This window comes from Bacillus sp. AG4(2022) (assembly GCF_031844465.1).
GTDB lineage: Bacteria > Bacillota > Bacilli > Bacillales > Cytobacillaceae > Bacillus_AB > Bacillus_AB infantis.
Map to the genome: position 1 here is coordinate 111,422 of NZ_JAUZVH010000007.1, position 55,149 is coordinate 166,570.

The window sequence follows — 55,149 nt, forward strand, 5'->3', positions numbered from 1 at the left end:
GTTCCGAATCCAGAGAACATCCCGACATTTTCTTTGCCAAACTGTTCTTCAAGCTCTTTAATCCTAGTTTCCACGTCGGCTTTTTCCTTTTTCGTGAATGATGTCTCATAGATCAGCTCGTTTGAAGAAGGAGCAAATTGCACTTCTTTTAGATCAATTGAAACACCATTGAAAGCGGCGCTATGCTGGTCGAGCGCAAGCCTGCTTGTATATTTTTGCCTTTCCTTCAGGTCAACAGGCACTTCAACATTCCAGTTCCCCTGCTTACCGTTCAGCTCCTTAAGATCGACTTTAATCAAGACCTCTTCTAGACCGGTCCGATCCCTCAGCGAAAATTCTATTAATCCATACTCAGATCCCTCTGTCCAGCGCATTCCGTAGCCTTCGATTTCTTTACCGTCTTGATCATAGGCTGCGATCCTGTTTTCTGTGTCATCCATATTGATACTGGTATCAAGCGGTTTGCCGTTTGAATCCAATACTTTAAAAGAAAGCGCAATTCTTGATGTATCCGCGACTACATCCTCTATTTTGAACGTTGTGTTCTGATCTGTTGCAGCAATATCCACCCGGGTCGCCATTCCCTCTTGAGATGCCAGCCTCAGACCGTCATCCACCTCATTGGAGGAAAATAGCCCGCCGACCCAGTCTGCAAAGCCAGGGACCGTGCTGATTCCTGCAGCCAGGAGCAGTCCGGCTGTCGCTGCGGCCATCCGTTTCCCTGAGACAAACTTTCTTTTTGGTCTGTATGATTCAAGCTGCCCAATGATGACATCTGCAAAATCGTCGGGAAGCTTTGGCATCTGCAGGGTTTCTTTCATGAATTCAGCTTCATGTTCAAATAAACCAGCAACTTCAGCACAAGACGGACAGCCTGCGATATGGCCTTTCAGTTCAAACTGTTCCTTTTCGGTTAAAAGCTGATCGGTATATTGAGAGATTTTATCCGCCGTTGGACAATTCATTATAATAGCCTCCCTGTTTTTTGACTGTTTCCCTCATTTTCTTTTTGGCCCTGTGAAGCTTGTTCCGGACCATGGATAAGGGCATGCCTGTCGTTTCTGCAATTTCCTCATATGGCAATTCATTGGCATAGCGAAGGAGTATAATAATCCTTTCATCCTCCGGCAGTGTGCTGATCAGCTTTTCCACCTGCCTATTTTTCTCTTTTTTCAGAAGAATCACTTCCGGGTGCTTCGTGTTGACGGCAGAGGCCTCGTTTATTTCCGCCTGCTTGATTTGGGAGCTTTTCTTCCTGAATTCATCCATGCAGTGATTCACTGCCACCCGGTAAAGCCAGCTTGAAAAGGCCCCTTTCTGGTCATACTTGCCAAGCTGATTGTAAATTTTGATAAATGCCTCCTGGACCAGATCCTGGGCATCCTGCGGGTTTTTTGTCATCCTCAGTATCGTTGAGTACAAAGGGTTTTTGTATTTATTGATGATGTGCCCGTAAGCCTGCTTGTTTCCGGCCAGCACCTGCTTTATCCAAAATGCTTCCTCTTCCATATGTACCTCCCGTTCCTTCCTGTCCTTTTGTCCGATTCTTCTATAATAACGGAAATAGATGTAAAAAAATCTCATGTTTCTGCAAAAAAAAAAAGCGGCTGCAGAATATTGACAGCCGCCTTACTACTTTTTACAGACTTTTGCGTATGGACAGATAATATGAAATCATCTGGATGGCCGGGATCAGCAGAATGACCAGGATCGGGTAGAAAGGGATCTTATCCTCGAGCACTGGATAAAAAAGCATAAGGGCTGCAGTAAACGGCAACGCAAAATACAGAGAGATATAGGAGCTTCTGCAGGCTCTGGCAGTCATCATTTTTTCCCGTTCATCCTGTTCCTCGAACTCAGGCGGCAGGAGAAGCAGAGCACCGATACTTGACCGCTTTTTCTTGTTCTTGCTGTAAAGGAACCAGCTGATCAAACCCCCTATCAGTAAAAAAACGGCAACCGGTGTGATATTAATCGTCAATGACCAGGGCGGCTCAGGGTTCCGCAGCACCTCTGCAAACTGGGTCTGGGCATCGTACATTGCTATCATAGCCCAGGCAAATAACGCATATAAAACAAAATTTAATAAGACTGTCCGATTCGTTTTCATTTCTCTTCCTCCTTTAATAGCCAAAATACTTCTTCCATCTTCAGCTGGAATGCCTCGCATATCTTCAGGGCAAGCAGCAGGGACGGGATATAATCCCCTTTTTCAAGCGCTGCGATTGTTTGCCTCGTCACACCTGAAGCCTGGGCCAGCTTTTCCTGTGTCCAGCTGTTTCTGGCACGCAGCTCTTTGACACAATTGCCAATTTCCATAAAGCACCTCATTCACCGTCTCTTTGTTAAGTCAACTTAACATCAATTAAGTCAATTGTATAGAAGACTTTACATTATGTAAAGCCCATTTAACATTGACCTAAAAAAAGTGTATAACATTTATGTTTTTGGAAAAATTACTCATGAATATTAATTAGGAGGTATTAGAATGAAAAAGTTAAGATGGCTTTTAATAGGCGCTGCTGCGTCTATGCTGATTACCGGCTGTGCCTCATCCAACCAGGGCAGCCAGGATGGAAATGATGGCCAATCCGGCACATTATCCATGAGAAATGTCACCGACAGCGATGCAACTGACAATGACAATAACTTAATGGACGACGAACAGAATAACAACAAACAGTATAACAACGGACTGGAAGATAATGGGCAGAACGGCAATGAACAGAATGGCAACGATCAGAAGGATCTTCGCAATTCAGAAGATGCCCAGCAGAAAATTGAAGCCATGAAAGAAGTTGATAAGGCGGTAGTCATTACAGCCGGAAGCAAGGCATATGCAGCTGTAAAGCTCGCAAATGGGGAAAATGCTGATGTAAATGATGAAATGAAAAAGAAGGTTTCCGATCAGGTTCAGGCAGCAGATCAGAATATCGATGAAGTTTTTGTTTCAAGCAATCCTGATTTCATGGAACGCATGCGCGGATATAGGGATGATATTCAGAATGGTAACCCTGTAAGAGGATTATTTGATCAATTTTCCGAAACAGTGCAAAGAATTTTCCCTGAATCACGATAACAGTAAATCGCCCGTTTCCAAATAGGAAGCGGGCGATTTTATTTGATACTGCAGGGTTCAAACAATAGTATATCCTATTTGCACTGAGTCACTCTGATAGATAGGAAGAGAGCCAGTCGATGCATCATGGCATATAAAAGAAGCCACTCATGTATAGAAAGAGGCCTAATCAATGCATGAAGACCCTTAAGAGAAGCCAATCATGTATAGATCAGGGCCTTTCAATGCATGACAACCCTCAAAAGAAGCCACTCATGTATAGATCATGGCCCATTCAATGCATGACGGCCATCAAAAGATGCCACTCATGTATAGGAAAGGTCTGCCAGATAAATGCAATCGAGTCTTGTTTCTTCAGCTTTGTTATCATTGACTTCTACATAATAAGCGCTGGCATTCCTTCTGGAGCTGACCGTTTGATAAAGCGACCCATCCACAAAGTGAAGTGCAGCCCCATCATCTGCCGCATAGCCCGGCTTCATGAGCGCTTCCCTGATATATTTTCTGTAAGCTGGCTTTCTCTTATTCTCCCCGTCATAGTGCGGGCAATGGCTGCCTCTTAGGATGCCCAAACCTTTAATGGGATACAGCGGTCCGTTAAGAGGATCTGTAAGGCCTTCTTCAAACCAGCAGATGCTTCCTGCGCTTATGCCGGCCAAAATGATTCCTTTTTGATAGCATTTCAACAGAAGCTTATCCAGTCCCCATTCTTTCCAAAGAATCATCATATTGCGGGTATTCCCGCCTCCAACGTAGATGATATCCTGTCCAAGCAAAAATTCTTCAGCATCATTGAAGTTTGGCTCAAACAGCGACAGATGGGCCGGTATGCACTTCATTTTTTCGAATGCCTCATAAAATCGGTCTATATAGTTTTGCTGGTCTCCGCTTGCCGTTGGCAGAAAGCATATTTTTGGTTTCTTATTTTGCGACTGCCCAATGATATATTGATCAAGAAGGAGGTTTTCAGGTTCCATGGAAAATCCTCCTCCTCCCATTGCGATGATCTGCCTCATTTTCATTTCCTCTCTTTAAGAATCTGAAATCTCAACCTCAGTGTCTATGATGATGCCTTGTTTAACATAGTAGATCAGTTTTTCCGCTTCCCTCTTTGCCCTCAGCCTGCCTGCTTCTGAAAGCTGCCAGTTCCCTTCTATTGTATGGATGTCGTCCACAGGGCAAAGCGAGTATTCTATCCAGTCCGGCATATAGGTTTTCATGGCCAGATATGCCCTTCTTATATGGCAGGAAGCTGTCACAACCAAAATCCTTTTTATTTTGTGGAGATTGAACTCCCGGTCAAGGACCAGCAGTGAAGCAAGCACATTTTCCTTTGTGTGGAGAGATTGATTTTCTATTAAAATATCTGCTGCCGGGATACCAAGTGCCAGAGCTTTCTCTTTTAAAAGGTCTGCCTCGCATAGCCGGGACGGTGCCCAGATTACGCCGCCGGAAAAAAGAAGCTTGCCTGCCCTGCCGCTGTTATACAGCTCGAGCGCCTTTGGCAGTCTGTATTCAGCAGCCTTGCTGCTTCCCAGGACGAATATGCATTCTCCCGATTTTTTATCATCCGCGATATTTTTATAAAGAAGATCCCCAATCTGCCTGTCTGATAACTGATTGAAATCAAGCTTTGATATTAGTGTTTTCATGGATTGCCCCTCTTTACTCACAAGTATATTATTCTCCAGCCTCTCTGAAATTCCTGTCATATTTATATTTTATGTAAGAAAGGCGGGCTGCTTTTCCGCCGTCCCGCCTTAAACCATTTTTAATAATAGTATGGGTAAGGCGGATAAGGGTAAGGATAGCCGTATCCATACGGTCCGGCGAGGGCGCTTCCCAATAGCAGGCCTCCTGCTAACCCTCCCAGGAATGGGAAACCGAACCCAAAGCCAAATGGACGTCCGAACCCAAATCCAAACGGACGGCCAAACCCGAATCCAAACGGGCGGCCGAAGCCGAATCTGCCAAAGCCTGGACGGCCAAAGCCAAAGCGGCTCAAATCTCCATGAGAAGCTGCTGCTTCAGGGCGATACATAAACTGCTGTTGATTCATCATGCCTTCTCCTCTCATATTCTATCTTTTTTTTCCATATGAGGGGCAGCAACAATGATGTCAAAGCCCCCTCATCGTATAGGTTTCAGTCTAGAATATGTCAGAGAAGGCCTCGTTGAATAGACATTTACCCAGGATTAGAGGCAAAAATTATAAATTCCTTATTCAGGACAAATTAAATAAGAACCTGCTGAAAAGACAGGTTCTTGCCAGAACTTATTTTAAAAGCTTTGCCATTATATATTCATCATGATAGTTCCCATCTATGAGTAAGGAGTTTTTCTTAACACCTTCAACTTCGAATCCTGCTTTTTTATATAACGCAAGCGCATTTTCATTTTCACTGACCACTGAAAGCTCCAATCTGTACAGGCTGGCTTCCTTCGCCCAGCTGTCAAGCTTCTGAAAAAGACTGTAGCCGATTCCTTGACCCCGAAAGTCTTTTTTAATGCCTATAACGAGGGCAGCAGAGTGGCGCACCCTGCCGGCCATTCCGCCATTGACAATTAAATACCCCGCCAGACGGCCGTCTTCTTCAGCTGCGAAAATGGCGGCATTATCCCGGCTGGAAAGCGCCTCGATCATCTTTTTTTGAATGTCTGCGGAAACATTCCGTTCCCCTGGCCCATACAGCATATATGACGATTCATTTTCCACATCTTTAATAAGCTCGGCAAAAGCTTCTCCATCCTCTGGTACAAGCTTTCGGATCATCATGTCATTTCCTCCAATTATACCCCTTCGGCCGGAGCGAATTTTTTCTTTTGGATATAAATCAGCCTTGCTGACAGGCATATGCCCGCTGCCAAAAGACCGGCGGTAAGTCCGATCCAATATCCCGGGGCACCGAGGCTGGTATAATGGGCCAGCCCATATCCGAGCGGCAGGCAGATCAGCCAATAGGCAATAAGCGTGATGATGAATGCAAGATTAACATCCTTATAGCCTCTTAGCGCTGCCTGGGCAGTTGCCTGGATGGCATCTGAAATCTGGAAGAACAAAGCATAAATCAGGAAATGTGCCGTCAGGGATATTACTGCTGCATCATTGGAGTAAAAGCCTGCAACCTGATAGCGGAAAAGGACAACAAGAAGGCCAGTGACAAGTGCAATGACAACCGACAAATAAATGCCGATCCAGCTGTACGCCTTTGCATCTCTATTCCTCTTTGCCCCCACCTCATAGCCGACCAGCACAGTCTGTGCCATCGAAATGCTGATCGGAATCATATAAAGGAAGGAAACGATATTGAGTGCCGACTGATAGGAGGCAAGCGTCTCCACACTGAAACGGCTTAACAGAATCGTCACCACCGCAAACATGCTTGTTTCAAAAAAGATCGACAGACCCATCGGAACACCGATTTTTAAGATTTCCTTGCATTGGGACCATGAGAAGTCTCCCAAATTGGAAAACACCTTATACACTGCAAACGGCTGCTGTGTCCTGATAATGAAAATCGTCAGCGCTAGTATTACCCAATAGGTGGCAGCAGTAGCATAGCCTCCCCCTGCCCCGCCAAGCTCAGGAAAGCCCCAGAATCCAAAGATCAGGACAAAGTTCAGGAAGAAGTTAACAGGAAGCGCACAGAGAAGAATGACCATAACGACCCGTGTCTTCCCGAGAGCATAAATGAACGAGCGCAGAACATTGAATAAGAAAAGAGGAATGATTCCAAAGCTTAATCCAATCAAATAACCTCTTGCCGTCTGTTCAACACCGCTCTCCAGATCCATCCGGTCCAAGATGGGTCCTATCAGGAAAAAACCCGCCGCAATGACAGCCAGTGCAATCATGATTGCCAGATACATGCCGTTCTTGACAACTGCCGCTACTTCTCCATGCTTTTTCTCGCCAAACCGCTGCGCCGCGATCGGCGAAACAGCCAGGAGAATTCCGCTCAGCCCTGTAAAAACAGGATTCCAAATCGATGACCCAATAGCAACCCCTGCAAGATCGGAAGCACTGTATTTACCGGACATAATGGTATTAAAGAAAACCATTGAAAACATCCCAAGCTGCGTAATCAAGATGGGAATCAATAATATGAAGATCTGTTTGATTTTTTCTTTTACTGTAAAAGTCTGATTCATGATGGTACTCCTTGGTAATCAAAGTCACAAGGATAATTATAAGCCAAAGAAAGCATCTGCGGGCGGAAAAAATGTAATTGTTAGAAAATCTCCTGTAGAAAGGAAGGGCAGGATGCTGGCTGTAAAAGCTTTTACCATTTATGGATAGCTCTTGCCAATCAAATTATAGCAGCCTGTTGATTGGAGTGGAGGGCACGCAGACTCCTGCGGGAGGCAGCGGCAGGGCTGAGACCCCGCATGAGCGAAGCGAAGAGGAGGCTCAGCGCCGCCACGCGGAAAGCGAAGTGCCTGGAACGGAAATCAACAGCCCTCATTTATAAGCAAAAAAGCCTGCTGCTGCAGACTATTGCTAATGACTGTTCTTATTCTCAACATAAATCCACAAATAATAGACAACCCACATAACCAATATTGGCAGTATGGCAAAGCTGCGGAAAGGAGCATACAAGAGCATGCCTATACTCGCAAGCAGTGCCCACGGGGCCAATCGTGAATATTTCTTCCATTCCATATACCTTCCCCCCTGCTAATTCCCGGTTCCCGCCGGCTGCAGATATTTTGTGAAATAGGCTCCGGCCAGCAGCAGGATTAGGGTCATCAACCAGTTGAAAATCCCAAGCCAGCCCATCCAGTACGAAATAAGATTGACTATGGCAATCAGGAAAAAGCAGATCGAGGTAAGGGCACTTTTGAAGCCGGTAACGCCTGCTTCTTTTCTTTTTTTCATTAAAATTGATATAGAAAAAGGCAGACTTATAACGAGTATAATAGTCAGCAGGATCGGAATCATAGATTTCCCCTCTTTCTAACAAGATCTTGATTATATGTCCTCTAACTATTATACGGACAAGATATGAAAAAGTTTCACCCGCCCATGACCAGGCCGCCATCGACATACAGGCACTGCCCTGTCACAAAGCTTGAGAGCGGGGATGCGAAATAAAGGGCAGCATCCGCAATATCCTCCGGTGCTGCAAGGCGCTGCATTGGAGTGAGTTCAATAATACTGTTCCTTACATCCTCCTTTGTCCCGGCGCTCGAATCGGTCGGATAGGTCAGCCCTGGGGCAACTGCATTGACGGTGATTCCAAAACAGCCAAGCTCCTTCGCGAGATTCCTGGTAAACCCGAGCAAGCCTGACTTGGCGGTTGTATAGTCGTGATAGGGAATCACTGGAAAACTTACAAGGTTGCTCACAATATTTACAATATTACCGCTCATCTGCTCTTTCATATAGGGAATGGCTGCCCTGCATACATTATAAGCGCCGCGGACACTTCCTTCCCACTGACGGTTATAGTCGTCCCACTCAAGCTCCCAGGCTGCCTTGCGTTCCTTGGGATTAAAAGAATAATGGCTTAAGGCATTATTAATGACCGCATCGATGCCCCCATAACTCTCGATAATATCGTTCATCATCCTTTTGACCTGCTCTTCATCAGTCACATCTGCCTGCATGGCAGCAGCGTGGCCGCCCGACTCCCTTATTTCCTTTGCGGCCGACTCGGCGGCCTCCCTGCCGGAAAGATAGTTAAGGATGACTAAAGCTCCCTCCGAACCCATCTTCCTGCTAATTGCTCTGCCGATTCCCCTGCTCGCACCGGTAACAAGGACCACTTTGTTTTTTACAAGCATGATTTCCCCTCCTATTCAACATCCGGATCATAGCGTTCCATATCTTCTTCTGCATTTCTTTCAATATCTATGACTCTTGCAAGCGACAGCAGATTGAAGCTTCCGTCATGATGCCAGCCCGGCTTTGCCCTGTTCATCTCCCCGACCGGGCAGATTCTGCTGATTCCGGCCTCACCGAGTTTGGCGCTTATATCCATTAGTCTATCAGGCAGGACCGCCAGCCCGCATGACTGCATATACTTTTTATAGGGCTGAAGATTGCCTATGCATCCTTCAAGTTCCTGGACAGAAAAAATATGAACAAATCTATTTAAGGGAGATGCTTCAAAACCGCTTCCTTCCTGAAAAACCACTGTCCAGCCTGTATTCATTCCATCTTTATAAACTGCGGTTCTGCTGCCTTTCAGTTTTTCCAGTTCATATTTTCCCCTTGTTCTTTGGATTGACAGGTGCTCTTCTTCTGACAGGACGGACCGGCGCCGCTTTTTTTCGTACCGGGCAAGCTCTGAGCCGAGCAGCTGGGCGAAACGCCGGGGCTCAACCGTCCCTCCTTCTTCTATGTAAACGGATTGCGGAGAGAGACAGCCCTGCTGGTCATAGATGCAAATGTCTTCCGCAAGCCTGCGGGCTGTCCTCGCATACAGATCAGGAGTCAAAGCTTCTTTTCCGATCATGCTGATACTGATTTTATGCCCGTATGCAAGGAGGCGCTTCCCTTCAGGAAGCCTCTTTTTAATGCTATTCACTGTTTTGTCTGATCCATATACAATAACAGCTTGGGCTGATTCAAGAGCCGGCGCTTCCATTTCGGAATTCCCGCCATGCCATGGAAGAACCGCTGCGGCCTCTGCAAGATTTTCATCTATTTCTGCCAGGGATTTCAGAAATAAAACCGGCAGGACGGGCTCAGAAAAAGAAGTTTTTCCAAGGTGTGCAGATTTCATGAGAAACCCCATGATCAGGCTCCATAGCTGGACACCAGGAACATTGCCTGAAAACACATGGAAAATCAGATCTGGCCCATAAGCCCGGCTGAGCCCGCCGGACTTTCTTGGCCGGAATTCATCCAGCATTCCCGGAGAATCAAATTCTTCTTCCAGGAAGCGAAAGAGCTCTTTTTTTCGGAATGTCCTCATATACCTTTTCAGCTCCAGCCGGATCATTTCACTGTCATAGCCGGTGACGGCAGGAAGAAGCTTTTCGGCTAACTTTCTCAGATGATAATCAGGATTCAGCCATAGCTGGACCGCTGCATCAATTGTGCTGACTATGCTTGAAACCGGCAAATCTTTGAGGTATTGGCTGCGTTTTTCCAGTACAGCTTCAATTGTATGTTTCATTTCTTCGCCGCTGAGTTCGGGATATCTAAGCGAGAAAGTTTCTCCTTCCGCGTTATAAATCTTCTCTTTTACAACAGCTGGCTTGATTGATGACGGCAAATGGAAGATATCGACTGTTTCCGCCATCTTACCGGCCGCCCTTTGAGAGAAGCTGGTCGGCTGCAATGGAGCAGCCTCTTGCCTCAGAACCCTTTACTCTCCCGAGCAGCCTGAATCCATGCTCCGTTTTCATACCAAGATCTTCCGTCAGGACGGCCAGGCAGGAATTCCAGTTCGCCAGGTCATAGTGGGCAAGCACTCCCGTCTCTCCTTCTTTTACCGGTTCAAAAGTGGCTGGGTCCAGCACTCTCGTCTTCAGCCAGACCGGCCCGCTCTTATCGGTTATTGCCTGTTTTCCCGCAAACCTGGAATGAATATTCTGGTCATAGATCTGAGAGCTGAGCTCCGTCATGCCGTACATGTTTATCTGCAGATCCTTTTCTATTCCAAAGAAACGTACATAATGTTCAGCCATTTCTTCCGGGCTTATTTCCTTTGCCTGGCCTTTGAACCCGCCGGTATCAAAAATCCTGCTGCCCTCATGCATTAAAAATGACTGATTATTTTCTTTCAAAAAATCAAAAAAATGAACATAAGCATATGTTGCCCCCATGATCAGTACAGGTTCTCCCCTTTCTGACATCATGCCGAGCGACTCTGCTGCTCTCTGAAAGTCAAGGCCTTCTCCATTGTGAAAGAAGCGGCTGTACTCATTGCCGTAATAAAAGACAGCATTGGTAAGGTAGCGGGAAAGGGAAGAGTTTTTGTTATACTCATCTGATGGTGACAGTACAAAAATGGCCATCTTTTCCCGGTCAGGCAGTACAAAGTTTTTGAAAGGGCCTTTCATGGAGAGATCCCACAAGGATAAATCCGGATGAAAGTTCTTACCCTTAGCATCAGGATTGGTCGTCCCACTGGTCATAAAGACTGCCTCCGCCTCTTCAGCCGGTTCGCAGGTTAGTGTCAGATCTTTAAAACCATGAACCGGCATAGGGGGAATTTCTTCCCATGTGTGCACTGTAAAGGGAGTCTTCCTTTTAGCATGGCAAAAGTTTTTATAAAATAAGTTATTCTCATACTGATAGCTGAAAAGTTTAAGCGCCAGTCTGCCAAACCTCTCATCAGAATCTTTCCCTGCTTCGATAAAATCTTTAATTTCCGCTATCAAACTGATCGATTCTTTTTTCATCACTTGCCGCTCCTTTCTTAAACAGATTTGGGAGATTGACTAAAGACAGCTGAAGAAAGATGCTAGTGAATGCTCCGATTAAGATGCTGTTCGTCAGGAATGTCCCTGCTATTCCTGACGCATTCACAGCATATGAAGGCAGTGATATGGCCAGCAGCATGGAAAGCCCGACAATCATATAGTTGATTTGAGTAGCTTCCGCCTTTGCCAGAATCGAGATCCCTGTGAACACCAGCGTTGCGGCAGCCGGCAGGAAGATTCCGCCGACAACCGGGGCCGGCGTCAGAGCCAGGAGTGCGCCCGCTTTAGGCACAAGCCCGAGCACCAGGAAGATGACAGCAGCAGCCATGACCGGGTATCTTGAGCCAACCCCGGTCAAGCGCAGCAGGCCGACATTCTGCGCATAAGCTGTCGTCGGAAATCCGCCGATCAACGCTGACACAAAAGAGCCCGCCGACTCTCCCGCAAAACCGCCGCGGATCCTTTTGGCTGTCAGCTCCGTTTTCAGCATCGCAGAGGACGCCTGATAAACGCCCATTGCCTCTATTACAGCCACAAGATACGCAATGAAAAAGGTCAGGAAGGCTGCCCATTCAAATGTAAGTCCATACGGAAGCAACTGTGGGAGGCCAAACCAGGCACTTTCCTTGATCATGGCAAAATCAGCATTTCCCAGCGAAAAAGCAAGTGCATCGCCTGCAATCAAAGCAATCAAAAACGAAAAAGACTTCCAAAGACCTTTTCCGAACAAAGAAAGGCCAAGGACAATCAAAGCTGTTGTTATCGACAGCAGCAGGGTTGATGGACTGGCAAACCCTTCATCACCCGGTGAGCCTCCCAGAAATTCATGCAAAGTGAACCCGGCAAGCGAGATCCCGACTAAGAAAATGACGGTCCCGGAGATGACTGGTGTGAACAGGGCCCTCAAGCGCCCAAGCACCCCGGTTATTGATAAAAGGAACACAATGGCGGCACTCACCAGGATGCCCCCGGTTGCTGCAGCAAGCCCATTCGCCTTGCCGGCTGAAATCATAATTGCATCAAATGCAGCTGACGGTCCCTGAATGATCGGCAGGCGGACCAGCTTTGTCGCCTGTATAAAGGTGACAATACCGGCTGCAATGAAGATGCTGTTCACCATATTAGCCGATAATGCAAATGGCAGTCCGATCATAGCTGCCACAAAGATGGGATCCAGCCAGACATTCGAGACAAAAACATGCTGAAGCCCATATAAAACGGTTTTTCCCGGCGGAAGCTTTTCTTCCAATCCTATTAATATCTCATCCGTGCTGGATTCTGTTCTTCTTTCGTCCATCTTCATTCTCCTCATCCTTTAAATTGACCTGTTCAAAAATCGGTGTCCGTTTTTTCTTCAGAATGGCCAAAATAATGATTCCCAGAAGGGCTCCGGCAGTCGAACTGAAGATAAAGAGCGGAATAAAGCCGAATAGTGCGGCCTTCTGCCCCATAATCATGGTGGCAAGTGGATATGAAAGGAGCGCACCGATGATGCCGGTGCCAATCACTTCCCCAGTAAAGGCCATCGACAGCTTTTTGGTCCTGCTGTAGAGAAGCGCTGCAAGCAGCGCACCTGCCATGCTCCCTGGAAAAGCAAATACTGAGCCGGTTCCCATCAGATTCCTGAGCAGCGATATACAGAACGCCTGTGCCACGGCGTAATAAGGGCCAAGCAATACGGCTGACAGCACATTCAGCAGATGCTGGACCGGGAATACTTTTGTAAAGCCAAGCGGAATATACAGCATGCTGCTTGACAGCGTTCCCACTGCAGCCATCATTGCAGCAGCAGTTAATCTTTGTGTTTTACCCATACAAAAATCCCTCCATGCTAATTTGCACTGAGGGAATGGAGGCGGAGGGATTAACAGGCCGGCTCTTTGCCAGCCGCAGCATAAAATCCCGCACTTCCCTCCGCCGGCATAACCCGGATCAGGTATAAGGGTCAGGGCCGGAAAAGGCCCACTCTCAGCCGGACTCCTCCGGCTCCCCCAGTGCTTTTATGTATTAACTTATCTTGGATATAAGGCTGTTTAGACCTTTAACGGCCTGGCTTAGAGTTTTTAAAATGAAGTGCCGGCCATTTTACCGTTAATTCCTGCTGGTATAGGAATCTATCAAGAAGGAACTGATATAGGCTTCCAATCAATTTTAAGATTACTGCTCTTTTGATCCCCACTAAAAAAGCCCGGTCCCCATATGAAAGAAGGACCAGGCTTTTGCACACATAAAAAAAGTACTGTTGCTCATTCTACTTTCCTACGCTGGCATGATCCAGTTCAGGTCCAAAGGGTTAAAAAACATCGGTTTTCCTCTCAGCCCGCCTGTGCGGACACCCCTAGCAGTCACACAATATCCAATTAAGAATCATCATAACTTTGTTACTGTCAAAAGTAAAGACAATGTTTATTTCTTCCTGCGCCTGATCAAAAAGAAAGCTGCGCCAATAACAGCCGCCGCAATCAGCATATACACCACATTAGAATACATATCCAGATACCCCACTGCCGTTTCCCATGAATCACCAAAGGCCGCTCCAATATTTACAAGGATGGTATTCCAGATCAATGTGCCGATGACTGTAAATAGCAGAAACAGCGGAAAATTCATTTTTGCCATCCCGGCAGGAATGGAAATCAGGCTTCTTATCAGCGGGATCATCCGGCATATCAGAATTGTCCAATAACCGTAGCGGTCAAACCATCCAAAAGCTTTATCTAAATCAGCCTTTTTCAGGCGGAGTATGCCTCCCCACCTGTCTATCATTCTCTCAAACCTGTTTCGGCTCAGTAAAAGGCCCGCCCCGTAAAGCAAAGCAGCGCCCACTGTCGAGCCAAGGGTAGCCGCTGCAATCGTTCCAGTAACAGTAATATTTGTTTGTGCCGTCATGAAGCCGCCAAATGTCAATATAATTTCAGACGGGATAGGGGGAAAAATGTTCTCAAGCGCAATCAGCAGGAAAATTCCTGCATATCCGAATTGTTCAATCACATCTTTAATCCAGTTCTCCATAATACCTCCCAAGACGAAAAAGCATATCAGTTAATTAACGTTAAATTCTGATTCCATCCCTTCAGGAAAAGGAGATTTCCTATAAGTTCAGGCCATTCAGATGAAATTAGAATAACTCATCCTGAAAAATAATCAAACAATAACTTGCACAAGACCAAAAACAAGAACATTCGTTCTTGAAGTGCATATGTTTTATGGAGACTCTTAATGAGGAGGATGTCCATGAAAGCTATCCCTGATGCTTTTGCCTGCATGGCACGTTATCTTATGGAGGATGATGAAGCATCTGCAGAATTGTGGAATAAAGTACTCCTTGCTGCTAAAAAAAACGGGTTGGGAAATGACGAGGAAGCTATATTGCCTGCTGCTGTAGAATCATTAAGGGTACTGATGAGGAAAATGAAATCATCCCAGCCTGCAAAAAGTCCTGCCGCTTATTTTTACGTTGTCATAGATCGCAAGCTAAAGCTGCTGAAGGTACATTTTTAATATTGTTAAGAACTTACCTGACCCGAAAAAAGATCCGCCAGTGATTAGGGGCGGATCTTCTCTTTTATGCGTAATTAAAATTGGGATGGAGGCGGTGTCTGTCCAGACGGCATTGTTCCATGAATATAAATCGGGCCTGGTGCCAAAATTGGTATCTGCCCCATCGGCTCCGGGTTTTCAATATATTCGAACTGCCCCTGTCCATCCATGCTCGGCCCTTTTGCCCATCGGCCTTCTGCACTGTCTGTCCCTTTTGAGCAGTTCATGAAGGAATAAGATACTTCCTGCTTTTCCTGCTGGCGGTTGAATGTGCCTGGCACAACCTTGCCGTCCCGTGCTTCAAGCTCTGAGATTGCTGCGAGCCATTGGTTTTGGTGCATAGTGTCACGGGCAATCAGGAAAGACAGCATGTCTCTGACCCCGCGGTCTTCTGTCATTTCATAAAGACGGACCGCCTGAAGGCGTCCTTGTGATTCGGCATTAAGGTTCGCGCGGAAGTCAGCCAGCAGATTCCCGCTTGCCACTGTATAGCGGGCTGTCCAAGGATATCCCATGCTGTCGTCCGGCTTCGCACCAAGACCGGAAACAATCGCGTGCTGCACGTTCATTCCGCCCATTGCAGCCCTGATGATTGGATCCTGTGCTGCTTCTTCCTGTTCTTTAACAGGCGCTTTATCAAGCAGCTGCGCAATCATTGTAGAAAGCATTTCGACATGTGCAATTTCCTCAGTTCCGATATCGAGCAGCATATCGCGGTACTTTTGGTCAGCCCGGCAATTCCATCCCTGGAAAAGGTATTGGATCATAACGCTGATTTCACCGAATTGCCCGCCAAGGATTTCCTGCAGCTTTCTCGCATAGACCGCATCCGGTTTTTCAGGCTTTGCATTGTATTGAAGTTCTTTTACATGGTAAAACATGCTGGTCACCTCTCTTGTCTTTTAGTATCAAGGATAGCTTTACCAATTGGCCGGGAAACATGCTTGCATTTTGACAAATCATACTCTGACATTCATTAAATTGGTACAGGAACAAATGAAATTTCCTGACATAAAGTATGAAGCGGCCTATATACATGGCAAGAAAAGTGAAAACGGAGGTGCCCGTCATGAATAACCGACTGCCTGTCCCTCATTTGTATGCACCTGTAATGAATTTAATTGACACCGAAAAAGCATTGAAAAATGTGAAAGACTGCTTCGAGAAAGAGCTCTCTGAAAGGCTGAACCTTACAAAGGTATCAGCGCCGCTGCTTCTTGAAAGCAGGACCGGCATCAATGATAATCTTAATGGGGTCGAGAGGATGGCCACAATTGAGGCCAAAGACCTGGCGGAAACTTTAGAAGTTGTCCAGTCACTGGCAAAGTGGAAAAGAATGGCCCTTGCCCGGTACGGTTTTTCAGAAGGAGAAGGCTTGTATACCGACATGCGGGCAATCAGAAAGGACGAAGAGCTCGATCAGCTGCATTCCATTTATGTAGACCAATGGGATTGGGAAAAGGCCATCCCGAAAAATAAAAGAAACAAGCAGACACTTAAGGTTGAAGTAGTTTCCATTTATGAAAGCATAAAGGAAACAGAAAAAAAGCTTTTCTATTCCTGCTCGCATTTGGTGCCAGTTTTGCCAGAACAAATAAGCTTTATTACGTCACAGCAACTAGAAGACATGTTTCCCGATCTCCCTGCAAAACAGCGTGAAGACAGGATAGCAGAAAAGCTTGGTGCCGTCTTCATCATGAATATCGGCGGCTCTCTGCTTTCAGGCAGCAAGCATGACAGTCGTTCCCCGGATTATGATGATTGGAACCTCAATGGCGATCTGATCTTCTGGTACGCACCGCTGAACAGAAGCATTGAAATTTCATCCATGGGAATACGGGTTGATGAAAAATCACTCAGAAGCCAGCTCAAGGAGTGCGGAAATGAGGAAAGACTTGAGCTTCCTTTCCACAAGGCACTCTTGGACGGCAAGCTTCCTTTCACAATCGGCGGAGGAATCGGCCAGTCAAGATTATGCATGTTCCTGCTAAAAAAAGCCCATATAGGCGAAGTTCAGGCATCCGTCTGGAACAGCAGGATCAGGAAAGAATGCCAGGATGCCAATATCCCTCTTTTATAAACGGTGACAGGCACCTATACCAGTCAGCCAACTGGTATAGGTGCCTGTCACTACTGCTATTTCAGCTTCAAACAATAAACCGGCTCTGGATGATGCCCTTCCTCTACCTCTCCGGTTGGGACGAAGCCGGCTTTTTCGTACATTTTTATCGCTTTGTCATTGTTATCGATCACAGTGATATAAATTTCACTGCACTCCATGGACTCTGCCATCTCATCAATGACTGCCTTCAGGACGGGACCGCTGTATCCTTGGCCCTGATACTGATGGCCGATCATTAAACTGACCAATTCATACCACTCTGTTTCCTTCCTGAATCCATATGAAGCAAACCCGATCAAATTGCTGCCATCGTAAATAGCTCTTGGCGTATACCCAAACACCTGGCAGGCGCCAAGGAAAAAGGCATTCGATCCGACCCACCTTTCATAAATCTGGATTCGTGTTTCCTGCACTTCATCTGATTTAAGATTGATTACATCAAAGAAGTTTTCTTCAGTTACTTCCGCAAGTCTGATATCCATCATATCCCCCATTGGCAACAGCACCATGTTATTAATTTACCTCTCCAAGCGTCTTATAAAGCTCCAATGATTCTTTAAGAAAAATCTTACAAAAGCCTGTCTTTTCGTAAATCCGTTCCGCCCATGCATCAAGCTCTTCAAGCGGAGGGTCATATACCAGCCCATTTTCTGTGCTGAGAAAACTTTTCCAATCATAAAACTCCCAATGGGCCGTTTCACCTGTTATGGGAACGCGGCATTCCAAGAGCGGTATAGGGTGTATTTGGCGGCTTGAATGCCCCGCAGCTATCCAAAATTCATCCCTGTCGACCGGCTCCAGATGATACGTCTGCATTGACTGCTTCCCGCCCGGCCTATGATAGGTGATTTCTGCTGCATTGCCGCTGCTTTTAATCTCAATGCCTGCCGCCGGAAAATACCCTTTTTGCGGAACTGTCGTGTCTCTATCAATCAGTACCGGCTGCAGCCACTGGTCGCCAAGGTCGCATAAAAAGCGGCTGCCTTTATCATCCTCGGCTACAACGGCGGCATGCGCCTTTTCCGTATGCAAGCTACTGCCGACAGGATAGGCCCTGATTCCTTCTTTATCAAACTCATCAAGCAGCCACAGGGCAAGATCAAAGCAGTTTCCAGTGATCCCAAACTCCTCACGGTGCTCTTTCATCTGAGAAACTTCCCTCTGCCCTATTCCTTTATGGTGCAGCCATAGCTTAGTAAGCGTCTCCATTGGAAAGCTGTCAAATCTTTTCCATACAGAAAAAATGCTTTCTGGTGCTTTCATCACGCCACTCTCCCCTAATTATCCGTTTGCTTAATTCGACAATCAATGAAGGATTTCCTTTTACATTCAAAATAAAAAAACCGGCTATTGGCCAGTTTAACTAAAACCGTCGTTTTCTTCTTCATCCATCCCCATATTTTCTTCTTCCCCATCTTCCTGCAGAAGTTTCCCTATCCATTCGGGAATCTCTTCTCCTCCGTTCTTGTGAAACACTTCGGTTACATCCTTCTCTTCCAGCCGGGACATGATATCATGAATATCATTATGGTCTCCCAATACATTGCCGAATCCCTGATTATGTTTCTTCAGGCTGGTAAAGCCTGATGGAAAGCTGTTTCCGAAGTTGACGCATGAGGCATCCTCGATGGATCCTATGTGAATGCTGTTGATTTTAAACAAAGGAGAAAAATATCTCATCACAGTTCCCCCGTTCCCGTGGTGCTTTCCAGAGCATATGGAGTCTCTTTTCCGTTGACAAGGATACGAATGCGGGCATCATCGCTGTTTTTTTCTGCTGTTTTAGTCCCTCTTGCATTTCCTTTTTTCCCGGTCTGCGGCTTCTGTTTGTTTGCTGGTGTGTAAAAGCTGTTTCCGAGATTCATCATCCCGCTCAGGCTTTTAACATCAATCCTGTCGAGAAAATAAGAAAGCTGGTCCAGCTGGAAACTCTCTATTTTCACTTCATTTATCTCCAAGTGGATGTTATGCCCGCTGGACTTTTCTTTTTCAAGCTCTTTCAAACGGCCCTCCATATCAGCAAGGCGGCCGTTCAATTTTCCCAGTATGGTAATCAGAGCTTTGTCATCCAATTGCATAAGAGTTCATCCTTTTTAGTGTCACATCTTCTGCTTTTGAAGGCATATGGTATAAGAGGCATAAAAACCGGGAGGGGCACGGATGAAAAAAATGATTGGACCAGCAAAAATCCATTTTGACGATATTTTCATCGGACAAATCACTGACAGCTCTGGCGTATTCATGGGCAGAAACAGACAGAAGAATTGGTCCTCCGATATGAATGGCACCTCAGGCTTTGGCTCTGTAGCGGGAGATCTCAATAAGATTTCGGGCAATCTCCACCTTGTCCAGCCCGAAGGCAAAAAGGGAAAAGAAAGCTATAAATAGGCTAAGAACCCTCTTTGCTTCGTGCCACCCGTGTATAATTCCGGCTGATTTTATTCCCTTTTCCCGCCACTTTGCCAAATCCTTCTGAGATTTTACCGGTATGCTGCCAGTATACTGGTGTATTCTGTCCATAAAATATCCCGGAACTGTTTTGGATCTGATTCACTTTTATCGTTTTAAATCTGATATTGGCCAACATCCCACCTCATCTTCAAAGCCGCCTTTTTCATATTCTTATTTTGCCGGCAAGGAAAATATGACCTTCATCCTGTAAAGCTTTTTCAGGAAAAATAAAAAGCCCTAGGAAATGGCTTAAAGATCCTGACTGTCATGTTCTTGCCCTTGTTCTTCCTCACCTTCAATCCGGTAAAAGAAGGCATCCATAAAATCGCTGTCATCAACAATATTGACATTATAGGCTGAGACGTTCTGGCTTCCAGTCACCGACCCGAAGCCTGTATTATCCTTCCTGTTCACCTGCCATCCGGATTGTGTATTGTCTCCCGTAAAGATGCCGGAATTGGCCGCCATGGAGGTTATATTAATGTTATTGAATTTTATTGAGATATTCTGTAAAGCTGACTTCATCTTTATATCTGGGAGACAGGCTGAGGATTGATGTTTTCCGGCTGGGCAATCGGCGTATCTGCAACATCCGGATCATTGACAAAACTGAAGTTGCCAAGAGAGGCTGCGTTGATATATACCCCGTTTCCAGTATTCAATTTCCCTTGAGCGTTCCAGTCCGGCTGGCTGTTCTGCCCTTTGGAAATGATGGAATTGGATGACATGCTAATAACATTAACCTGATTAAAAATAACCGAAACAGGCAATTCCATCCCTCCTTTCTGCTTGTAATGCCACTATATGCATGATTAGATCGGTTTGTGTGCCACGGGCACTCAGGCTTTTACAGAAGCTTCACCACGAATATTCGATTCTGCATCCAAATGATGTTATAATGGATGAAACGGCTCATAAGGGAAGGATGACCAATTTGATAACTTCTTACGAGAAAATTACCATTTCCGGAAACAAGTATGCCGAGGTCTTCCTGAATATAACAGAAGACAAACGATTCATTATATCCATCCCTTCCATCAGCTGGTCAGCTGAAATCAGCCAGCTGGATGAATTGAAAGAACAATTTAATCATCTCCAGTCGTCACTGAATTTTCATATGTTTGAAGGGAACACAGAAGAGCTTGCTGCCGCCATTATTAAAGAAGCAGAAAAACATATCTGATTCTCTTTTTCAAACCGCCTGGCAGAGTGACTCTGTTAGGTGTATAAACATCATAAAGCCCCTCGATCCAACCCTACATTCTCTTTTTTTGCTAAAAAACCCATAAAGAAAGCACGGAAGAGGATATCCGTGCTTTTTCATATTCCATTTTTTATCTGCTACGATTGCTAAAGAATAAAGCCCGGAACATAGCCCGGGCTTTACGCTATTTAATTTTCCTGATGCTCAACCTTGACACGCTTAATAAAGAATGAAGCAATCAATCCCAAGATGGCCACACAAATGGCAAATATAAAAGCATCCTGGATGCCTGCTGTCAATGATAGCGGCAGCAGAGAAGGATCCTGCGGGTTTGCAGCTTCTTCCATATAGCTCTTTTGGCCCGCTGTCATGATGGAAATCGCGACAGCCGTCCCAATCGCACCGGCAACCTGCTGAAGTGTATTCATGATAGCCGTTCCGTCTGGATAAAGTTCTGGCGGCAGTTCATTGAGGCCATTTGTCTGAGCCGGCATGAATACCATCGCAATACCAACCATCATGAAGATATGCAGCATTACAATATATCCGGCTGACGTATCATTTGTAATTCCGGAGAACGCAAACATGACGATTGTGACAATCACAAGACCGCCGCGGACCAGCCATGTGGGACCATATTTATCGAACAAGCGTCCCATTACAGGGGACAGGATTCCATTGACCACTCCTCCGGGCAGCAAAACCAGCCCAGCCGCAAATGTAGTCAGCAGAAGTGAATTCTGCAAGTAGAGAGGAAGCATGATCATTGAAGATAATATGACCATCATTGCGATCAGCACCATCAGCAGGCCTAAATTGAACATAGGGTATGAAAAGGTGCGAAGATTGATCATAGGCTGCTTCATCTTTCTCTGGCGGATACAGAAGAGAATCAAACCGACTACTCCAAGCACAAGAGCAAGGATAACTTTCGGGCTCCCCCATCCGCCTTCTCCTTCACCGGCACTGCTGAATCCGAATACGATTCCACCGAAACCGATCGTTGATAAAAGGATGGACAGCAGATCGATCTTTGGCTTGGTAGGGCTGGAAACATTCTGCATATAAAATAGTCCAAAAATAAGAGCAAGAACAAAGAACGGCAATGAGATCCAGAAAATCCAATGCCATGTCAGATTCTGCAGAATCAATCCTGATATCGTCGGTCCGATTGCAGGAGCGAACATAATGACCAGACCGATGATCCCCATCGCCCCTCCCCGCTTATGCGGTGGTATGATGACAAGAATTGTATTGAACATAAGCGGCAGCAGAAGCGCTGTTCCGATTGCCTGGATGACACGAGCCAGCATCAGGATGCTGAACACAGGCGCAATCGCTGCAATGAATGTCCCAATGATTGAGAATACAAGCGATACTGCAAATAGCTGCCTCGTCGTAAACCATTGCAGGAGCAATCCTGAAATCGGCACCAATATCCCAAGGGTCAATAAATACCCTGTTGTCAGCCATTGAACGGTAGCTGCATCCGTTTCAAAAATCACAATTAGATCCCTGATTGCCATATTCAGGGCGGTTTCACTGAACAGGCCGATAAATCCTGCTATCAGGAAAGAAATAATAATAGGAACCGCTTTGATATCCTTTAATGCATTCGGCGCGGCTGCGCCTTGGTTAGTACTTTGCACAATGATTCTCCTCTCAACTTCTGCGCTGCTTTACTGGACTCTGAATACATATGTAAAATGTTCAGCTATATTCCGCAGCGGCTTGCCATTTCCATAGGTGTTTGAAAGCATGACCGCCCCTTCAATCATAGAGCTCACAAGCAGGGCCAGCTCCTTCGACCTCTCCTCAGAAAATCCGGAAAGCAGCAGTTTTTCTTTGTACAGCGATTGCCATTCCTTGTAAGTTTCCTGACAGGCCTGCCGGATTGGCTCACTCGTCAGAGCCGTTTCCGAAGCAATCAGTCCGATGTGCAGGCCGCTATTTTCATGGCTCAGGGGCACATCAAAGTATGAAGCAATTTTTTCGGCATGATAGCGGAAGGCTGCTGCCGCATCTTCAGAAGATGCCAGCTCTTTCTTTATCATCGTTTTTATTTCATTTCCAACATGCTTAACAGCTTCCACTGCAATCTCCTCTTTGCCGCCTGGAAAATGATAATAAATTGACCCTTTGGGAGCCCCGCTTACCTCTATAATTTGATTCAATCCGGTGCCATTATACCCCTGGCACTTGAATAGATTCGATGCCGCACACAAAATTGACTCTCGTGTCTTTCGCTTACCCTCCAAATTCATTCTCCTTTCGGAAAAATTATAACAACCGGTCTAGATAAATTTATGGGAATTCATGAGGAAAGTCAACAAAACAAAACTGAAAAAGCACATTTTTTTGAATGTGCTCTGTTATATATGAGTTGGCCTGTTAAGTTTTTTCCTATCCTTTAATCCTGCAGACAGCAGATAGAACGCTACCAGCAGGAGAACATAAGCTGCAAGAGGGAAGATAATGATCCACTGGGAGTGGTAAAGGAAAGAACGCGACTGTCCGATAAGGCCTGACCACTCATTGGTTATTGATAAATAAATGGTAGGAAAATACTGCTTTTCCGTTCCGCCCAGGAATAAATTAAAGATTCCCAGCTGTCCGATGATGTGCAGAACCTGGATGCATTCATTTACAAAAATCGCCGAGAAATCAGCCCGCAATGATGGAATGATATGCTTGCGAGAAAGATGCGAACTATTGCCTCCAAGCGTCCTTGCTGCCTCCACATAAGCCATTTTTTTAAGCTCAAGCGTCTTATTGAAAATAACATTGTAAACCCCGTTAATGCCAAGTATGGTCAATAGGGCCCCTTGTATAAGGGTAAGCTGAAGCGGTGAAAGCTTGGGTTCAATATTGATGCCGAGCATGATGAAATAGATAAAGATAAATATAGGGATCCCGCTGAACAAGGAAATGTTGTTAAGTACCCCTTTTTTTGTCCGGATCCCCTGAAAGATTCCTAACGCTGCTCCAATCACCAGCCGCAGAAGGGCCACACCCAACACAGTAAAAATAGTATATTTAGCACCATGCAGCAGGAGGGTCAAGATGTCATAACCCCATTTATCCGTCCCAAAAGGATGCTGCGCAGAAGGCGGAAAAGGCGAACTTACTAATTTCCTGTTACCTTCTTCATCTATGATATGGTCGATCTTTTTTGATTCGTTTACACCATAGGGTGCAATCTCAGGCCCGGCTAGTGCGGCCAGCAGGAAGAAGGCAAGCATCAATAAACCTGCGGCTAGTGGAAGATTCCTCCTTTTTTTCATCTCTGCAGCCCCCTTTCAATCAGCCATAATAATAGCTTTAAAGTATATAAAGAAACGAGATATAGTAAAAGAAGGCTTAACAAGCTAAAGATAACCAGATTATATTGATACCCAAATTGAATCTGCTGGACAAACAACAGCGCTGTGATTCCCCTTGTGTTATATAAGTATTCAATAATGAAAAGATTCCCAAGCATGATGCTTAAAATCTTGTGAAGATCTGCTTTCAAGAAAGGAAGCACATTTAGGAATACATGAAAGAGATAGATACTCCCCTTTCGTAAGCCCTTAGCTTTCGCAGCCAGTATGTAATCTTCTCCTTTAACTTCATGGCTCCGCTCTGACAAGGAGCGAAGCAGATAAAACAAGGGAATGATAACAAGAGTAAATATAGGCAGAAATATAGCCGGCTCACTCATGGAAGAAGAAGCCACCTTTACTGTCTTTATTCCGGTTTCTTTGTGCACAAATACCGTCAGCAGCTGCAAAAGCAGAACAAGAATAAAATCAGGGAGCATTCCAGTGAAACCGAGAACCGCATTCAGCAACCTGCCTCCTTTTTTCCATAAAAACACACCAAATAAAACGGACAGAATGACAGCAATCACCGCACTTACAGTCAGATAGAGAAAGGAAGACAGCCAATATGGGATCAAATCCTCAAGGAGCGGCCTTTCCCGCTCTCCCTGCAAATATAGCCAGGATTCCCCTGACTTCAGCCCTTGAATAAAATCCCTGATTTCGTCAATCATCGGGATGATACTGAATACCACCTTCGCATCTCCATTATGGAACCCGAGAGGAAGCACTGCCAGAATTATAATGAGCACCACACTCGTCAGGCTACGAAAAATAGTCGCCATAAGTACTCCTTCCTATGTATAAAGTCGGTTTCTATTATATATCAAGGGAGGATGCGGCAGGAGGAAATTTAGGAAGGTTAAAAGATTAAGCGGGTACATAGGGGATCAGGGCTGCAGTGCACTGAGGAACAATATTTTTGCTTGTTATACTGAAGCGATTGCCTTATGTAATTCACTTGAAGCACTAATTGTTTTTTCGTAGTCTGAGTGACTCATGTCTGCTTCTTGAGTCACTCTGTTCAGCTTTCACCCCCATCAGAGTGACTCATCTTCCCCTTGAGGCACTCTGTGCTGCTTTCACCACCTTCAGACTGACTCATATTCTCCACTTGAGGCACTCTGACCTGCTTTATCCCCATCAGAGTGACTCATATCCTCTTCTTGAGTCACTCTGTTCGGCTTGCTCCACCACCAGGGTGACTCATATCTTCCTCTTGAGTCACTCTGTGCGGCTTTCACCACCTCCAGAGTGACTCATATCCTCCACTTGAGGCACTCTGCTCTGTTCTCTCTCCATCAGAGTGACTCATATCTTCCTCTTGAAGCGCCCTGCCAGGCTTTCCCCACCATCAAAGTGACTCATATTTCCCTCCAGAGGCACTCTGCAACGTTTCCCCCACCATCAGAGTGTCTCAAATGTTAACAACCTATATTTCCCGAAGCTCCTCTGCCCGCTTCCGCATCTCTTCGTAAGTCTCCCCGTTACGAAAATCCTCAAGCTCCAGGCCCAGACTTTCTACCGCATAGTAAAGGTGCTCCAGCCAGTCATGATCCCTGCATCTGATTGCTTCTTCGCATTCCCTTTCAATATAGGGAGAACTGATTTCTTTTCCTAAGTCCCTGAAAACCTCAATTGAGTCGAGGGCACCAGGCCAGTTCCTGTCCTGCAGGAGACCTGCCAGCCGCTGCAGCGCGTTTTCATTTCTTGGATAGCCTATTTTCCTTATGACTGCTACTCCATTTTCCCAGCAGGCTTTGCCATACTTTGGGATAATCATGCGGACTTTGTCTGCGGGGAGCTGTAATAAGATATCAGCCGCTTCTTTTTGAGTTTCTTCAGGAAGATGCCAGTTCAAATTGTAAACATGATAGATGATCCCCTTATCCTCCATATGGATAAATCCGCTCATAAATATCACCTCGTTACCTATTTTACCAGAAAAAGGCTGCGGAATTTCCGCAGCCCTTTAGTATCTAATGCTTCTTCTTCCCTTTTCCTTTCAGGTCAACTCCAATCGCTGCTCCGCTTCTGCTGGAGTCGGCCACTCCCTTGAATATTCCCTGTTTGTGATCAATCAGGATGCTTTGGACATTGCCTATCGTTTCTGGTTTCTCGCCGAATCGATGGCCCATTTCCTTCAGCCTCTGCAGGGCAGAAACTGGCACCCCTTCTTCAAACCGGTAGGACGATGGGTTATTCGTATAGATCCTCGGTTCTTCAACTGCAGCTTTCAGTTCCATATCGTACTCTATTGCGTGGATGATCGTTTGCAGGACAGAGGTTATGATGGTCGGTCCTCCCGGTGATCCGACTGTCAGTACCGGCTTGTCATTTTCAAAGACGATCGTCGGAGTCATGCTGCTGAGCGGGCGCTTATTAGGCTGGACCTCATTTGCCCCTCCAGGCACAGCATCAAAATCAGTCAGTTCGTTATTCAGCATCACGCCAAAGCCCGGCACCATGATGCCGGTACCAAAAACCTGCTCAATCGTTGTTGTATAGGAAACCACATTCCCCCACCGGTCTGCTACCGTAAAATGGGTGGTTTCCCCATATTGTCTGTCTGCAGGCTGAGCTGCTGCACTGTAATCAGGTTTCCCGCTTTCATACTTCCATGGGTCCCCAGCTTCAGGCTTTGTATTCATTTCATCAAGCGATATTAACTGCTGCCGTTCTTTAATATAGTCCTTATCCAGAAGTCCTTTAACTGGAACCTCAACGAATTCCGGGTCCCCCGCATAAGCTGCCCGGTCTGCATAGGCAAGATGCATGGCTTCTGACATGAGGTGATATTTTTCCCAGGAGCGGACTGGATATTGGGAAAGGTCGAAGCCGTCCAGTATTTTGAGCATTTGCAGGAGGAAGACACCGCCTGAGCTTGGCGGAGGCATGCTGGCAATCTGATAGCCTTGATATTCCCCCCACACAGGCTTGTCTATTGCTGCTTCATATTTTTCTAAATCGTCCTTCACCATTGATCCGCCGAAATCCTGGACAGTCTCGGCAAGGGCATCCCCAATCGGCCCTTCGTAAAGCGCCTCGCTTCCATCTTTCCTAATTAGCTTAAACGCTTTGGCTAGATCTTTCTGGACCAGGATGTCGCCTTCTTCCAGCGGCTCGCCTCCTGGGAGAAACACTTCAGCAGCTGCTGACCGGGACAGCTTTTCTTTATTATCTTCTATTGCCGCTGCCAGTACCGGATCGATTGGAAAACCTTTATCAGCCAGTTTAATAGAAGGCTGGATCAATTTCTTCATAGGGATGGTTCCCCACATATCCAGTGCTTTTTCAAGGCCTTTCAAGGTTCCCGGTACACCGACTGCTGTTCCGCCCGAAGATCGTTCTGCAAAGGGAATCGGCTTTCCCTTTCCATCGAGGAACATATCCGGCTCTGCTCCGGCCGGGGCACGCTCACGGCTATTGATGATCGTTGTTTCTTTCGTTTTTCCATCATACACCATCATGAATCCGCCGCCTCCGATGCCTGACATCATCGGCTCAGTTACATTGAGGGCAAACTGAATTGCCACAGCAGCGTCAACGGCGTTTCCGCCTTTCTTCAATACATCAGCCCCAATTTCTGAAGCAAGCGGATGGGCTGTGGCAACCATGCCATCCTCACCTACAGCAACTTCGCCATATTTTTCATAAGGATCCTGTTTATGCTTTGCATCTGCAGCAGCAAGAGGAGCGAATACCAATATAAAACTGGACAAATACACAAATAAAACACTGGCGGCTTTTTTCATCTTATCCCTCCTATTGTTGGTTCATTTCTAACTTAAAAGAAGGAAGGCTGGATTGGCAAATTTGCGGCTGAATATTTAGAATTTTAAATATTTTTACCCATACAGATTCTATATAAGTTGGGCCTAATGGCATTGAAAAATCTGAAGTTGCTAATATATCCCAATACTTGCTAATAAAATGTAAAACTTGCTAATACATCCGAAAAGTTGCTAATAAAATCCATTTCTTGCTAATAAAACGACAAACTTGCTAATAAACCACACGCCGCATTCCGCCACGTTCCCTACATACGAAAAAAAGAGCCCACTCAGGCTCTTTCATCAAGAAATAAACAAAAACAGCTGTCTTTGCCCATCGGCATCCAGCCTATCTGTAAGGTCAATCCACTTCATTCTGGTTCTTCGTTCTTCAACCAGCTTGTTAATCTCCCGCTCGATCATTTGCATCCTTTGATAGGTTTCCGTCACTCCCAGGCTGAACTTTTCTGCAGCCTGTTTATGCGGAGAGTGCTTGACCAGGAGGCTCATGAACTGGTCGGAGGTTTCGGACTGCTGTGCAAGACGGTCCTCTATGTTTGTGACATATTGGTAGAGATCCCGGTCTTCAGGGGGCAGCCCCGAGACAATCTCTCTTATGATTATATCGACGAGTCTTTCATTCATGCTAAACACCCCGCCATGTAAGATTTGTTCCTTTAGTTTATCATATTACCAGCTTGCTTTTTTGACTCCGGGGATTTGCCCTTTATGAGAATATTCACGGAAAGCGATCCGGGACATTTTAAATTTGCGCAGGTATCCGCGCGGACGGCCTGTCACCTCACAGCGATTCTTCAATCGGGTTGGGGATGAATCGCGCGGCAGCCTTCTCAGTGCCTCATAATCGCCCTTCTCCTTCAGTTCCCTGCGGATCTCAGCATATTTAGCGACCATCTCCTGCCGCTTTTTCTCTTTTGCTACTTTTGATTTTTTTGCCATTTTAACGAATACCTCCATGAATTAATACGTAACAATTACGATTTAAACAAGATAAAATAAAGATAGAACAGCGAGATCGGAAAAGGATAAATCGTAACCATTACTATCTATAACAAAACATATCGTACCATGAATCAGCCTTTCGTGTAAACCCGCCTGCTCGAAAACAAAAAGAAGCTGCCAAAAGACAGCTCCCTCCTCACTATGCAGCATGTGATCCTTTAGACGAACCAGACTTCTTTTTTCTCCTGAAAAGCGGCACAATCATAACAAGAACAGCTATGAACATGAGCGTCAGGCCGATTGGGCGATCCAGCAGGATAGCCAGACTGCCGTCTGAGATAGTCAGTGTCTGCCTAAGTGCCTGCTCCATCATTCCGCCCAGGATAAAGGCAAGGATAAAAGGTGCCGCCGGGAAAGAGAAAATTCTCATAAGAAATCCAATGATGCCGAAGATCAGAAGCAGGTACAAATCAAACGTGTTGAAGCTCAAGGCATATACGCCTACCATACTGAAAGTTATAACGAGTGAAATCAGCATCGGCCTCGGAATTGTGAGCACCTTAGCTATATACGGCACAAGGGGCAGATTCAAAATCAAAAGAAACACATTGCCGATATACATGCTCGCAATAATGCCCCAGAATACATCCGGGTGATCCTGAACCAGCAGGGGTCCCGGCTGGATGCCCAGCACCAGGAAGGCCCCCAGCAGGACTGCAGTTGTCCCGGATCCCGGAATACCGAGGCTCAAAAGAGGGACGAAAGCTCCTCCGGTTGCTGCATTATTGGCTGTTTCCGGAGCAGCCAGCCCTCTGATGGAGCCTTTCCCGAATTCTTCCGGCTTTTTCGCAAGCTTTTTTTCTGTAATATAGCCGATGAAAGAAGCGATAGTCGCCCCTGCTCCAGGAAGGACCCCGAGGATGAAACCCAGTACCGATTGGCGGGCCATCGGTCCCTTCATCTCCTGGAAGTCTTCCCTGGTGATTTTCAGGCTGCCGATGTTCTCATTTTCCGATGAAGAAGTATTCTTCCTATTAAATATCAATGTACAAACCTCTGCCAGGGCAAAAAGCCCAAGAGCGATGATAAGGAAATCGATGCCTTCCAGCAGATAGGCGTTGTCAAAGGTGAAACGGGCTGTGCCTGTCTGCCCGTCGATTCCAATAGTCACGACAATGACGCCGAGAGTGGCCGAGATAAAAGCCTTTAGTGTGGATCCTTCTGACAAGCTGGAAATGGCCGTCAGTCCCAAAAGCATCAAAGCGAAGTATTCGACGGGGCCAAATGAAACGGCAACCGACGAAAGAAGCGGGGAAAACAGCATCAATAGAACAACGCTGACTGTCCCGCCAAAGAACGATGCAATGGCGGCAATGGCCAGCGCCTTGCCCGCCTTCCCCTGCTGGGCCATCGGATAGCCATCAAATGCGGTAGCAACCGTCCCCGATACTCCCGGTGCATTCAGCAGGATCGAAGAGGACGATCCGCCGAAGATCGCTCCATAATAGACTCCTGCCATCATCATCAGCGCAATGGCTGGGTCCATATTATAGGTGACCGGGATCATGATGGCAATCGCACTGATTGGGCCAAGGCCCGGCATCATGCCGATGAATGTACCGATGAAAACACCGAGGAATACAAAAAAGATCCCCTGCAGGCTCAGTGCAACCTGAAACCCTGATAATAATCCTTCAAACGAACCCATAAGATCCCTCCTTTAAAATGGCAGAATGCCTGCCGGCAGTGAGATTTGCAGCAGATAATTGAACATCATGTAAATGGACAGCGAGAAGACGACCGAAACGATTGCATTTGTCCATTTTTTCTTATAGCCCAAATACCAGGTTGTGATAAATATGAAAAGAGCCGTCATGACTACAAAGCCGACCATTTCAAAAAAGAAGATATAAACCAATATAAACGCGCAGACAGTAAGCAATGTCCTTGCTTCGCCTTCCGGTATCTTCCGCTTTTTCTTTTCTTCTTCCGTCTCCGCCTTCCTGGAAAAAAACAGCAGGACAGACAGCAGGAGAAGCAGAAAGCCCAGAGATTTTGGCACAAAGTCTGCATCAATTGCCGCATACGGATACTCAGGCAGCCTAAAGCTCAAAATAAGGTAAAACAGTGCAAATCCTATTAATACAAGGCCAATTTTTCGATTGATTGGCTTGAGCATGTATGATTCCCCCTTTATCTGATCAGCTTCAGCTCATCAAGCAGTTTATACAATTCATCGTTTTCCTTCTTTAGAAACTCCTTGTATTCGCCGCTGTCCATATAGAGCTCATTCCAGCCATATTTCTCGCGGATCTTTTTCCACTCCGGCGAATCATTCAGCTCTTTTAGCCTTTCTTCGTAATACTGAATTTGCTTTTCATCCATATTAGGAGGCCCAAAGAAGCCCCTCCAGTTCACAAAGGTTTCATTGATGCCCTGCTCAATGGCTGTCGGGAAATCCTCGAGTGTATCGCCCTTCAATCTTTCCGGAGAAGTTACTCCCAGCACTTTTATCTTTCCGGCACGCACCTGCTCGATTGTTTCAGAAGTACCGGCAGAATAAACGTCAACACTTCCGTTGAGGAGCTGTGTCAGTGCTCCGCCATCCTGGTCTGAAACATATTTGATTTTAGTCACATCCACACCGGCGGCTTTGGCAATCTTGATAAATTGGATATGGTCCATGCTTCCTGGAGATGAAACGCCAACCACCGAGATTTTGGAAGGATCTTTTTTCATATCATCAAACAAATCATTCAGATCATCCCATTTTGCATCAGCCCTGACAGCAAAGGCTGCATAGTCGGCAATCAGATTGGACAGCGGGGTAAAGTCGTCTACTCCGTATTTTGACTGCCCATTAAGTGGTACAAGAATAATAGGCGGAGACGAGACAAATATATTATGAGGGTTGCCTTCCTTTTTCATCATATACGCCCAGCCGACGGCTCCCCCTCCGCCCGGTTTATTGATGACAGGCATCCTTTGATCAATAAGCCCGTCCTTTTCTAGCGTCTGGGCAACCATGCGGGCTGTGGTATCCCAGCCTCCGCCGGCTCCAGCCGTAGCCACCACTTCGATCGGTTTGCTTGGCATCCATTTGCCATCCTTATAAATGCCTGCAGCTTCCTTGCTCGAGCAGGCTGACATCATCACCATGCAGAGCAGCAGTGCTGCTGCCAGAATCATTTTTTTCATCAAACTTATGCTCCTTTCCATGGGTGAAAACGTTTTCTTTTTTGTTATTGTAAAAAAATCAGAAAAGTTTGTATCTATTAAACAAGTATTGAGCGTTAAGAACTTTGCGGGCTTTTTGTTCATTTTGTTCACGGGGTTGAGAACACAAAAAAGCTGCACCCTCATCAGCTAACATGGGGTGCAGCTATTATAAACTATAGACTATAATCGATAATATTTTCTCTCGGGCCTTCCGACAATTCCATATTCCAGCTCAGCTTTTGCTTCATCGGAGGCTACCAGGTATTCCAGGTATCTGCGGGCAGTCGTCCTTGAAGCGCCCATTTCCTTTCCAAGTTCTTCTGCATTAACGCCTTGCTTCATACCGTCCAGGATTTCTTTCACTTTTTTTAAAGTGAGTGAATCGATTCCTTTGGGCATCTTTTCGGAAGCTATTACTGCCGCTGAACTGCTGCTTAAATAATGATCGATTGCTTCTTGCGTCAGTTCACTTTCCCGGCATTCGAGTAAATCTCTTTTTTTGTTCACTTTGCGGATTGCTTCCGTGAAACGTTCAAAGGTTACCGGCTTGATCATATAATCGATCACTCCGTATCTCAAGGACTCCTCTACCATCTGTTTTTCATTGGATGCGGTAATCATGATCACTTCAAGATTGGGAAAGCATTGTCTTATTTTAGGCAGTAGGCTGCTTCCAAGCTCGTCCGGCATATAGATATCCATAATCAGCAGATCTGCTTCCTTTTCCTCGAGCAGTTCCAGTGCTTCTGCAGCATTCAATGCTTTTCCAATACACTCGATGCCGTATAATTTTTCTATGAATTGCTCATGGATGGCAGCCACCCGGTAATCATCTTCTGCTATAATCGCTTTGATCATTCTTTCTCATCCTCTTATATTTTTGGCAGGAAAACAGTGAAAATCGTCCCCGCCTCTCCAGTCTTCATTTCAATCGTTCCATCCAGTTCCCCGACTGCCTGGCTGACGAGAGCAAGTCCATATCCCCTGCCGTCCTTTTCTTTTGTCGAGAAGCCTTTTTCAAAAATCCGCTGCTCATCCTCAGGCAAGATTCCTCCTCCATTATCTTCCACTTCAAAGACAATGTCATTACCGATATCTGTAGCAAAGAAAGAAATGCGCCTGTCCGCCATCCCTTCTGTCGCTTCTATGGCATTATCAATCAGATTGCCGATGATCGTAATCAAATGGGTAACCGTCATTCTTTCCGGCAGCGGTTCAACCGCCGAACTGTCATCAATCGTAAAGCTTACCTTCTTTTCAGAGGCTTTCGCCAATTTTCCCAGCAGGACTGCCTGCAGGCTGCTGTCCCTGATCTGCTCGAACAGAATGTGATTTTGCTGATCATGGGCACCTGATTCCTCCTGGATCATACGGACCGCTTCCTCATACTGACCCAGCTGCATCATGCCGGACAGCACATATAATTTATTTGTAAATTCATGCGTCTGGGCGCGAAGGTCCTCAGAATATTGCCTCACTTCTGATAAAGTATTAAGCATCTCATTAATTTCGGTTTTGTCCCTGAAGCTGGCGACCGCCCCAATAACCTCATCGTTCTCAACGATAGGCGTCCGGTTCACAACGACTGGTTTTTCCTCGAGGAGTACTTCCACATCTTTTTCGGGCACACCTGTTTCCAAAACCTTATTCATGCCCGTTCCCTTGATAACATCAGCGATTCTCTTATTTACTCCGTCTTCATTTAGAGCGAGAATCCGGCGGGCAGATGGATTCATCATCGTGATGACACCATAACGATTCACAGCAATGATCCCTTCTTTCACCGAATCAAGGATTGCACTCCTTTCATGGTATAAGGAGGCAATTTCATGCGGCTCCAGACCCATCATATCTTTCCGGATATCTCTAGCAAGCAGTGTCCCTCCTGCTACTCCAAGGAGAATGGCTCCAAAAGAGATGAGCCCGATTTTCTTCAGCCTGCTTAAAGCCTCCTCCTCGATATCATCCATCAGGAAACCTACTGATGCTATGCCTGCAATATCCCCATTGTCATCCACTATTGGCGCCTTCCCTCTAATTGAAGGTCCAAGCGTCCCAGTAGCTTTTGACACATATGCTTCTCCCTGTTCGAGGGCCCGCTCATTATCTTCACCAACCATCCGCCCGCCAATCTTGCCGGCATCCGGATGTGAATAGCGAATGCTGTCCGCATTTCCTATAACGATAAATTCAGCATCAATATCCTCCCTGATTCTCTCTGCCAGCGGCTGGATTTTTTCTGAGGGATTATCCTCTCCAAAAGCGTCCCTTACCCCAGGCATATGAGAAACCGCCAGCGCCACATAAAGGGCCTGCTTGCCCATACTTTCCTCTGTCTGTTCAAATTCTACATAAGCGTATAGCCCGGACAAAAGCACAATGACTCCCGCTATTAGCCATACAATCAATACGATAATCTTCGTGCGCATCGTAACCGCTTTCTTTTTTCTCATAAGCTGGCACCCCGAACTGTTTGTCTTCTATTATAATAGTCAATTTCAAATAGAGTGTCATATGTATTGGTGAAAACTGGACTCGCTTTATTTCGAGATTATCAAAATACTGTAATCTTCTTTTTTCCACCCACAGCCGGTAAGGGTATAATTTGACTGCTTTTTCCCTTTTTCTATATTAACAGACTTGCATTTTCTTTCTTCAATCATTCCCGCTCCAAAACCATCTCTTCGTGTATCAAGAATAGAAAGAATGACTTGCCCATCATATTCAAGATCATGAAGGATCGGGGCGCCTTCTTCTGTATAACTTACCACCCTGATGGTATCTTTACGCCCTTGCTGTACATGGACGATAAAGGAATTAAACCGGTCCAGGTTCTTGATGTCTCCGTGCATGGAGACAATATCATCTTCTGAAGGCTTGTAGTCTGGGAGTTTAGGTGCAGGTTCCTCCTGGGTTTGGCAGGCCAGGAGGATGAGAGAAACCAATATGTAAAGGGGGAAGAGTTTTTTCAAAAAGCAGCCCTCCAAATATATATTATCTCAGATTATACCATTTGAAAGCTTGTCTATTAAATGAAAAAAGCTCGACCCTGTCACCAGGATCAAGCCTCTTTCCTATTCTTCCTTCTCCACCCAGTTATCATCATCGTCTTTCTCATACTTTTTCTTCACCGCACTCCACGCCACCTTGAAGGCTGTTTCTTCTTCGTCGTATTCTTCACTTGCTGAGTTGAAGGCTTCTTTGAAGATTTCCTGGGCGTGATGCGGCAGATTGTCTTTGACGGAATCCGGCAGTTCGCTTAGTTTATCGTATGGCATAGTGATTCCTCCTCTTCTCTTGTCCTGTTAGGTATTTTTCCTGAATGGCATTTTCTTAAACACCAAAAGTTGAAATCATAGCAGGAACTGGAGGAGCGAATAAAACCATGGAATGACCAAAGAAGTAAGAATAGCCGAGAAACCCATGGCTGCGCTGGAGACTGCTCCCTGCACAGGGTCTTCTATTGCTGCCTGGCTTGTGCCGATCCCGTGGGCCACTGTTCCGATGCCAAGCCCTCTAGCGAAAGGATCGCTGATTCTTAGAAAAGATAGAATAACAGAGCCCATGACAGCCCCAAAGATACCGGCCGAGATGACGAACACAGCAGCAAGCGGCGGGTCACCTCCGATTATTCTGGCAGCTTCGATTGCGACCGGAGTCGTGATCGCTTTCACGGCAGAGGTCGCCTGGATTTTTTCCGGGAGACCAAGCACTTTTGCCAGCAGTACGGCCGATGTGATGGTCGATAAGGTTCCAGCTGTAAGACCGATGACAGCAGGCATTAATCTTTCCCTGATCACCCTCCGGTTATGATACAGAGGAACGGCAAGAGCGACAGTGGCAGGACCAAGCATGAAGGTCATGATATTTTTAGCCGGCGTGTATTCTTCATACGTAATCCCTCCGGCAAGCAGCAGAAGGATCATGATAAGTGTAGCTGTAAAAACAGGAGTGGCAAATGGGGAAAGCAGCCGGGCAGAAAGCGCCTTTGCCCCGATATAGACGATGATCGTCAAAAGGATGCTAATGAGTGTGATCCCGCTCACCCTTTTCCGCCCCCTTCCCTGAAAAATAAGCTGCCAGGCCGGAAGTTATGATTAGCCCGATGACGGTACTGCCGATAATCATTATGAGAAGCTGCCAGCCGCTCGTCCGAATCAGTCCCCCGTAACTCATCAGCCCGACAGCTATCGGGATAAAAAAGAAAGCCAGGTGCCGGTTTAGGAATGCTGCCCCCTTTTCGATCTGGCTTACCTTTACGGCACCGGTCAGCAGGAGGATGAATAAAATCATCATGCCAAGTACGCTTGCAGGAAGGGGCAGGTGAAGAATTTCAACGATAAAATCTGAAACGGCGTAAATCATCCACAGCAAAAAAAGCTGCCATAAAAAGATAAGTGCATTTTTCACCATTCTAACCTTTCCCCCACTAGATAATCTACTATCCATAATAGAGGAAAAAGTGCAAAATTGCTTAGATTTCTATTCTATACATTCAGCCGTCGGACGGCTTTCCTTCCATGGAGGATCAAGTAAAGGACTGCAGCAATCAAGACAATCACTGTTCCTATCATGTAAATATAGCTGTAGCCTGAATGGGCCGCAGCAGTTCCGAGGATAAAAGAGCCAATGGCAAAGCCTCCGTCAAAAAAGACAAAGAAAGTCGCGGTTGCCGTCCCCTTTCTGCCTGCGGGAGCCGATTCCACTGCAATGGTTTGAAAACACGACACCAGCGTGCCAAAACCGATGCCGACAAATGCTCCTGAAAGCAGGAGCTGGAAGCTTGATGATGCCTGACTCAGCATCCAGACGCCGATCCCAAAGAAGAGGATGCACGGATAAATCACTTTATTTTCCCCGAACTGATCAAACCATCTTCCGGTAAATGGGCGGGAAATCAATAGCGCTGCGGCATAAACGACAAAGAAATAGCTTGCTGCCTGGACGAGGTCCAGCTCTCTCGCATACACCGAGATGAAGGAAATGATGCTCGAATAGACAAAAGATAATGTAAAAGCAACGAATCCGATGGGCACTGTCTTACGTTCAAAGAAGTCCGACAGCTTCATCTTTTTCCCTGCTGCTGCCTGCTGGGTCTGCCTGTCTTGCTGTTCTTTCAGCTCCATCATCAATCCGCAGATAAGAGCAAGCAAGGAGCAGGCAATGCAAACCGCGAACAGTACGGTGTAACTGGCTGCTCCTATTATGGTCAGCCCGGCGAATGGTCCGATGACCATGGCAAGGTTCATGAAAGTGGCATAATAGCCCATCCCTTCCCCGCGGCGCGCAGCCGGAATAATGGCTGCAGCAATAGCTCCTGTTGCGGTGGTTGCCATACCAAAGCCCGCACCGTGGATGACCCGGATAATCAGCAGCACAAACGGTGATTTAACAAAAAGGTAAAGGATAGATCCAGCCAGGAAAATAGAGGCTCCGATGATCAAAATTTTCTTCGGGCCAAAGGTATCAAGCCATTTTCCAGAAAACGGCCTGAAAACTATCGCAGACAGAACAAATACCGTAATAACGAGCCCGATTGCCTGCCCTCCGCCCTGCAGTTCATCTGCTACATAAACCGGCAGTGTAACGGTCAGCATATAAAAAATTACAAATACAAAAAAACTGGCAAAGGAAATATTGATGAAATCCTTTGTCCAAAGCTGAGGTTTTTCCAACTGTTTCACATCTTTCTCCTGATATATGGATATATTTAACGCGGGAAAAGCTCCCCAAGTGATCTGAGGAGCTTTTCCCTATATTATAGGATATTTTCCTGTCTTTTATTAGAATGGGAACTCACGATAAGTTTTTTGGACAGATACCCATTTGGTTGTTGTAAATTCTTCAATGAGCCAAGGATTGCCGAAACGGCCGACACCTGAAGCTTTATTGCCGCCGAATGGAATATCCGGTTGCGCATTAACAGTCTGATCGTTGATATGAGTCACACCGCTGTCAATCTGCAGTGCATATTGCTGCGCTTTTTCAAGATCCTGCGTAAAGATGGATGATGACAGTCCATACTCTGTTTCAGAGGCAATCCTGATCGCTTCTTCATCACTTTCAACCGGAATGATGGTTGCGATTGGCGAAAAGACTTCAGTCTGAGCCAGGGCAGAATCATTTTTCACATCTTTGAAAACGTACGGAGTCAAGATGTTGCCAACTCTTTGTCCTTCAAGCGCAACTTTCTCGCCGTTTGCAATGGCGGCTTCAATGACTGCCTGAGCCTTCTGCAGCTGCCTATCGTTGATCAGCGGTCCAACGACAGTTGCAGGATCCTTTGGATTGCCATAAGGAAGTGCTTTTGCTCTGTCGACGAATTTATTTGTAAATTCTTCAGCAATATCCTTATGGACAATGATCCTGTTTGTGATCATGCAGATCTGGCCCTGGTGGACGAATTTTCCGAAGATAGCAGCATCAACAGCACGGTCAACATCTGCATCTGAAAGGACGATGAATGGATTGTTTCCGCCAAGCTCCAATGCCACTTTTTTCAGGTTCCTTCCGGCAATTTCCCCGACATGTCTTCCGACAGCGGTTGAGCCAGTGAATGAAATGAAGCGTGGAATTGGGTGTTCAAGCAGATAGTCGCCTGTCCCATCTGTTTTCGGATCTGTGAGCAGAAGGTTCAGGACCCCTGCCGGCAGGCCGGCTTCTTCAAAAGCTTTTGTCAGGATGACGCCGCCAGTGATGCCTGTTGCCACATCCGGCTTATGCACAACTGCATTACCAAGGGCAATGGCTGGCGCTATGGTCCTTACTGACAGGTTAAGCGGGAAGTTGAATGGCGAAATGGAGGTGATGACACCCACCGGCACGCGGTACACGTGGTTTTCCTTCCCTTCAATGGTTGCCGGAACCTGGTTCACGACATTTACTTCATCAGCAAATTTGATCGCTTCCTCCAGCTCCTCAAATGTGATCTGCAGGGCAATATTGGCCGCAAGAATGGTTCCGCCTGTTTCTGAAGTATAAATATCTATAATTTCTTCTTTATGTTCTTCAAGATAGGCAATTACTTTCCTTAAAACTTCTTTGCGTTCCCCGGGGGTTGTCTTTGCCCATTTCTTTTGTGCTTTTTCAGCTGTAAGCATAGCCTGATCAATGTCAGCCTCATTTACAGTTTTTACAGTATAAAGCCTGGAATCGTCATATGGATTCAATACATCGATTGTATTGGCGCCGCTTCCCTCCAGCCATTTACCGTTAATATATTGTTTGGTGTAATCCTTAAAATTGACCATAAATCTCTCCCTCTCCCTGAAACTTACTGCAAAGAAGATTCCTAGGTTGCTATAGCAACATTTAGGTTCACCTCATCAGCAGCACTAGAATCTTAACACATATAAAGTTGCTATAACAACTTATGTGCTTAGCTGGCTAACCTTTTTAAAACAGGAGTTTATACCCAGAAACTTAAGGAGGACACCGGCCGTAAATAAGCTATACCGAAACAAATGTCTGAGGAGGAAAGCATGAAGGGACGCAAACGAAGGTATTTATTATTATCAAGTATATTGAGCAGCTTTCTGATCATCTCTGCCTGCAGCCCTACGGAAGCTGATAAAGAAAAAACACAGGCTGCCCAGCAGGAGGAAGATAAATACGAAAAACTCGCAAAGGATCAGAATAAGGAGTCAGAGCTGGAGCCGATTGAATTGACTTCCTACAGCGAAGAGGTTGGGCTGAAACTGAAGGAACCGGCTTACAAGGAATTTACCGTCAATGAGAAGGCGGTTATCGAGGGGACGATCGAAAAATCAGCCAGCCTGAAATCTGACTTTGTCTGGATCAAAGTCCATGCAGCTGAAGAGGGTCCGGCAGGCACTGACCACGAATATTACACAAAAATTGAGGACGGAAAATTTAAGCAGGAGCTTCACTTCTTCAACGGTGAGGGAGAGTATCAGGTAAAGGTGCAGATTCCGAGTATGGATCAGGAAAACTATTATTATGATACTGCATCTTTCACGGTCCATAATGTGAATCCGCAGATCGTCCGCGATGTCACATATACCCCTTTCGGACAGGAGGATGAAATCAGCCTGGATCTTAAGTCCAGCTATGTTGAGGATAATGAGATCTTTAAGCTTGAGGGAAGCGCCGGCAGGCTTAGCGACAATGATACAATCATGATTAAACTGAATAAGGATGCTGATACCTGGACACATGTCCTGCCGGTTGAACAGGGCAAGTTCACCTACGATGTTCCCCTTCTATACGGAAAAGGTCTCCACGAGCTGGAAGTGCTTGTGCCTGACAACGAACGGGAGAACTATTACCAGACTGCCACAACGCTTCTGATCGACAATCAGTCAGACAGGACCATGAAGCCAATCGAGTTTTATGAAGCTTACAGGGAACGCGGTGTCACACTGGAGTCTCCGCAGTTTGGAGGAGAAGAGTCCGATGGTGAATATACGGTAAAAGGAAAAATAGATCCTGAAGCTGATTTCGGACCTGAAACCACGCACATCTATGTTTCTACCAAAATAGGCGAGGATGAAGCACTTGATGTCATTCCGGTAGAAAACTTTGAATTCGACGGCTCCTTCTACCTCCGCTTCGGGCCGGGCATTTATGAAGTAACGCTGAGTGTACCGGAAATCAAGGAAGAAAACAGTGACAGTTTCCGCTATTACGGCTTTGCTTCTTTTGAAGTGGAAGCAGAAAGCGAAGATCAGCGCGACCTTCTGCCATCAAGGGGTGTCGAGTCAGAAGCACCAGAAATCAAGAGTCTTGCCGGCAAACTGACAGAGGGAAAAAGCACTGAGAAGGAAAAAATCAAAGCCATCTATGAATATGTCGCCAAAAATGTTTCCTATGATGTCGACAAATATGAAAATAGTACATTCAGCTGGGATGACAGCGCCCTGAAAACGCTGGAAACGAAAACCGGCGTCTGCCAGGATTATGCCTACCTCTCCACCGCGCTATTGCGTGCCAGCGGGATTGAAGCAAGAATCATTGAGGGTACCGCGCGCGGCGGCTTCTGGCCATCCAACCATGCCTGGGTCGAAGCAAAAGCGAACGGCAGCTGGATCGTCATGGACCCGACCTGGGGAGCCGGCTATATTCAAGACGATCAATTCGTTGCCAAATATACCGATCAATACTTTGAGCCCAATCCGGCCGAATTTGAAAAGACCCATACAAGAAAAGGGGTCACCTACTAAAATATTTGGAGAGACAGAACCTTGGCGTACTGTCTCTTCTTTTTAAAAGGGTCATTTTCATATAGGGCGAAAGACCATAATATGGTAGTATGAAACTAGACAGAAGTGAAAATTCCGAAAAAACCAAATGTTAAATCTTTAAAAAGGGGGAGTTGCAAATGACAGGTTTGGTCACTGTAGTAATGATTTTTTCCATCCCGCTTGTCGCCATCGTCACAAGCCATTATCAATCACTTGCCAAAACAAAAGTAAAAATCATTGAAAAAGAGCTGGAACTGGAAAAATTGAAACATGAGAATTATTTGATAGAAACGCAGAAGATGAGGATTGAATTGGAGAAGATGAAGCTGGAGGGGCCTTTGGAGGTAAAGTAACACATCTGTATCCTGTGGCAGAGGAATTTATTCCTTCCCCTCTTTTCATTGAAAGAATGCTGCGGGAAGGAGTCTATTATCCATCTATGCTGAAGCCGGAGCTGAACAGTAAATTCACTTTGCCTTTCCACTCAAACAGGTCCTGAAGAGCTGCAGCAGGCTTCTTTTGCAGTAAACCATCACCAAACTGAGGATCTGGTTCCCTATTTGCCCAAAATAGATGTCCTGCAACCTTTTTATTGGGGCAGCATGACCGGTACCCGGTTCCCTATTGGGGGCTGCATCAGCTTCAGCATGCTCCACATTCAGTTTTCAGGCTGATACCTAATGCAAGCTATTATTTCAATGATTGATCAGCCAAGTATTGTTTCCGCTGAACTGCTGGCCCACCTTAAAAATGCTGTACAAACAAGACAGCTATCCATTTAGCTGTCTTGTTGACTTGGGTTATAAATCAGTTTTTTGTAAAGCGGGTAAAGGAAGGACAGAATTCAAATTTATTCTTTTGCTTGGTTTAACGCCATATAGCCAGCACCGATCACCCCTGCTTCTCCCCCAAACTCACAGATGCCAAGCTTTATTTTGCCTCTTAGATTAGCATATAATTTTTCCTTCATTTTATGGTTAATCTCATCTATCAGCCAGGGATTGCAGCAGATTACAGCTCCGCCAAGGACAATTGCCACTGGATCCATGAGCTGAACGATGGAGGCGACAGCACTGGAAAAATGCTCAATCCAATCATAGATCACTTTAACAGCCATCTTTTCCTTATCTTTAAATTTTTCAAACAGATATTCTGCGTCCGCACTTTCACCATATATTAGCTTACTCCTGGCATCAAGAGCCCTGCCGCTGCAAAGAGATTCCAGTGTCATTTCCTTGGTCCCCTTTTCTTCGCTTGCCTGGCCGATGATCATTCTGCCCGCTTCGCCTGCATATCCATTGTCCCCCCTGATCATTTGACCGTTATAGTAAACACTCATCCCAATGCCAGTGCTCACTGTCATGTAGATAGAATAGCTTTTTCCTGCAGCAGCACCCTGTTCGGCTTCCAGCAACCCTGCTGCGTTGACATCATTGTCAAAGTAAACCTCAAGCCCAGGAAAGCAGGATTGTATGTACTCAATTCTTATTCCGTCAAGAACAGGAATGTTGTCCGCATCTTTTATTACTTGTGTCTGTTCATTCCATGGGACAGGCAGGGCAATTCCAATTTTCTTAGCATTTTTCTGAGGATCGACCCTTTCAGCCATCCGGAAGATTTCACTAAACATGTCATCTGCCGTTTTAAAACTCCTGGTTACTGCCGTCTCCATACGGATCACCGACAGCTCTTTTCCGATAAGTCCAACTCGAATATTTGTAGCGCCTATATCTACACCAATTACGTATTCATTCATTTAGACATAGCTCCTTACCCAGCAACTCTATGTTTATTATTTATTTTTGAGGAATCGTTCAATAAAAACAGTTAAGACCTGCTTCCATGCTGACAGGCAGGAACGAAACTCCATTTGAGTATATATCCTTTGATGTCCACCAATCTTCTATTTTTCTTTGCTCCTGTCAATCTGAAACTAATTTTCTCATTCACAGTATCCAGGTGCAAATATAATATAGATTGCACTAATACTGCAACTTTAGTGGAAGCAGAAAGATTGACTCCAAATTTTTAGAACAGCATTACAAATGGGTCCTCAATGCATCAAATAGAAAAAAATAAGCGGAGATTTTCCAGCTAAATACAGAATAGAGCTCAATTCGAGGTAAATAAGGGGAGATTTTCCGGTTATGCAAAATAAAATACCACATTATTACGTTTTTGGAGCCAATAAGCGGAATTTCTCCGTTTATTTGAGCTGTTTTTTATAGAAATTTCTATTTAAGAGGAATTCTTCCGTCTATTAATTAGACTGGGTTCTTGACCTGATACCTTACCCGATAAGATCGAATCCTCTGAGTGCCAGATGCGGGGATCAGCATCTTTTTTTCGACCAGTTGGGAAAGTACCTTTTTTACTGTCTTGGCACTTAGTTTTAGATACTTCTCGACTTCTTTTGGAGATATGTCTTCTCCTTTTCGAATCACTAGCCGAAGCACTTCCTTTTCAAGAAAGGACAAAGAAGTTTGGTCCAGCTCATCACCCATCCATCTGCCTATCACTTGCTGAACAACCTGTTGGCATCTGCGGGGATTCTCTTTTACTTGATCAAAAGAAAAGCGGATGACGGTCCATCTATCAATCACCAGCTGGTTTTGACGTTCCAGGCTGTCGGAAAATTGCCATCTGCTGATGTTCTTTAGGTGAGGGCCATACCCGTCGACCTCTAAACAAACCTTGATGCCGGGACGGATATAAGCAAAATCCAAATACCTTTTCCCATCATTGGAATTATCAATTTCATATTCAGGGTGTAGATAATTAAACTGGTAAAATACTGGCCACCACACTTGCTTCAAAAACAGCATTTCAGCATGTTTGTGACCTTCTTCCAGGCGCCGCAGCCGCTCACCGGTTCTTGCCTGTAAGTGTGAATGTAAAAATGCCTGATATTCTTCTTCAAATCCCATATATCCCTCTCCTATCAATAAGAAAATGAACAGCATAGGCTTTAAAAGCTTCCAATGAATCATATCCATTCTTGATTCATTTGTTTTAATAGGACGATTTTTGAATGACTTTGGAAAATAATGAGTGGTAAATGTAGTGAAAAAAAGAGGATTGGAAACAGGCAAACAGAATTGTGGAGCAGCAATGATAAAAGAATATTTCGATGATAACCCTTGGATAAACTAATTTTAGTGTATTAGATTTCTAACAATTGTCAATCAACTTATGCCATTCGACAATAATTCTTATCTAACATCTCCTAACCTTAAGAGAGATATGGGTTAAAACCTCACCTACTTATTATAGGCTCCAATTCATCTTGAGAAGGCACAAAACAAAAAAAGCGGGGCATCCATCCTGGATACCCTGCTCATAAACTTAGCTACTTGCTACTGAACATCATTACGCCCACCACATATCCCCAGGTGTTTCCCGGATCAGAACTTCATTCAGGTTCTTCACTGCGCGTGCAAACCCTTCATCAATCGACATCAGCGGATCTTCATGCTCGATGCTGACAACATAGTCATAGCCATACAGCCTCAGGGCGCTCATCATATCGCTCCATTCCTGGATGCTGTGGCCGCATCCGACGCTGCGGAACGTCCAGGCGCGTGTCTGAACTTCCCCATATGGCTGCATGTCTGTCAGTCCATACATATTGACATTATCCTGATCAATATAGGTGTCCTTGGCATGGAAATGATGAATGGCACCGGCTTTCCCGAGAATCTTAATCGCTGCGACCGGATCGATTCCCTGCCACCACAAGTGGCTTGGATCAAGATTCGCCCCGATGGCCGGGCTTGTTTCCTCGCGAAGCTTCAGCATGGTGTAAGGTGTGTGGACAAGGAAGCCGCCATGCAGCTCCAGTCCAATTTTAACATTATGCTCTTCTGCTAAAGTGCCGATTTCCTTCCAATATGGTATTAGCTTGTTTTCCCATTGCCATTTCAGGACATCCCCATATTCAGCCGGCCAAGGTACAACTGGCCAGTTTGGCTGTTTTGCTTCTTCACTGTCGCCTGCTGTGCCGGAAAAGGCATTGACGACTGGTACACCGAGGAGTGAAGCAAGCTTGATGGTTTTACGGAGTACCTCATCAGATTCTTCAGCAAAAGCTTTATCAGGGGAAATCGGATTCCCGTGGCAGCTGAATGCGCTGATTGTCAGCCCTCTTGATGTTACTGCTTCCAGGTAAGCTTTTCTTTTTGCCTCATCCTCAAGCAATTCGTCCAATGGGCAATGTGCATTTCCAGGATAGCAGCCTGTGCCGATTTCAACAGCGTCAAGACCTGCTCCTTTTACATGATCGAGCATTTCTTCGAAAGATTTTTGTGAAAATAAGACTGCAAAAACACCGAGCTTCATTCTGCCAGGACCCCCTTCTTAAGAGGAACAATCTGCTTAGTTTTCTGTGATTCGATTGCAGCAAGGATGATTTCAAGGCTCTTTAAGCCTTCTTCTCCGCTGATCAGCGGCTCCTTGTCTTCTGCTACACTTTTAACAAAATGATTAATCACATGGGAAGTTGTCTGTCCGCCTTCCTCATTTGTCTGGATTTTGTCCAGCTTATGCTGAACCGAACTGCCGTCACGGTAAACCTCTATCAGGGAGTATTCCGGATCTGCTTCAAGATGGAGGGTCCCTTTTTCCCCGTAGATGACAGTGGAGTTGTCGCTTCCGCCCATATATGACCAGCTTGCTGCCAGTGTGCCGACTGCTCCTGACTCTGATCGGAGAACACAGACCGCATTATCGTCCACTTCTGTATTTTCCTTCGCGTTAGTCGCAATCAGCGCACCGACTTCTGTGAACTCCCCGAGCAGATAGCGCAATAAATCGGCTTTATGTACGCCAAGATCGCCCATGGCACCGATAAAAGCTTCTTTTTTATTAAAGAACCAGCTGTCAGCGCCATCCGCACTCCATCCTTCTGGGCCGGCATGCCCGAAAGTTGTTCTGAAGCTGAAAATCCTGCCCAGCTTACCGCTCTCAATAAGTTCCTTTGCTTTCTGATGCGCAGCAGTGAAGCGCTGGTTGTGGGCAATCATGAGTTTTTTTCCGTTTGCCCTTGCAGCCTCATTCATTGCTCCTGCTTCTTCCCTTGATGCAGCCATAGGCTTTTCACACAATACATGGCGGCCTGCATTCAGGGCTGCCAGCGTAACTTCTGCATGGAGGAAATTCGGCAGGCAAACACTGACCAGGTCGATTCCTTCCATTTCAATCGCTTCTTTATAATCGGTGAATGCCCTGGCCCCATATTTTGCAGCTGTCTCTTCTGCTCTTTCCAGGTTGCTGTCGCATACAGCAGCGATTTCTACCAATGGATTTGCGGCATATTCCGGCAGGTGGCGATATTGGGCAATGCTTCCGCAGCCGATAACAGCAGCTTTTAATGTAGTCATAAGGATCAAACTCCTTTAATGGATAATTGTTTTTTTAGGTACTTAATGCTGATTTCAATGCTTTCAAATGGCGTTAAGCGGGTTGCATCCTGTTCTACTACCCACCACTTTACTCCTGCTTCATCCCCAAGACTGAGGATTTCCTCCAGGTCGATGCTTCCCGTCCCAAGCTCCGCGAAGAACTGTTCTTCATCTTTTGTCATATCCTTCAGATGCACAAGCGGTGACCTGCCTTTATACCTTTTGATCCAGGCAGCCGGATCTTCCTTTGCTTTTGCCAGCCAGTAGACATCCAGTTCTGTTTGGAGCAGTTCAGGGTCGCTGTCATCAAAAATGGCCTCAAGCGCCATCCTCCCGTCACTCAATCTTTCAAGCTCGAAATCATGGTTATGGTAGCATAAGGTGATTCCTGCATCCTTCAGCTTCCGGCCTGCTTCGTTCAGCAGGGGAATGAGTGATTGATAGTTTTCCTCTGTCCGCTGATCGGGCATCAGAAATGGACATACTGCATATTGAACCCCAACCGTTTTAAGACCAGAAATCACGTTGTCCAGGTTGTCCTTAAGATCGGCCAGCGGGATGTGGGCTGATACCGGCGCAAGATTAAGGTCGTCAGTCAATTCCTTCACTTTTTCTGCACTCAGCCCTCCAAAACCTGCAAATTCCACCCCGTCAAAACCGAGTTCTGCCACTTTCTTCAGGGTTCCCGCAAAATCTTTCTCCGTTTCTTCACGAAGTGTATAGAGCTGTACTGCAATTGGTATTCCCGACATCTTGATCCCCTCGCTTCCGAATAATTTCAAAATAAACTATTTGATTCCATCATAAGTGACCATCAATTATTTGAACATTCATGATATGATTAAAACATGCACTATTTTGCTATTTTGAGTGAAGGGGGTCATTTTTTGAAAACGGATACATTATTTTGCGGCTATTCATACCATACACAGCCCTTTTATTCTCATCATAAGTCCGGCTACCCTTCCTACCTGATCCGTCTGCAGACAGAAGGAGCATGCGAAGCGATCGTCAGAGGCAATCGCAGAAAATTGGAAAAAGGCGACCTGCTTCTCATCAAGCCTGGGGATCATTATGAACTGATGGTCGACAGCCTTCTTCCTGATAAGGCTATTTTGAGCGGCGACTATCATCTTATCTGTGAGGGTAAATGGATTGAATATTGGTGGAAGAGATCTAATAAACCGGATGTGGCACGGATTGATGCAGATGAGCGGCTGCTTTCCCTCTGGAGACATCTGATCATTGAATTAAGGCGTCCTTCGAAGGAAGAGTTTAATGAACTGTCCGACTATCTTCTCCGCTCACTCTGCATCTTGCTTGAAAGATCACTGAAGGAATCGTCTCTTTCTGCCCACAGGCCATATGCAGTCACAAGAATGCTCAGGTTCATTGAGGAGCATGCGCTTTCATCTTTTAAAGTAGAAGAAGCAGCTGCCCATGCCGGATTGAGCGTTTCGCGTGCTGTGCATCTCTTCAAGGAAAGCACGGGGAAAACGATCATGGAATATGCAATGGAAATCAGGCTCGCGGCTGCTGAGGAAAGGATGAAATATACCACCATGACACTGGAGCAGATTGCGGAAGAGTGCGGGTTTGGCACCTACCCCTATTTTCACCGGGTGTTTAGCAAAATGCATGGCAGGGCACCGGGGGTTTACCGGCGGATGGAATATGGAGGGATGGGGAGCGTGAAGAGCTGAGGGTTCTGGATGGGAGGTATTGTTGGTGGTATGAGGCACTCTGCAGGGGCTCTAGTGGTGTAGAGTGCCTCTTGTCACTGATATGAAGAACTCTGCACCTATAATTCCAGACTTAGAGTGACTCATGCCGCTGATATGAAGCACTCTGCACTATACATCCAGACTTAGAGTGACTCATGTGGCTGATATGAAGCACTCTGCACTATACATCCAGACTTAGAGTGACTCATGTGGCTGATATGAAGCACTCTACCACTATACTTCCAGATTAGAGTGACTCATGCCGCTGATATGAAGCACTCTGCACTATACATCCAGACTTAGAGTGACTCATGTGACTGATATGAAGCACTCTGCACCTATAATTCCCGACTTAAAGTGACTCATGTTGCAATATAAAGCACACACCTGAACAGGTGGTCCAAAAGTTTATCATTTCCTCAGAAAGACAAATTTACTATCCCTCGACACACCAAAAAGGCGCATGCTCTTCACGCGCCCTTCTACAAATTATGCAATCTCATGAAAAGTAATTTCAGGCCGGCTGCCGATGCGGATATTAACCCCTGTCTGCCCCAGCCCCTCGCTGATATAGAAAGGCATGCCGTTATGATAGTGCAAGCCTTTGACCATATTCATGCGCACCAGCTTTCCCATCTTAGCCAGATGATACGGTTTGGGCCAGTGAATCTGGCCGCCGTGGAAGTGGCCGGATAAAAGATAATCATATTTATAGTCCTTCATCTCAAGGACAACATTTGGATCATGCGTAAGCACCAGATTATACCCATCAGACACTCCTAAATATGATTTAGCCACATCATGATGCTTGGTACTGTAATTATCAATTCCAATTATATTTAACTTTTCTCCATTAATATCAATGACCGAATGCTCATTCTGCAGTGTCCTGCACCCGTTTTCCTCAAGGATCTTTTTTAAGGCTGCAAAATTCTTTCCCTTCAGGACATAATCATGATTGCCAAAAACAGCGTACATGCCATATCGCGGTTCGAGTTTATTAAGCATTTGCAGGTAAGGGGCCAGTTTCGGCAAACTCCTTTTTCGGTCCATGAAATCCCCTGTCAGGGCAATAAGGTCGATATCCTTTCCGGCTATTCTCTCATAAAGTTCCTTTGGGCTGATTGAGATATTCTCCAAATGCAGATCAGACAAATGAAGAATCTTTATCTTATTGCCGGCAAGCACAATATCTGGCCGTTCGACTGATACTGTCCTGACAGCTATTTTACTTGTATTTTTATTTGCTTTAAACAGTGAATAGACAAGGTAGACAGAAATAATCAAGAAAAAATATAATGGCATTCGCACATCTCCTCCTACTTAACCAGTATAAGTGTCTCATTCCCTAAGTCCTAGTGGGAGTTGAAGGAAGTCTTCAAAAAAACTATGACTCTTTTACAAAAAAGATAGTACAATATACTTTCTGGTAAATGAGAAGGAGTGTTTCTATGAGATTGCTTGGCATTATAATTGGAATCATCGCTGCTGATAACCTGTTCCATCTGATTGACGCCTTTGCTTATGGCCTAAAGGCCGAAACCAGCATGGAACGGATTGGGGCTGTATTTTTTGGCGTCTGTGTACTGGGCATACTGATGCTCATCTTCCACCGCCTGTTTACTGCTGCCTTTTTCAATGGATTCACAGCAGCAACAGGTTTGTTCCTGAGCTTCGACATCGCCGTATTCCACTGGATCTTCCAGCTCCACCGGATCACCAACGGGCCTGAAGCCAACTGGCTGGAACCGCTGTTTGTTATTGGGGGATCTTTTTTGGTTTGGTATGGGATTAAGCGAGAACGGATGGGTGTTAGGGAAGCTTAAAAAGGCCTTGCTCATTAGTTATACTCGGTCTTTCCTAAACAGCCATCCTTATTTTCCCCTACCGAAAAAGCACCAAGTTTGCTAAGATAAAAAGATAAAAATTAACTTGCGGGTGAATTACATGACTGAAACAACCGAACTAAAAGGATTTGACACAAGTATTGTGTATGACTACAAGGATTATCCTGACGAAAAAAGCGGGAGATGCGATAATTGCGATAATACCTTGTTCAAAAGCTCGGTGAAGGATTTTATTTTTCTCCGTGAATGCCGGAAATGCGGAATGAAGAAAAGTATATAAAGCTGTTGTAGGAGGCGCAAATTTTGCGTCTCTTTTATTTTTCGATGAAAGAAAAAACGCTCTATTTACCTGTATATTATTGTTTACATCTCTTTGATCCCCGACTCATATACTGGACTAGCACAATCTTTAAGGAGTGAACGTCTGATATGAAAATAAAAACACTAAAAAGGCTGGTGGTTTTGTTGGGGATCCTCTTCATCTTTCTACTGCTCGGCTCTGTTTCTGCCATCATTTATGCCAACTATTATGTCAATGACGGCGAAGTGACTGTGTCACAGGAGCTTTTCCCGGAGAATGAGCCGAAAAGAGTGCTTGCTCTGTTTGCACACCCTGACGATGAAATTATGGTCAGCGGAACCTTTTCTAAGCTGGGGAAACAGAAGGATGCATTTACTGCACTCACGGTATTCACCAGGGGCGAAGCAGGTCCTGACGGAGGGGTTGTCCCAAGGGATAAGCTTGGGGCTGAACGCACAAAGGAAGTGAAGAAATCTGCTGAAATTATTGGCGTGGACCGTCTGGAGATTTTTGACTTTCCAGATGGAGGCTTAGAAGAAGTGAATGGTGAGGAGATTAAACAGGTTATCAGAGACTTGATTACAGAGATTAAGCCGACAGCATTGATTTCTTATGATGATGAAATTGGCTTATACGGCCATCCAGACCATGTGGTTACAGGCCAGCTGGTGCGGGAAGTGGCAAAGGAAGAGCTTTCCAAGGGGAATTCTTCTGTTAAAAGGCATTATATGGTTACTCTGCCGAAGCCGATGATTGAAGTGGCCCTTAAGCTCTCTCCAACTTTCAAGGAGAAGTATCCCAAGGATACCAGCAAGGGTCTTCCAGAGCCCGATATCGCTTTCCCGATGGCAACTGAAGCTGCTTCACGAAAAAAAGTCCTCCTCGCCCACCGGACCCAAAAAGAAGTGATTTCAAGTGTGCAGCCGTATTATGATAAAATTCCTGCATCCATCTATTACCGCATTTTTGACCGGGAGTATTTTCACCTGGCTGAATCAGCTGATCGGGAATGAAAATCATAGTGAAATGCCAACCTATATAAGGATCAATATGGAGAGGCGGTGATAGCAGTGGCAAAAAAGGGCATCCAAAATTCAAGCATTGAACAAATCCAAAAAGACCATGAAACGGAGTCTGCTTTCCAGAAGAACGACGCCAAAAAGAATCAGGGGCGGAAATGATTTAAGTTATAGGTTCAATAGAATGGCAGGAAATAAAGCTCAGCTATGATTCGTAATAGTGGTTCCAGCAGGCTCTGCTGGAACCACTATTTCAGCAAATAGCGGTCCTAGCCAGCACCGCTGGAACCACTATTTCACCCAAGATCAAAAATAGCGGTCCTAGCCAGCACCGCTGCAACCACTATTTCAGCCAAAATCAAAAATAGCGGTCTTAGCCAGCCTCGCTGCAACCACTATTTCAGCTAAGATCCCAAATAGCGGTCCTAGCCAGCACCGCTGCAACCACTATTTCACCTAAGATCAATAATAGCGGTCCTAGCCAGCCTCGCTGCAACCACTATTTCAGCAAAAACAAAAATAGCGGTCCTAGCCAGCACCGCTGGAACTACTATCTCACCTAAGATCAAAAATAGCGGTCCTAGCCAGCACCGCTGGAACTACTATCTCACCTAAGATCAAAAATAGCGGTCCTAGCCAGCCTCGCTGCAACCACTATGTCAGCAACACCAAAATAGCGGTCCCAGCCAGCTCTGCTCGAAGCGCTATTTCTGAAAAAGTTCCCAGTCCGCTTTCTATCTCAAAGAAATACCCTGTAAAGTGCTATTTCTTCTGATCACTCTTCCTTTGACTTTGCGGTACCGCTGTATCAAGCGCTCCTGTTTCAAAGTCATATTCCTTGGATATTCCGGCAAATCTTCCAAGATCGTTTGTACGGTCTTCACCCTTTTGATTTTTAGCCATGAGGCTCACCTCCTCCACTGTAATTTCCCCTTTCCTGATTCCAATTATGTACATTCCCGCTAGCCAAATAATCTGTCTTGAATTTACTTATACTATGGATGAAAGGAGGCGGAACGATTGAAAAATAATAAGAAAAACCAACCTGATACAACACAGATTGCCGCCAGATACTTCAATGCATCCGATTATGAAGGGAACTCCCAGCTGGGGCAGGGTCTCGCTGAAACCCATGAACAAGTCGGGGATGATTATAATGAGGGAACTGTGGATCAGCTGAAGGAATAGGCAATGAAGCTGCTTGCCTGCGCAAGCAGCTTTATTCCGTAATACCGGCTTTCTAAAGCTGATAACTCCGAGACCTTTCGTCGTCAGGAAATAAGACAATTAACTTCCCCTCCTTCTTCTGCTCTTTTAAAATAAGTACCAGGAGGGATAATGAAATGATAATCCGTGAAGCAGTAAAAGAAGATTTGCCGGACATTCTTGATATTTATAATGAAGCAATCCGCACACTGACAGCAACTTTTGACCTCGAAGAACAAAGCCTGGAACATCGGACGGCCTGGTTCGAAAAATACGGCGGCAGATATCCCCTGACGGTTGCAGAGGAAGATGGCCAAATTGCAGGCTACTGCTCCATTGGACCATTCCGCGATAAACAGGCCTATGAGAAAACAGCAGAGCTTTCTGTATACATATCATCCCGCTTCAGAGGGAAAGGGATCGGGAAGGGTCTGGTAGAGGATATGCTCTCCCGCGCAGCCAGCCTGGACTACCATACCATCATCAGCGGCCTCACTGCCGGAAATGAGGCAAGCGTCAGGCTCCACGAAAGGCTCGGATTTCACTATATCGGCATATTTAAGGAAGTCGGCTTTAAATTCGGGGAATGGCAGGATGTCCTTTTTTATCAGTATTTCTTCAATAAATGACAAAGGCCGGCAATATGCCGGCTTTATAAAAAAACAAAAAATCGCCTAACTCATGGTTTAGACGATTTCATTTTATCTTACGCAGTTGATCGCAGTCTGCAATAGCTCGATATCCTTAACAATTTCTGACTTTAAGGCTTTGTCTTTACATCTGTTATATTCTTTTTTCATCCGTTGGATTTCCTCTAAAAAAATGTAGTATTCTATGCTGTTCATAATCGCCCTCTTACAATTTGATATTTACTACTCTTTACCCTTTTTACAAAAATGAAAACAACAAAATATGTCATTTTTTAGGTGACAGGCACCTATACCAGTTATAGACCACCTACAAAAAGCCCCAACACCAGTCATGCCGGGGCTTTCATTATAATTGATAAAAAATGCTGTGACTGAACAGCCTGCAGTTATTCCTGTCTGTTATAGTGAATCGTGTAAGTGAGTATATTGCCTTCCAGGCGGATGGCTACTTCCACAAGTCCGGAATGGGATATATAATTAGCGGAACTGCCGACTGATTCCTGTTTCTCCCATCCTGCCGGGCTGTTCTCTATAGCTTTTAAATAATCCGAAAGGCTGCGGCTCGAAGCCTCCTCCCACCGGTATTCTTCATAACCGGAGCTGACAGTGACCGGCGTCAGGCCAACCGGATACAATATCTCTCCATATCCATGGGTGACATAAAGGGGCTCCGGATGAATGTAAGGTTCGACGTCTTTGAACCGCAAGCTGGCAATAGCCTGAAATATTTCTGCATACTCAAATTTAGGATAATCAAAGGAGAAGTAAACCCAGTCTTCGCCATCGGGCTGGATGAAAAAATGATAGCGGAGAGCCGTATCCATCATCTTGACATGCTCAATGTACATTATGGTTTTATAAGGGAAATGCTCCAGTTCTTGCCTGACGTACATTGAGCGGGAAGATACGATGCTGTCCATGTCCTGGTCTGATATGTTTTTGCCAAAGCCCGCCTTGGTTTCCGTCCCCTCCGCTCCCCTTAAAAACTCAACTTCACCTTGCGATGTTTTCACTTTAATCCCCGGCAGGTCCCAAGTATAGGGGTGGCCACCCAGCATAATAAAAGAAGCATCTTTTGGCAGTTTTGACTCCTGCAGGGAAAGCAAAAGCAGAGCTCCGCAAACAATGAAAAGCAGGCATGCCGCCGCAATTGAGCCTGCCCTGAAAAAATTTGGCCCTATGTGACTGCCCTTCCTTGCAGAATGCATGATTCTCCTTTTCAATTGCTCGCTTTCATCTCTGCCAGGCACAAGCTCACGAAGAGCATTCCACTCGTGGTCATCATATTGACCTTTCAATTCCATCGCCTCCTTTCATCCGCTTTTCCTTCCTCAGCATTTGTATGGCGCGCGAAAGAGTTTTGCGTACCTTCGCTTCCGACCAGCCCAGGATTTCAGCGATTTCCTTCGAAGTACATTCCTCTACCTTGCTTAAAATAATGACAATCCTGTAGTTGGGCTTCAGCTCCTGGATCTGTTTCATCAGTTCTTTTGCTTCCTCCTTCAGCTCCACAATCTTCTGTACATCCAAACCAGATGGAATATAGCTTTCGGCTAATCTCCTGAGAAAAATCCCCCTCCTTTTCTGCCGGCGGATTTCATCGAGCACCTTATGCTTGGCGATGGCAAACAGCCAGGTTTTCACAGACGATTTCTCCTCGAATCTATCTATGGCCGACCAGGCTTTCAGAAAAGTATCGTGTACAATA

66 protein-coding genes, 1 pseudogene and 2 riboswitches (2 of these 69 only partly in view) are annotated in these 55,149 nt (G+C 45.7%); of the genes and pseudogenes, 14 read left to right on the top strand and 53 right to left on the bottom strand.

The features are described from left to right. The 4 genes from Q9R36_RS18830 to Q9R36_RS18845 all read right to left on the bottom strand — a co-directional run. Window positions 1-965, bottom strand: partial view of a DUF4179 domain-containing protein gene (locus Q9R36_RS18830; protein ID WP_311225710.1) — the 5' portion only. It extends 640 nt beyond the left edge of the window; the window shows 965 of its 1,605 coding nt (coding positions 1-965); its start codon is at window positions 963-965; its stop codon lies beyond the left edge, outside the window. Beyond that, complete coding sequence (locus Q9R36_RS18835) at window positions 943-1,509, bottom strand: RNA polymerase sigma factor (protein ID WP_311225711.1); 567 nt, start codon at window positions 1,507-1,509, stop codon at window positions 943-945. Before Q9R36_RS18835 ends, Q9R36_RS18830 begins: the two co-directional genes overlap by 23 nt. A 130-nt stretch (window positions 1,510-1,639) precedes the next feature. After that, on the bottom strand, window positions 1,640-2,110 hold the full coding sequence (locus Q9R36_RS18840; protein WP_248138760.1) for a hypothetical protein: 471 nt from the start codon (window positions 2,108-2,110) through the stop codon (window positions 1,640-1,642). Next, a complete protein-coding gene (locus Q9R36_RS18845; RefSeq protein WP_009793295.1) occupies window positions 2,107-2,319 on the bottom strand; it encodes a helix-turn-helix transcriptional regulator in 213 nt (70 codons plus the stop codon). Before Q9R36_RS18845 ends, Q9R36_RS18840 begins: the two co-directional genes overlap by 4 nt. Window positions 2,320-2,488: 169 nt before the next feature. Between Q9R36_RS18845 and Q9R36_RS18850 the strand changes: the two genes are divergently transcribed. After that, the gene (locus tag Q9R36_RS18850) at window positions 2,489-3,079 is read left to right on the top strand and encodes a YhcN/YlaJ family sporulation lipoprotein (protein ID WP_311225712.1); all 591 of its coding nucleotides are present in this window, start codon (window positions 2,489-2,491) and stop codon (window positions 3,077-3,079) included. Window positions 3,080-3,384: 305 nt separating this feature from the next. Here Q9R36_RS18850 and Q9R36_RS18855 read toward each other — a convergent pair whose 3' ends face one another. From Q9R36_RS18855 to Q9R36_RS18915, 13 genes are all read right to left on the bottom strand, one after another. After that, a complete protein-coding gene (locus tag Q9R36_RS18855; RefSeq protein ID WP_306009213.1) occupies window positions 3,385-4,095 on the bottom strand; it encodes a Type 1 glutamine amidotransferase-like domain-containing protein in 711 nt (236 codons plus the stop codon). A 15-nt stretch (window positions 4,096-4,110) separates the two neighbouring features. Next, entirely contained in the window at window positions 4,111-4,731 is a 621-nt protein-coding gene (locus Q9R36_RS18860; RefSeq protein WP_253617190.1) for a YdcF family protein, read from the bottom strand. 119 nt (window positions 4,732-4,850) lie between these two features. Further along, a complete protein-coding gene (locus Q9R36_RS18865; RefSeq protein ID WP_050767296.1) occupies window positions 4,851-5,120 on the bottom strand; it encodes a hypothetical protein in 270 nt (89 codons plus the stop codon). 234 nt (window positions 5,121-5,354) lie between these two features. Beyond that, the gene (locus Q9R36_RS18870) at window positions 5,355-5,855 is read right to left on the bottom strand and encodes a GNAT family N-acetyltransferase (protein WP_009793290.1); all 501 of its coding nucleotides are present in this window, start codon (window positions 5,853-5,855) and stop codon (window positions 5,355-5,357) included. Window positions 5,856-5,869: 14 nt separating this feature from the next. Next, window positions 5,870-7,231, bottom strand: coding sequence for an MATE family efflux transporter (locus Q9R36_RS18875; RefSeq protein ID WP_311225713.1), 1,362 nt, complete (start codon window positions 7,229-7,231; stop codon window positions 5,870-5,872). Between the two features lie 349 nt (window positions 7,232-7,580). Then, window positions 7,581-7,742 carry a hypothetical protein gene (locus Q9R36_RS18880; RefSeq protein ID WP_022544001.1) on the bottom strand — a complete coding sequence of 54 codons (162 nt, stop codon included), beginning with the start codon at window positions 7,740-7,742 and terminating at the stop codon, window positions 7,581-7,583. Window positions 7,743-7,757: 15 nt separating this feature from the next. Continuing rightward, window positions 7,758-8,021: a hypothetical protein gene (locus Q9R36_RS18885; RefSeq protein WP_101548222.1), complete on the bottom strand. Its 264-nt coding sequence runs from the start codon at window positions 8,019-8,021 to the stop codon at window positions 7,758-7,760. Window positions 8,022-8,095: 74 nt separating this feature from the next. Then, the gene (locus tag Q9R36_RS18890) at window positions 8,096-8,866 is read right to left on the bottom strand and encodes a 3-oxoacyl-ACP reductase (protein WP_311225714.1); all 771 of its coding nucleotides are present in this window, start codon (window positions 8,864-8,866) and stop codon (window positions 8,096-8,098) included. 11 nt (window positions 8,867-8,877) lie between these two features. Further along, complete coding sequence (locus Q9R36_RS18895) at window positions 8,878-10,371, bottom strand: acyl-CoA reductase (RefSeq protein WP_311225715.1); 1,494 nt, start codon at window positions 10,369-10,371, stop codon at window positions 8,878-8,880. Continuing rightward, complete coding sequence (locus Q9R36_RS18900; RefSeq protein WP_311225716.1) at window positions 10,334-11,437, bottom strand: LuxE/PaaK family acyltransferase; 1,104 nt, start codon at window positions 11,435-11,437, stop codon at window positions 10,334-10,336. Before Q9R36_RS18900 ends, Q9R36_RS18895 begins: the two co-directional genes overlap by 38 nt. Next, window positions 11,400-12,755, bottom strand: a complete 1,356-nt coding sequence (locus Q9R36_RS18905; RefSeq protein ID WP_262382951.1) for a solute carrier family 23 protein — start codon at window positions 12,753-12,755, stop codon at window positions 11,400-11,402. The genes Q9R36_RS18900 and Q9R36_RS18905 overlap by 38 nt, the downstream gene beginning before the upstream one ends. Then, a complete protein-coding gene (thiW, locus tag Q9R36_RS18910) occupies window positions 12,721-13,272 on the bottom strand; it encodes an energy coupling factor transporter S component ThiW (RefSeq protein ID WP_148949293.1) in 552 nt (183 codons plus the stop codon). The genes Q9R36_RS18905 and thiW overlap by 35 nt, the downstream gene beginning before the upstream one ends. Before the next feature lie 78 nt (window positions 13,273-13,350). Then, window positions 13,351-13,461: riboswitch (TPP riboswitch) on the bottom strand. Window positions 13,462-13,697: 236 nt separating this feature from the next. Continuing rightward, window positions 13,698-13,808, bottom strand: a riboswitch (TPP riboswitch). 56 nt (window positions 13,809-13,864) lie between these two features. After that, window positions 13,865-14,470 (bottom strand): DedA family protein, encoded by a 606-nt coding sequence (locus tag Q9R36_RS18915; protein ID WP_101548228.1) that lies wholly within the window; start codon window positions 14,468-14,470, stop codon window positions 13,865-13,867. Window positions 14,471-14,692: 222 nt separating this feature from the next. Here Q9R36_RS18915 and Q9R36_RS18920 point away from each other — a divergent pair, with 222 nt between their 5' ends. Then, the gene (locus Q9R36_RS18920; protein ID WP_022544003.1) at window positions 14,693-14,959 is read left to right on the top strand and encodes a hypothetical protein; all 267 of its coding nucleotides are present in this window, start codon (window positions 14,693-14,695) and stop codon (window positions 14,957-14,959) included. A 74-nt stretch (window positions 14,960-15,033) separates the two neighbouring features. Here the strand turns inward: Q9R36_RS18920 and Q9R36_RS18925 are convergent, their stop codons facing one another. Beyond that, entirely contained in the window at window positions 15,034-15,879 is an 846-nt protein-coding gene (locus Q9R36_RS18925) for a manganese catalase (RefSeq protein WP_094767729.1), read from the bottom strand. 215 nt (window positions 15,880-16,094) lie between these two features. On the opposite strand from Q9R36_RS18925, the gene asnA reads away from it, so the two are divergent. Continuing rightward, window positions 16,095-17,078 carry an aspartate--ammonia ligase gene (gene asnA, locus Q9R36_RS18930; RefSeq protein WP_222929001.1) on the top strand — a complete coding sequence of 328 codons (984 nt, stop codon included), beginning with the start codon at window positions 16,095-16,097 and terminating at the stop codon, window positions 17,076-17,078. A 56-nt stretch (window positions 17,079-17,134) separates the two neighbouring features. Here the strand turns inward: asnA and Q9R36_RS18935 are convergent, their stop codons facing one another. The 4 genes from Q9R36_RS18935 to Q9R36_RS18950 form a co-directional block, all read right to left on the bottom strand. Further along, window positions 17,135-17,605, bottom strand: coding sequence for a GNAT family N-acetyltransferase (locus Q9R36_RS18935; protein WP_253617201.1), 471 nt, complete (start codon window positions 17,603-17,605; stop codon window positions 17,135-17,137). Window positions 17,606-17,633: 28 nt separating this feature from the next. Next, window positions 17,634-18,383, bottom strand: coding sequence for a hypothetical protein (locus Q9R36_RS18940; protein ID WP_311225717.1), 750 nt, complete (start codon window positions 18,381-18,383; stop codon window positions 17,634-17,636). Between the two features lie 96 nt (window positions 18,384-18,479). Next, window positions 18,480-18,800 carry a hypothetical protein gene (locus Q9R36_RS18945; RefSeq protein WP_311225718.1) on the bottom strand — a complete coding sequence of 107 codons (321 nt, stop codon included), beginning with the start codon at window positions 18,798-18,800 and terminating at the stop codon, window positions 18,480-18,482. Continuing rightward, complete coding sequence (locus Q9R36_RS18950; RefSeq protein ID WP_094767732.1) at window positions 18,800-19,198, bottom strand: hypothetical protein; 399 nt, start codon at window positions 19,196-19,198, stop codon at window positions 18,800-18,802. The genes Q9R36_RS18945 and Q9R36_RS18950 overlap by 1 nt, the downstream gene beginning before the upstream one ends. 82 nt (window positions 19,199-19,280) lie before the next feature. Here Q9R36_RS18950 and Q9R36_RS18955 point away from each other — a divergent pair, with 82 nt between their 5' ends. Next, complete coding sequence (locus Q9R36_RS18955; protein ID WP_094767733.1) at window positions 19,281-19,508, top strand: hypothetical protein; 228 nt, start codon at window positions 19,281-19,283, stop codon at window positions 19,506-19,508. A gap of 1 nt (window position 19,509) precedes the next feature. Here Q9R36_RS18955 and Q9R36_RS18960 read toward each other — a convergent pair whose 3' ends face one another. From Q9R36_RS18960 to Q9R36_RS18970, 3 genes are all read right to left on the bottom strand, one after another. After that, window positions 19,510-19,707 carry a hypothetical protein gene (locus Q9R36_RS18960; RefSeq protein WP_009793269.1) on the bottom strand — a complete coding sequence of 66 codons (198 nt, stop codon included), beginning with the start codon at window positions 19,705-19,707 and terminating at the stop codon, window positions 19,510-19,512. A gap of 113 nt (window positions 19,708-19,820) precedes the next feature. Further along, window positions 19,821-20,096, bottom strand: coding sequence for a hypothetical protein (locus Q9R36_RS18965; protein WP_094767734.1), 276 nt, complete (start codon window positions 20,094-20,096; stop codon window positions 19,821-19,823). Window positions 20,097-20,098: 2 nt separating this feature from the next. Then, window positions 20,099-20,347: a hypothetical protein gene (locus Q9R36_RS18970; protein ID WP_311225719.1), complete on the bottom strand. Its 249-nt coding sequence runs from the start codon at window positions 20,345-20,347 to the stop codon at window positions 20,099-20,101. A gap of 158 nt (window positions 20,348-20,505) precedes the next feature. Here Q9R36_RS18970 and Q9R36_RS18975 point away from each other — a divergent pair, with 158 nt between their 5' ends. Continuing rightward, window positions 20,506-20,754, top strand: a complete 249-nt coding sequence (locus Q9R36_RS18975; protein ID WP_101548457.1) for a YueH family protein — start codon at window positions 20,506-20,508, stop codon at window positions 20,752-20,754. A gap of 209 nt (window positions 20,755-20,963) precedes the next feature. Here Q9R36_RS18975 and Q9R36_RS18980 read toward each other — a convergent pair whose 3' ends face one another. From Q9R36_RS18980 to Q9R36_RS19070, 19 genes are all read right to left on the bottom strand, one after another. After that, entirely contained in the window at window positions 20,964-22,424 is a 1,461-nt protein-coding gene (locus Q9R36_RS18980; protein WP_396137123.1) for a DHA2 family efflux MFS transporter permease subunit, read from the bottom strand. Between the two features lie 30 nt (window positions 22,425-22,454). Continuing rightward, a complete protein-coding gene (locus tag Q9R36_RS18985; RefSeq protein WP_224950674.1) occupies window positions 22,455-23,033 on the bottom strand; it encodes a TetR/AcrR family transcriptional regulator in 579 nt (192 codons plus the stop codon). A gap of 114 nt (window positions 23,034-23,147) precedes the next feature. Further along, entirely contained in the window at window positions 23,148-24,059 is a 912-nt protein-coding gene (locus tag Q9R36_RS18990) for an ABC transporter permease (RefSeq protein ID WP_009793263.1), read from the bottom strand. Then, entirely contained in the window at window positions 24,056-24,922 is an 867-nt protein-coding gene (locus Q9R36_RS18995; RefSeq protein ID WP_224950677.1) for an ABC transporter permease subunit, read from the bottom strand. Before Q9R36_RS18995 ends, Q9R36_RS18990 begins: the two co-directional genes overlap by 4 nt. A gap of 647 nt (window positions 24,923-25,569) precedes the next feature. Continuing rightward, complete coding sequence (locus Q9R36_RS19000) at window positions 25,570-26,052, bottom strand: hypothetical protein (protein WP_311225720.1); 483 nt, start codon at window positions 26,050-26,052, stop codon at window positions 25,570-25,572. 64 nt (window positions 26,053-26,116) lie between these two features. Next, the gene (gene ggt, locus Q9R36_RS19005; RefSeq protein ID WP_311225721.1) at window positions 26,117-27,892 is read right to left on the bottom strand and encodes a gamma-glutamyltransferase; all 1,776 of its coding nucleotides are present in this window, start codon (window positions 27,890-27,892) and stop codon (window positions 26,117-26,119) included. Window positions 27,893-28,213: 321 nt separating this feature from the next. Then, complete coding sequence (locus Q9R36_RS19010; protein WP_009793259.1) at window positions 28,214-28,555, bottom strand: hypothetical protein; 342 nt, start codon at window positions 28,553-28,555, stop codon at window positions 28,214-28,216. A gap of 45 nt (window positions 28,556-28,600) precedes the next feature. Continuing rightward, window positions 28,601-28,870: a 30S ribosomal protein S14 gene (gene rpsN, locus Q9R36_RS19015; RefSeq protein ID WP_022544009.1), complete on the bottom strand. Its 270-nt coding sequence runs from the start codon at window positions 28,868-28,870 to the stop codon at window positions 28,601-28,603. 202 nt (window positions 28,871-29,072) lie between these two features. Further along, window positions 29,073-30,581 carry a tripartite tricarboxylate transporter permease gene (locus Q9R36_RS19020; RefSeq protein WP_129612615.1) on the bottom strand — a complete coding sequence of 503 codons (1,509 nt, stop codon included), beginning with the start codon at window positions 30,579-30,581 and terminating at the stop codon, window positions 29,073-29,075. Window positions 30,582-30,593: 12 nt separating this feature from the next. Continuing rightward, window positions 30,594-31,052 carry a tripartite tricarboxylate transporter TctB family protein gene (locus tag Q9R36_RS19025; protein ID WP_009793254.1) on the bottom strand — a complete coding sequence of 153 codons (459 nt, stop codon included), beginning with the start codon at window positions 31,050-31,052 and terminating at the stop codon, window positions 30,594-30,596. A gap of 14 nt (window positions 31,053-31,066) precedes the next feature. Further along, window positions 31,067-32,071: a tripartite tricarboxylate transporter substrate binding protein gene (locus Q9R36_RS19030; protein ID WP_129612614.1), complete on the bottom strand. Its 1,005-nt coding sequence runs from the start codon at window positions 32,069-32,071 to the stop codon at window positions 31,067-31,069. A gap of 201 nt (window positions 32,072-32,272) precedes the next feature. Beyond that, complete coding sequence (locus tag Q9R36_RS19035; protein ID WP_094767739.1) at window positions 32,273-32,950, bottom strand: response regulator; 678 nt, start codon at window positions 32,948-32,950, stop codon at window positions 32,273-32,275. Between the two features lie 14 nt (window positions 32,951-32,964). Continuing rightward, the gene (locus Q9R36_RS19040) at window positions 32,965-34,545 is read right to left on the bottom strand and encodes an ATP-binding protein (RefSeq protein ID WP_311225722.1); all 1,581 of its coding nucleotides are present in this window, start codon (window positions 34,543-34,545) and stop codon (window positions 32,965-32,967) included. Window positions 34,546-34,632: 87 nt separating this feature from the next. Then, complete coding sequence (locus tag Q9R36_RS19045) at window positions 34,633-35,064, bottom strand: DUF4362 domain-containing protein (RefSeq protein ID WP_311225723.1); 432 nt, start codon at window positions 35,062-35,064, stop codon at window positions 34,633-34,635. A gap of 102 nt (window positions 35,065-35,166) precedes the next feature. Continuing rightward, window positions 35,167-35,370 carry a ChaB family protein gene (locus tag Q9R36_RS19050; RefSeq protein ID WP_009793247.1) on the bottom strand — a complete coding sequence of 68 codons (204 nt, stop codon included), beginning with the start codon at window positions 35,368-35,370 and terminating at the stop codon, window positions 35,167-35,169. Window positions 35,371-35,445: 75 nt separating this feature from the next. Next, window positions 35,446-36,138 (bottom strand): LrgB family protein, encoded by a 693-nt coding sequence (locus Q9R36_RS19055; RefSeq protein WP_311225724.1) that lies wholly within the window; start codon window positions 36,136-36,138, stop codon window positions 35,446-35,448. After that, on the bottom strand, window positions 36,116-36,505 hold the full coding sequence (locus tag Q9R36_RS19060; protein ID WP_009793245.1) for a CidA/LrgA family protein: 390 nt from the start codon (window positions 36,503-36,505) through the stop codon (window positions 36,116-36,118). Before Q9R36_RS19060 ends, Q9R36_RS19055 begins: the two co-directional genes overlap by 23 nt. Window positions 36,506-36,579: 74 nt before the next feature. Further along, on the bottom strand, window positions 36,580-37,767 hold the full coding sequence (locus Q9R36_RS19065; RefSeq protein WP_311225779.1) for an MFS transporter: 1,188 nt from the start codon (window positions 37,765-37,767) through the stop codon (window positions 36,580-36,582). 108 nt (window positions 37,768-37,875) lie between these two features. Next, complete coding sequence (locus Q9R36_RS19070) at window positions 37,876-39,342, bottom strand: aldehyde dehydrogenase family protein (RefSeq protein ID WP_311225725.1); 1,467 nt, start codon at window positions 39,340-39,342, stop codon at window positions 37,876-37,878. A 231-nt stretch (window positions 39,343-39,573) separates the two neighbouring features. Here Q9R36_RS19070 and Q9R36_RS19075 point away from each other — a divergent pair, with 231 nt between their 5' ends. Then, entirely contained in the window at window positions 39,574-41,274 is a 1,701-nt protein-coding gene (locus Q9R36_RS19075) for a transglutaminase domain-containing protein (protein ID WP_311225726.1), read from the top strand. A 158-nt stretch (window positions 41,275-41,432) separates the two neighbouring features. Continuing rightward, a complete protein-coding gene (locus tag Q9R36_RS19080; RefSeq protein WP_022544013.1) occupies window positions 41,433-41,648 on the top strand; it encodes a hypothetical protein in 216 nt (71 codons plus the stop codon). A 497-nt stretch (window positions 41,649-42,145) separates the two neighbouring features. On the opposite strand, the gene Q9R36_RS19085 is transcribed toward Q9R36_RS19080, so the two are convergent. From Q9R36_RS19085 to Q9R36_RS19105, 5 genes are all read right to left on the bottom strand, one after another. After that, window positions 42,146-43,051 carry an ROK family protein gene (locus Q9R36_RS19085; RefSeq protein WP_129612610.1) on the bottom strand — a complete coding sequence of 302 codons (906 nt, stop codon included), beginning with the start codon at window positions 43,049-43,051 and terminating at the stop codon, window positions 42,146-42,148. Between the two features lie 508 nt (window positions 43,052-43,559). Beyond that, window positions 43,560-44,222 (bottom strand): BlaI/MecI/CopY family transcriptional regulator, encoded by a 663-nt coding sequence (locus tag Q9R36_RS19090; RefSeq protein ID WP_165352590.1) that lies wholly within the window; start codon window positions 44,220-44,222, stop codon window positions 43,560-43,562. Between the two features lie 442 nt (window positions 44,223-44,664). Then, on the bottom strand, window positions 44,665-45,633 hold the full coding sequence (locus tag Q9R36_RS19095; protein ID WP_129612608.1) for a sugar phosphate isomerase/epimerase family protein: 969 nt from the start codon (window positions 45,631-45,633) through the stop codon (window positions 44,665-44,667). Continuing rightward, window positions 45,630-46,673: a Gfo/Idh/MocA family protein gene (locus tag Q9R36_RS19100; RefSeq protein WP_311225727.1), complete on the bottom strand. Its 1,044-nt coding sequence runs from the start codon at window positions 46,671-46,673 to the stop codon at window positions 45,630-45,632. The genes Q9R36_RS19095 and Q9R36_RS19100 overlap by 4 nt, the downstream gene beginning before the upstream one ends. A 5-nt stretch (window positions 46,674-46,678) precedes the next feature. Continuing rightward, a complete protein-coding gene (locus tag Q9R36_RS19105; protein WP_311225728.1) occupies window positions 46,679-47,446 on the bottom strand; it encodes a sugar phosphate isomerase/epimerase family protein in 768 nt (255 codons plus the stop codon). A 135-nt stretch (window positions 47,447-47,581) separates the two neighbouring features. On the opposite strand from Q9R36_RS19105, the gene Q9R36_RS19110 reads away from it, so the two are divergent. Next, window positions 47,582-48,397: a helix-turn-helix domain-containing protein gene (locus Q9R36_RS19110; RefSeq protein WP_396137124.1), complete on the top strand. Its 816-nt coding sequence runs from the start codon at window positions 47,582-47,584 to the stop codon at window positions 48,395-48,397. Window positions 48,398-48,907: 510 nt separating this feature from the next. Here the strand turns inward: Q9R36_RS19110 and Q9R36_RS19115 are convergent. Continuing rightward, window positions 48,908-49,723: a metallophosphoesterase gene (locus Q9R36_RS19115; protein ID WP_311225730.1), complete on the bottom strand. Its 816-nt coding sequence runs from the start codon at window positions 49,721-49,723 to the stop codon at window positions 48,908-48,910. 146 nt (window positions 49,724-49,869) lie between these two features. On the opposite strand from Q9R36_RS19115, the gene Q9R36_RS19120 reads away from it, so the two are divergent. The 4 genes from Q9R36_RS19120 (at window position 49,870) to Q9R36_RS19135 (ending at window position 51,747) form a co-directional block, all read left to right on the top strand. After that, complete coding sequence (locus tag Q9R36_RS19120) at window positions 49,870-50,244, top strand: hypothetical protein (RefSeq protein WP_101548274.1); 375 nt, start codon at window positions 49,870-49,872, stop codon at window positions 50,242-50,244. Window positions 50,245-50,365: 121 nt separating this feature from the next. Further along, entirely contained in the window at window positions 50,366-50,545 is a 180-nt protein-coding gene (locus Q9R36_RS19125) for a DUF8096 family protein (RefSeq protein WP_009793231.1), read from the top strand. Window positions 50,546-50,694: 149 nt separating this feature from the next. Further along, a complete protein-coding gene (locus Q9R36_RS19130; RefSeq protein WP_224950702.1) occupies window positions 50,695-51,579 on the top strand; it encodes a PIG-L deacetylase family protein in 885 nt (294 codons plus the stop codon). A 57-nt stretch (window positions 51,580-51,636) separates the two neighbouring features. Continuing rightward, window positions 51,637-51,747 carry a hypothetical protein gene (locus Q9R36_RS19135; RefSeq protein ID WP_022544017.1) on the top strand — a complete coding sequence of 37 codons (111 nt, stop codon included), beginning with the start codon at window positions 51,637-51,639 and terminating at the stop codon, window positions 51,745-51,747. A gap of 600 nt (window positions 51,748-52,347) precedes the next feature. Here the strand turns inward: Q9R36_RS19135 and Q9R36_RS19140 are convergent. Continuing rightward, a complete protein-coding gene (locus Q9R36_RS19140) occupies window positions 52,348-52,488 on the bottom strand; it encodes a hypothetical protein (protein ID WP_022544018.1) in 141 nt (46 codons plus the stop codon). A gap of 111 nt (window positions 52,489-52,599) precedes the next feature. On the opposite strand from Q9R36_RS19140, the pseudogene Q9R36_RS19145 reads away from it, so the two are divergent. Together Q9R36_RS19145 and Q9R36_RS19150 are read left to right on the top strand one after the other, a co-directional pair. Then, window positions 52,600-52,773: pseudogene (locus Q9R36_RS19145) on the top strand (YozQ family protein); the annotation flags it as partial. Between the two features lie 155 nt (window positions 52,774-52,928). After that, window positions 52,929-53,420, top strand: coding sequence for a GNAT family N-acetyltransferase (locus Q9R36_RS19150; RefSeq protein ID WP_009793226.1), 492 nt, complete (start codon window positions 52,929-52,931; stop codon window positions 53,418-53,420). A 407-nt stretch (window positions 53,421-53,827) separates the two neighbouring features. On the opposite strand, the gene Q9R36_RS19155 is transcribed toward Q9R36_RS19150, so the two are convergent. Further along, window positions 53,828-54,739: a hypothetical protein gene (locus Q9R36_RS19155; RefSeq protein ID WP_311225731.1), complete on the bottom strand. Its 912-nt coding sequence runs from the start codon at window positions 54,737-54,739 to the stop codon at window positions 53,828-53,830. Continuing rightward, window positions 54,723-55,149, bottom strand: the 3' portion of a protein-coding gene (locus Q9R36_RS19160; protein WP_311225732.1) for an RNA polymerase sigma factor. 107 nt of this gene lie beyond the right edge of the window; only the last 427 of its 534 coding nucleotides appear in the window; the start codon falls outside the window, past its right edge — the gene reads right to left on this strand; its stop codon occupies window positions 54,723-54,725. Before Q9R36_RS19160 ends, Q9R36_RS19155 begins: the two co-directional genes overlap by 17 nt.

Excerpts from the sequence above, each read along its gene's own strand:
- thiW (WP_148949293.1), bottom strand. The coding sequence starts at position 13,272 with ATGGGTAAAACACAAAGATTAACTGCTGCTGCAATGATGGCTGCAGTG.
- Q9R36_RS18960 (WP_009793269.1), bottom strand. The coding sequence starts at position 19,707 with ATGTTGGCCAATATCAGATTTAAAACGATAAAAGTGAATCAGATCCAA.
- Q9R36_RS18940 (WP_311225717.1), bottom strand. The coding sequence starts at position 18,383 with ATGAAAGCACCAGAAAGCATTTTTTCTGTATGGAAAAGATTTGACAGC.
- Q9R36_RS19060 (WP_009793245.1), bottom strand. The coding sequence starts at position 36,505 with ATGGTGAAAAATGCACTTATCTTTTTATGGCAGCTTTTTTTGCTGTGG.
- Q9R36_RS19035 (WP_094767739.1), bottom strand. The coding sequence starts at position 32,950 with ATGATCAAAGCGATTATAGCAGAAGATGATTACCGGGTGGCTGCCATC.
- Q9R36_RS18855 (WP_306009213.1), bottom strand. The coding sequence starts at position 4,095 with ATGAGGCAGATCATCGCAATGGGAGGAGGAGGATTTTCCATGGAACCT.
- Q9R36_RS19025 (WP_009793254.1), bottom strand. The coding sequence starts at position 31,052 with ATGCTCAAGCCAATCAATCGAAAAATTGGCCTTGTATTAATAGGATTT.
- Q9R36_RS19115 (WP_311225730.1), bottom strand. The coding sequence starts at position 49,723 with ATGCCATTATATTTTTTCTTGATTATTTCTGTCTACCTTGTCTATTCA.
- Q9R36_RS19040 (WP_311225722.1), bottom strand. The coding sequence starts at position 34,545 with ATGAGAAAAAAGAAAGCGGTTACGATGCGCACGAAGATTATCGTATTG.
- Q9R36_RS18945 (WP_311225718.1), bottom strand. The coding sequence starts at position 18,800 with ATGAGATATTTTTCTCCTTTGTTTAAAATCAACAGCATTCACATAGGA.
- Q9R36_RS19030 (WP_129612614.1), bottom strand. The coding sequence starts at position 32,071 with ATGAAAAAAATGATTCTGGCAGCAGCACTGCTGCTCTGCATGGTGATG.
- Q9R36_RS19080 (WP_022544013.1), top strand. The coding sequence starts at position 41,433 with ATGACAGGTTTGGTCACTGTAGTAATGATTTTTTCCATCCCGCTTGTC.
- Q9R36_RS19125 (WP_009793231.1), top strand. The coding sequence starts at position 50,366 with ATGACTGAAACAACCGAACTAAAAGGATTTGACACAAGTATTGTGTAT.
- Q9R36_RS19095 (WP_129612608.1), bottom strand. The coding sequence starts at position 45,633 with ATGAAGCTCGGTGTTTTTGCAGTCTTATTTTCACAAAAATCTTTCGAA.
- Q9R36_RS18955 (WP_094767733.1), top strand. The coding sequence starts at position 19,281 with ATGAAAAAAATGATTGGACCAGCAAAAATCCATTTTGACGATATTTTC.
- Q9R36_RS18885 (WP_101548222.1), bottom strand. The coding sequence starts at position 8,021 with ATGATTCCGATCCTGCTGACTATTATACTCGTTATAAGTCTGCCTTTT.
- Q9R36_RS18835 (WP_311225711.1), bottom strand. The coding sequence starts at position 1,509 with ATGGAAGAGGAAGCATTTTGGATAAAGCAGGTGCTGGCCGGAAACAAG.
- Q9R36_RS19140 (WP_022544018.1), bottom strand. The coding sequence starts at position 52,488 with ATGGCTAAAAATCAAAAGGGTGAAGACCGTACAAACGATCTTGGAAGA.
- Q9R36_RS19150 (WP_009793226.1), top strand. The coding sequence starts at position 52,929 with ATGATAATCCGTGAAGCAGTAAAAGAAGATTTGCCGGACATTCTTGAT.
- Q9R36_RS18850 (WP_311225712.1), top strand. The coding sequence starts at position 2,489 with ATGAAAAAGTTAAGATGGCTTTTAATAGGCGCTGCTGCGTCTATGCTG.
- Q9R36_RS18865 (WP_050767296.1), bottom strand. The coding sequence starts at position 5,120 with ATGTATCGCCCTGAAGCAGCAGCTTCTCATGGAGATTTGAGCCGCTTT.
- Q9R36_RS18875 (WP_311225713.1), bottom strand. The coding sequence starts at position 7,231 with ATGAATCAGACTTTTACAGTAAAAGAAAAAATCAAACAGATCTTCATA.
- Q9R36_RS18860 (WP_253617190.1), bottom strand. The coding sequence starts at position 4,731 with ATGAAAACACTAATATCAAAGCTTGATTTCAATCAGTTATCAGACAGG.
- Q9R36_RS18970 (WP_311225719.1), bottom strand. The coding sequence starts at position 20,347 with ATGGAATTGCCTGTTTCGGTTATTTTTAATCAGGTTAATGTTATTAGC.
- Q9R36_RS18925 (WP_094767729.1), bottom strand. The coding sequence starts at position 15,879 with ATGTTTTACCATGTAAAAGAACTTCAATACAATGCAAAGCCTGAAAAA.
- ggt (WP_311225721.1), bottom strand. The coding sequence starts at position 27,892 with ATGAAAAAAGCCGCCAGTGTTTTATTTGTGTATTTGTCCAGTTTTATA.
- rpsN (WP_022544009.1), bottom strand. The coding sequence starts at position 28,870 with ATGGCAAAAAAATCAAAAGTAGCAAAAGAGAAAAAGCGGCAGGAGATG.
- Q9R36_RS19105 (WP_311225728.1), bottom strand. The coding sequence starts at position 47,446 with ATGTCGGGAATACCAATTGCAGTACAGCTCTATACACTTCGTGAAGAA.
- Q9R36_RS18905 (WP_262382951.1), bottom strand. The coding sequence starts at position 12,755 with ATGGACGAAAGAAGAACAGAATCCAGCACGGATGAGATATTAATAGGA.
- Q9R36_RS18880 (WP_022544001.1), bottom strand. The coding sequence starts at position 7,742 with ATGGAATGGAAGAAATATTCACGATTGGCCCCGTGGGCACTGCTTGCG.
- Q9R36_RS19090 (WP_165352590.1), bottom strand. The coding sequence starts at position 44,222 with ATGGGATTTGAAGAAGAATATCAGGCATTTTTACATTCACACTTACAG.
- Q9R36_RS18935 (WP_253617201.1), bottom strand. The coding sequence starts at position 17,605 with ATGATGGATATCAGACTTGCGGAAGTAACTGAAGAAAACTTCTTTGAT.
- Q9R36_RS18845 (WP_009793295.1), bottom strand. The coding sequence starts at position 2,319 with ATGGAAATTGGCAATTGTGTCAAAGAGCTGCGTGCCAGAAACAGCTGG.
- Q9R36_RS19070 (WP_311225725.1), bottom strand. The coding sequence starts at position 39,342 with ATGGTCAATTTTAAGGATTACACCAAACAATATATTAACGGTAAATGG.
- Q9R36_RS19075 (WP_311225726.1), top strand. The coding sequence starts at position 39,574 with ATGAAGGGACGCAAACGAAGGTATTTATTATTATCAAGTATATTGAGC.
- Q9R36_RS18900 (WP_311225716.1), bottom strand. The coding sequence starts at position 11,437 with ATGAAAAAAGAATCGATCAGTTTGATAGCGGAAATTAAAGATTTTATC.
- Q9R36_RS19000 (WP_311225720.1), bottom strand. The coding sequence starts at position 26,052 with ATGAGCGGATTTATCCATATGGAGGATAAGGGGATCATCTATCATGTT.
- Q9R36_RS18950 (WP_094767732.1), bottom strand. The coding sequence starts at position 19,198 with ATGCAATTGGATGACAAAGCTCTGATTACCATACTGGGAAAATTGAAC.
- Q9R36_RS19010 (WP_009793259.1), bottom strand. The coding sequence starts at position 28,555 with ATGAATGAAAGACTCGTCGATATAATCATAAGAGAGATTGTCTCGGGG.
- Q9R36_RS19050 (WP_009793247.1), bottom strand. The coding sequence starts at position 35,370 with ATGCCATACGATAAACTAAGCGAACTGCCGGATTCCGTCAAAGACAAT.
- Q9R36_RS18990 (WP_009793263.1), bottom strand. The coding sequence starts at position 24,059 with ATGAAAAAAAGGAGGAATCTTCCACTAGCCGCAGGTTTATTGATGCTT.
- Q9R36_RS19085 (WP_129612610.1), bottom strand. The coding sequence starts at position 43,051 with ATGAATGAATACGTAATTGGTGTAGATATAGGCGCTACAAATATTCGA.
- Q9R36_RS19020 (WP_129612615.1), bottom strand. The coding sequence starts at position 30,581 with ATGGGTTCGTTTGAAGGATTATTATCAGGGTTTCAGGTTGCACTGAGC.
- Q9R36_RS18870 (WP_009793290.1), bottom strand. The coding sequence starts at position 5,855 with ATGATGATCCGAAAGCTTGTACCAGAGGATGGAGAAGCTTTTGCCGAG.
- Q9R36_RS18840 (WP_248138760.1), bottom strand. The coding sequence starts at position 2,110 with ATGAAAACGAATCGGACAGTCTTATTAAATTTTGTTTTATATGCGTTA.
- Q9R36_RS18995 (WP_224950677.1), bottom strand. The coding sequence starts at position 24,922 with ATGGCGACTATTTTTCGTAGCCTGACGAGTGTGGTGCTCATTATAATT.
- Q9R36_RS18920 (WP_022544003.1), top strand. The coding sequence starts at position 14,693 with ATGAAAGCTATCCCTGATGCTTTTGCCTGCATGGCACGTTATCTTATG.
- Q9R36_RS18915 (WP_101548228.1), bottom strand. The coding sequence starts at position 14,470 with ATGGAGAACTGGATTAAAGATGTGATTGAACAATTCGGATATGCAGGA.
- Q9R36_RS18890 (WP_311225714.1), bottom strand. The coding sequence starts at position 8,866 with ATGCTTGTAAAAAACAAAGTGGTCCTTGTTACCGGTGCGAGCAGGGGA.
- Q9R36_RS19120 (WP_101548274.1), top strand. The coding sequence starts at position 49,870 with ATGAGATTGCTTGGCATTATAATTGGAATCATCGCTGCTGATAACCTG.
- Q9R36_RS19100 (WP_311225727.1), bottom strand. The coding sequence starts at position 46,673 with ATGACTACATTAAAAGCTGCTGTTATCGGCTGCGGAAGCATTGCCCAA.
- Q9R36_RS19130 (WP_224950702.1), top strand. The coding sequence starts at position 50,695 with ATGAAAATAAAAACACTAAAAAGGCTGGTGGTTTTGTTGGGGATCCTC.
- Q9R36_RS18965 (WP_094767734.1), bottom strand. The coding sequence starts at position 20,096 with ATGAAGTCAGCTTTACAGAATATCTCAATAAAATTCAATAACATTAAT.